The 57,671-nt window shown below is 51.2% G+C and carries 44 protein-coding genes and 1 tRNA gene (1 of these 45 running past the window's edge); 19 read left to right on the top strand and 26 right to left on the bottom strand.

What is annotated here, in order from left to right; translation table 11 throughout:
- The first annotated feature begins 891 nt into the window (after positions 1 to 891).
- The 5 genes from DUE52_RS29595 to DUE52_RS29615 are packed head-to-tail and all read left to right on the top strand — an operon-like array spanning position 892 to position 12,041.
- Positions 892 to 6,795, top strand: coding sequence for a T9SS type B sorting domain-containing protein (locus DUE52_RS29595; protein WP_165841061.1), 5,904 nt, complete (start codon positions 892 to 894; stop codon positions 6,793 to 6,795).
- 5 nt (positions 6,796 to 6,800) lie between these two features.
- Positions 6,801 to 7,790, top strand: coding sequence for a PorP/SprF family type IX secretion system membrane protein (locus DUE52_RS29600; protein WP_114409733.1), 990 nt, complete (start codon positions 6,801 to 6,803; stop codon positions 7,788 to 7,790).
- Positions 7,791 to 7,825: 35 nt separating this feature from the next.
- Positions 7,826 to 10,195: an OmpA family protein gene (locus DUE52_RS29605; RefSeq protein WP_114409734.1), complete on the top strand. Its 2,370-nt coding sequence runs from the start codon at positions 7,826 to 7,828 to the stop codon at positions 10,193 to 10,195.
- Positions 10,196 to 10,234: 39 nt separating this feature from the next.
- Positions 10,235 to 11,158, top strand: coding sequence for a PorP/SprF family type IX secretion system membrane protein (locus DUE52_RS29610; RefSeq protein ID WP_114409736.1), 924 nt, complete (start codon positions 10,235 to 10,237; stop codon positions 11,156 to 11,158).
- A 10-nt stretch (positions 11,159 to 11,168) separates the two neighbouring features.
- On the top strand, positions 11,169 to 12,041 hold the full coding sequence (locus DUE52_RS29615; RefSeq protein WP_114409738.1) for a glycosyltransferase family protein: 873 nt from the start codon (positions 11,169 to 11,171) through the stop codon (positions 12,039 to 12,041).
- A gap of 7 nt (positions 12,042 to 12,048) precedes the next feature.
- On the opposite strand, the gene DUE52_RS29620 is transcribed toward DUE52_RS29615, so the two are convergent.
- Positions 12,049 to 12,528, bottom strand: coding sequence for a low affinity iron permease family protein (locus DUE52_RS29620; protein WP_114409739.1), 480 nt, complete (start codon positions 12,526 to 12,528; stop codon positions 12,049 to 12,051).
- Positions 12,529 to 12,651: 123 nt separating this feature from the next.
- On the opposite strand from DUE52_RS29620, the gene DUE52_RS29625 reads away from it, so the two are divergent.
- Positions 12,652 to 14,511: an ABC transporter ATP-binding protein gene (locus DUE52_RS29625; RefSeq protein WP_229312356.1), complete on the top strand. Its 1,860-nt coding sequence runs from the start codon at positions 12,652 to 12,654 to the stop codon at positions 14,509 to 14,511.
- A 36-nt stretch (positions 14,512 to 14,547) separates the two neighbouring features.
- Here DUE52_RS29625 and DUE52_RS29630 read toward each other — a convergent pair whose 3' ends face one another.
- Together DUE52_RS29630 and DUE52_RS29635 are read right to left on the bottom strand one after the other, a co-directional pair.
- Positions 14,548 to 16,512 (bottom strand): hybrid sensor histidine kinase/response regulator transcription factor, encoded by a 1,965-nt coding sequence (locus DUE52_RS29630; RefSeq protein ID WP_114409742.1) that lies wholly within the window; start codon positions 16,510 to 16,512, stop codon positions 14,548 to 14,550.
- A gap of 130 nt (positions 16,513 to 16,642) precedes the next feature.
- The gene (locus DUE52_RS29635) at positions 16,643 to 17,032 is read right to left on the bottom strand and encodes a DoxX family protein (protein WP_114409817.1); all 390 of its coding nucleotides are present in this window, start codon (positions 17,030 to 17,032) and stop codon (positions 16,643 to 16,645) included.
- 236 nt (positions 17,033 to 17,268) lie between these two features.
- Here DUE52_RS29635 and DUE52_RS29640 point away from each other — a divergent pair, with 236 nt between their 5' ends.
- Positions 17,269 to 17,874, top strand: a complete 606-nt coding sequence (locus tag DUE52_RS29640; RefSeq protein WP_114409744.1) for a DJ-1/PfpI family protein — start codon at positions 17,269 to 17,271, stop codon at positions 17,872 to 17,874.
- 231 nt (positions 17,875 to 18,105) lie between these two features.
- Here the strand turns inward: DUE52_RS29640 and DUE52_RS29645 are convergent, their stop codons facing one another.
- From DUE52_RS29645 to DUE52_RS29660, 4 genes are all read right to left on the bottom strand, one after another.
- Positions 18,106 to 18,510 carry a T9SS type A sorting domain-containing protein gene (locus DUE52_RS29645; protein ID WP_114409746.1) on the bottom strand — a complete coding sequence of 135 codons (405 nt, stop codon included), beginning with the start codon at positions 18,508 to 18,510 and terminating at the stop codon, positions 18,106 to 18,108.
- A gap of 148 nt (positions 18,511 to 18,658) precedes the next feature.
- On the bottom strand, positions 18,659 to 19,870 hold the full coding sequence (gene chrA, locus DUE52_RS29650) for a chromate efflux transporter (protein WP_114409748.1): 1,212 nt from the start codon (positions 19,868 to 19,870) through the stop codon (positions 18,659 to 18,661).
- Positions 19,871 to 19,978: 108 nt separating this feature from the next.
- Entirely contained in the window at positions 19,979 to 20,935 is a 957-nt protein-coding gene (locus DUE52_RS29655) for an isopenicillin N synthase family dioxygenase (RefSeq protein WP_114409818.1), read from the bottom strand.
- Positions 20,936 to 21,063: 128 nt separating this feature from the next.
- Positions 21,064 to 21,774, bottom strand: a complete 711-nt coding sequence (locus tag DUE52_RS29660; RefSeq protein WP_114409749.1) for a superoxide dismutase — start codon at positions 21,772 to 21,774, stop codon at positions 21,064 to 21,066.
- Positions 21,775 to 21,974: 200 nt separating this feature from the next.
- Between DUE52_RS29660 and DUE52_RS29665 the strand changes: the two genes are divergently transcribed.
- A complete protein-coding gene (locus DUE52_RS29665) occupies positions 21,975 to 22,934 on the top strand; it encodes a c-type cytochrome (RefSeq protein WP_114409751.1) in 960 nt (319 codons plus the stop codon).
- Here the strand turns inward: DUE52_RS29665 and recR are convergent.
- Together recR and DUE52_RS29675 are read right to left on the bottom strand one after the other, a co-directional pair.
- The gene (recR, locus tag DUE52_RS29670; protein WP_114409753.1) at positions 22,921 to 23,532 is read right to left on the bottom strand and encodes a recombination mediator RecR; all 612 of its coding nucleotides are present in this window, start codon (positions 23,530 to 23,532) and stop codon (positions 22,921 to 22,923) included. The genes DUE52_RS29665 and recR overlap by 14 nt on opposite strands.
- Positions 23,533 to 23,630: 98 nt before the next feature.
- Positions 23,631 to 23,909, bottom strand: a complete 279-nt coding sequence (locus DUE52_RS29675; protein WP_114409755.1) for an ATP-dependent Clp protease adaptor ClpS — start codon at positions 23,907 to 23,909, stop codon at positions 23,631 to 23,633.
- Positions 23,910 to 24,042: 133 nt separating this feature from the next.
- On the opposite strand from DUE52_RS29675, the gene DUE52_RS29680 reads away from it, so the two are divergent.
- Positions 24,043 to 25,506, top strand: a complete 1,464-nt coding sequence (locus DUE52_RS29680) for a sodium:solute symporter (RefSeq protein WP_114409756.1) — start codon at positions 24,043 to 24,045, stop codon at positions 25,504 to 25,506.
- Positions 25,507 to 25,508: 2 nt separating this feature from the next.
- Here the strand turns inward: DUE52_RS29680 and DUE52_RS29685 are convergent, their stop codons facing one another.
- A complete protein-coding gene (locus tag DUE52_RS29685) occupies positions 25,509 to 26,855 on the bottom strand; it encodes a D-arabinono-1,4-lactone oxidase (RefSeq protein ID WP_229312357.1) in 1,347 nt (448 codons plus the stop codon).
- Positions 26,856 to 27,080: 225 nt separating this feature from the next.
- Here DUE52_RS29685 and DUE52_RS32260 point away from each other — a divergent pair, with 225 nt between their 5' ends.
- Positions 27,081 to 27,263 carry a hypothetical protein gene (locus DUE52_RS32260; protein ID WP_133299984.1) on the top strand — a complete coding sequence of 61 codons (183 nt, stop codon included), beginning with the start codon at positions 27,081 to 27,083 and terminating at the stop codon, positions 27,261 to 27,263.
- 478 nt (positions 27,264 to 27,741) lie between these two features.
- Here the strand turns inward: DUE52_RS32260 and DUE52_RS29700 are convergent, their stop codons facing one another.
- Positions 27,742 to 28,332, bottom strand: a complete 591-nt coding sequence (locus DUE52_RS29700; protein ID WP_114409760.1) for a hypothetical protein — start codon at positions 28,330 to 28,332, stop codon at positions 27,742 to 27,744.
- A 663-nt stretch (positions 28,333 to 28,995) separates the two neighbouring features.
- On the opposite strand from DUE52_RS29700, the gene DUE52_RS29705 reads away from it, so the two are divergent.
- From DUE52_RS29705 to DUE52_RS29715, 3 genes are all read left to right on the top strand, one after another.
- Positions 28,996 to 32,523, top strand: coding sequence for a SusC/RagA family TonB-linked outer membrane protein (locus DUE52_RS29705; RefSeq protein ID WP_222930342.1), 3,528 nt, complete (start codon positions 28,996 to 28,998; stop codon positions 32,521 to 32,523).
- A 10-nt stretch (positions 32,524 to 32,533) separates the two neighbouring features.
- Positions 32,534 to 34,153, top strand: coding sequence for a RagB/SusD family nutrient uptake outer membrane protein (locus DUE52_RS29710; RefSeq protein WP_114409761.1), 1,620 nt, complete (start codon positions 32,534 to 32,536; stop codon positions 34,151 to 34,153).
- A gap of 136 nt (positions 34,154 to 34,289) precedes the next feature.
- Positions 34,290 to 34,634 carry a carboxymuconolactone decarboxylase family protein gene (locus tag DUE52_RS29715; protein WP_114409763.1) on the top strand — a complete coding sequence of 115 codons (345 nt, stop codon included), beginning with the start codon at positions 34,290 to 34,292 and terminating at the stop codon, positions 34,632 to 34,634.
- A 144-nt stretch (positions 34,635 to 34,778) separates the two neighbouring features.
- Here DUE52_RS29715 and DUE52_RS29720 read toward each other — a convergent pair whose 3' ends face one another.
- From DUE52_RS29720 to hflX, 4 genes are all read right to left on the bottom strand, one after another.
- Positions 34,779 to 35,204 carry a hypothetical protein gene (locus DUE52_RS29720; RefSeq protein WP_133299985.1) on the bottom strand — a complete coding sequence of 142 codons (426 nt, stop codon included), beginning with the start codon at positions 35,202 to 35,204 and terminating at the stop codon, positions 34,779 to 34,781.
- A gap of 135 nt (positions 35,205 to 35,339) precedes the next feature.
- Entirely contained in the window at positions 35,340 to 36,344 is a 1,005-nt protein-coding gene (locus DUE52_RS29725) for a restriction endonuclease (RefSeq protein ID WP_114409766.1), read from the bottom strand.
- An 86-nt stretch (positions 36,345 to 36,430) separates the two neighbouring features.
- Positions 36,431 to 36,502, bottom strand: a tRNA-Arg gene (locus DUE52_RS29730).
- A 76-nt stretch (positions 36,503 to 36,578) separates the two neighbouring features.
- A complete protein-coding gene (hflX, locus tag DUE52_RS29735; RefSeq protein WP_114409768.1) occupies positions 36,579 to 37,847 on the bottom strand; it encodes a GTPase HflX in 1,269 nt (422 codons plus the stop codon).
- 435 nt (positions 37,848 to 38,282) lie between these two features.
- Here hflX and DUE52_RS29740 point away from each other — a divergent pair, with 435 nt between their 5' ends.
- Complete coding sequence (locus DUE52_RS29740; RefSeq protein ID WP_114409821.1) at positions 38,283 to 39,668, top strand: MATE family efflux transporter; 1,386 nt, start codon at positions 38,283 to 38,285, stop codon at positions 39,666 to 39,668.
- A 58-nt stretch (positions 39,669 to 39,726) separates the two neighbouring features.
- Here the strand turns inward: DUE52_RS29740 and DUE52_RS29745 are convergent, their stop codons facing one another.
- Positions 39,727 to 39,978: a hypothetical protein gene (locus tag DUE52_RS29745; RefSeq protein WP_114409770.1), complete on the bottom strand. Its 252-nt coding sequence runs from the start codon at positions 39,976 to 39,978 to the stop codon at positions 39,727 to 39,729.
- Between the two features lie 274 nt (positions 39,979 to 40,252).
- On the opposite strand from DUE52_RS29745, the gene DUE52_RS29750 reads away from it, so the two are divergent.
- The gene (locus DUE52_RS29750) at positions 40,253 to 43,714 is read left to right on the top strand and encodes a pyruvate carboxylase (protein ID WP_114409772.1); all 3,462 of its coding nucleotides are present in this window, start codon (positions 40,253 to 40,255) and stop codon (positions 43,712 to 43,714) included.
- 170 nt (positions 43,715 to 43,884) lie between these two features.
- On the opposite strand, the gene DUE52_RS29755 is transcribed toward DUE52_RS29750, so the two are convergent.
- From DUE52_RS29755 to DUE52_RS29765, 3 genes are all read right to left on the bottom strand, one after another.
- Complete coding sequence (locus DUE52_RS29755; RefSeq protein WP_114409774.1) at positions 43,885 to 44,175, bottom strand: Rdx family protein; 291 nt, start codon at positions 44,173 to 44,175, stop codon at positions 43,885 to 43,887.
- Complete coding sequence (locus DUE52_RS29760; RefSeq protein WP_114409776.1) at positions 44,172 to 44,909, bottom strand: sterol desaturase family protein; 738 nt, start codon at positions 44,907 to 44,909, stop codon at positions 44,172 to 44,174. The genes DUE52_RS29755 and DUE52_RS29760 overlap by 4 nt, the downstream gene beginning before the upstream one ends.
- Positions 44,910 to 44,995: 86 nt before the next feature.
- Positions 44,996 to 45,562, bottom strand: a complete 567-nt coding sequence (locus DUE52_RS29765) for a Crp/Fnr family transcriptional regulator (RefSeq protein WP_114409778.1) — start codon at positions 45,560 to 45,562, stop codon at positions 44,996 to 44,998.
- A gap of 94 nt (positions 45,563 to 45,656) precedes the next feature.
- On the opposite strand from DUE52_RS29765, the gene DUE52_RS29770 reads away from it, so the two are divergent.
- On the top strand, positions 45,657 to 46,049 hold the full coding sequence (locus tag DUE52_RS29770) for a DUF4870 domain-containing protein (protein WP_114409779.1): 393 nt from the start codon (positions 45,657 to 45,659) through the stop codon (positions 46,047 to 46,049).
- Positions 46,050 to 46,126: 77 nt separating this feature from the next.
- A complete protein-coding gene (locus DUE52_RS29775) occupies positions 46,127 to 46,963 on the top strand; it encodes a DUF2490 domain-containing protein (protein ID WP_229312358.1) in 837 nt (278 codons plus the stop codon).
- 14 nt (positions 46,964 to 46,977) lie between these two features.
- Here the strand turns inward: DUE52_RS29775 and DUE52_RS29780 are convergent, their stop codons facing one another.
- From DUE52_RS29780 to tamL, 7 genes are all read right to left on the bottom strand, one after another.
- Positions 46,978 to 47,565 carry a hypothetical protein gene (locus DUE52_RS29780; RefSeq protein ID WP_114409781.1) on the bottom strand — a complete coding sequence of 196 codons (588 nt, stop codon included), beginning with the start codon at positions 47,563 to 47,565 and terminating at the stop codon, positions 46,978 to 46,980.
- A 174-nt stretch (positions 47,566 to 47,739) separates the two neighbouring features.
- The gene (gene secG / locus DUE52_RS29785; RefSeq protein WP_114409783.1) at positions 47,740 to 48,108 is read right to left on the bottom strand and encodes a preprotein translocase subunit SecG; all 369 of its coding nucleotides are present in this window, start codon (positions 48,106 to 48,108) and stop codon (positions 47,740 to 47,742) included.
- 57 nt (positions 48,109 to 48,165) lie between these two features.
- Positions 48,166 to 49,035: a DUF8458 domain-containing protein gene (locus DUE52_RS29790; RefSeq protein WP_114409785.1), complete on the bottom strand. Its 870-nt coding sequence runs from the start codon at positions 49,033 to 49,035 to the stop codon at positions 48,166 to 48,168.
- 62 nt (positions 49,036 to 49,097) lie between these two features.
- The gene (locus DUE52_RS29795) at positions 49,098 to 49,592 is read right to left on the bottom strand and encodes an LptE family protein (protein ID WP_229312359.1); all 495 of its coding nucleotides are present in this window, start codon (positions 49,590 to 49,592) and stop codon (positions 49,098 to 49,100) included.
- 85 nt (positions 49,593 to 49,677) lie between these two features.
- Positions 49,678 to 50,979: a sigma-54 interaction domain-containing protein gene (locus DUE52_RS29800; protein WP_114409788.1), complete on the bottom strand. Its 1,302-nt coding sequence runs from the start codon at positions 50,977 to 50,979 to the stop codon at positions 49,678 to 49,680.
- Between the two features lie 21 nt (positions 50,980 to 51,000).
- A complete protein-coding gene (miaB, locus tag DUE52_RS29805; RefSeq protein ID WP_114409790.1) occupies positions 51,001 to 52,425 on the bottom strand; it encodes a tRNA (N6-isopentenyl adenosine(37)-C2)-methylthiotransferase MiaB in 1,425 nt (474 codons plus the stop codon).
- Positions 52,426 to 52,576: 151 nt separating this feature from the next.
- The gene (gene tamL, locus DUE52_RS29810; RefSeq protein WP_229312360.1) at positions 52,577 to 55,165 is read right to left on the bottom strand and encodes a translocation and assembly module lipoprotein TamL; all 2,589 of its coding nucleotides are present in this window, start codon (positions 55,163 to 55,165) and stop codon (positions 52,577 to 52,579) included.
- 112 nt (positions 55,166 to 55,277) lie between these two features.
- Between tamL and DUE52_RS29815 the strand changes: the two genes are divergently transcribed.
- On the top strand, positions 55,278 to 56,045 hold the full coding sequence (locus tag DUE52_RS29815; RefSeq protein WP_114409793.1) for a TrmH family RNA methyltransferase: 768 nt from the start codon (positions 55,278 to 55,280) through the stop codon (positions 56,043 to 56,045).
- Positions 56,046 to 56,225: 180 nt separating this feature from the next.
- Positions 56,226 to 57,671, top strand: partial view of a ligand-binding sensor domain-containing protein gene (locus DUE52_RS29820; protein ID WP_114409794.1) — the start only. The gene runs 1,785 nt beyond the window's last position; the window shows 1,446 of its 3,231 coding nt (coding positions 1-1,446); the start codon lies at positions 56,226 to 56,228; its stop codon lies beyond the right edge, outside the window.

The following is a 57,671-nucleotide window of genomic DNA, read 5'->3' on the forward strand; positions in this document are numbered from 1 at the left end:
GGCAGCGGCAGCAGTGTAACAGTATCGAACCTGACGACGACGAGTACCTATACAGTGGTGATCACCGATGGTTCGGGTTGCAGTGTAACCAAAACCGTCACGGTGGTGGTAAATCCCGTGCCGGTGGCAACCTTGGTGACAACTACCAATCCAACTTCCTGTACGGGTAACAATGATGGAAGTATTACGATCGGAAATCTGACTGCCAATCAAGCCTATGTAGTCAGTTACAAACGGGACAATGGCGAGGTGGTAACCCAAACCATGAATGCGGGGGGGAATGGACAACTTACTTTAAACGCTCTCACCGCTGGTTCGTATAGCCTCACGGTTTCAGTAGGTGGTTGTAGCGGTGAGCCGCTGACGACAACGTTGGTGAACCCAGGCCTACCGGAAAAACCGCAGATAACAGTTTCGCCTTCTGTAACCAGTTGTTTGGGCGGAACCGTAACCCTAACGGCCACCGGTGTTAACGGGGCTAGCTTCCAGTGGACAGGCTCCGGCTTGTCGTCACCAACGGGTTCTGTAGTAACCGTTACCCCGTCGGTCGTTGGGAGTCAGGTTTATACCGTAATACAAACCGTAAATGGCTGCCAAAGTCCAGCATCGGAAAGTGTGATCATAACTGGAGTTGAGTGTACAACCTGTACAGCACCAACTCCGACCCTAACGTGTACGACCACTGATATTTGTCCGGGCGATGCCGTTGAGTTGCACGCATCTGATTGTGCTGGAATTATTATTTGGTCGACAGGCGCTACGGGACAAACTCTCATCGTATCACCTTTTACATCAACGACCTACACCGCTCAGTGTAAATTGCCGAACTGCATCAGTGCGCCTTCGAAAGCGATTGTGATCCGGGTTTCTGATCCCCAACCACCAATAATTTTGGCCAAAGCTTTTGAGGTTTGTGCTGGGGGGACGGTGAGCCTGACCGCCACCGGCTGTGATGGGAAAGTAATCTGGTCAACGGGAGCAACCGGGTCGGTGCTGACCGTTACGCCGGATGGCCCAACGACGTATTACGCCAATTGCCGCATTCACAATTGCATCAGTGGACCCTCGCCGGGTATAACGATCCGAACAGGTCCAATGCCGAAACCGCACATTAGTAGCAATTCCAATACCGTATGTCCAGGAGAGAATGCAGTTCTGACAGTTTCAAATTGCACCGGGATTCCGATGTGGTCGACGGGTGAGACAACGGAAACCATTGTTGTAACACCCAATGAAACCACTTCCTACACCGTGGTCTGTAAGCAGGGTTCCTGTATCAGTCAGGTGTCGGATGTCTATACCATTACAGTTGTGAAGCCACAGCCTCCGCAGGTCGACATCAGTGCTGACGTGGTTTGTTTGGGCGGTTCGGTACAATTGACCGCCATGGGATGCTCCGGAACGGTAATCTGGTCCCACAATGCGACCGGTTCCAGTGTCAGCGTCATACCAACCAGCAATGTAACGTATCGGGCTACCTGCAAAGTAGGAAATTGTTCGAGCGATCCGTCTCAGCCCCTTTCGGTGACGGTTGTCAATCCGGCGGCTCCCATTATCAAGTCGGACAAGACGCTGATCTGTGCGGGTGAAGTCGTTACCCTGACGGCAGAAGGTTGTCTGGGTGGACAGGTTGTTTGGTCGAATGGCTCGACGGGTAATAACCTCACGGTTATGCCGGGGTCCACTACCAACTACACCGCTCAATGTAAAGAATTCAATTGTAGCAGTGTCGCGTCAAATGCGATCACGATCAATGTTACCAACAGCAATGCGCCAACGCCAACGGTTACGGCATCCGCAACGCTCATATGCCAGGGTCAGCCTGTTACATTGACGGCAATGGGTTGCGATGGCGGAACGGTCATCTGGTCGACGAATGCGACGGGTAACAGCCTGGTGGTGAATCCAACGCAGACGACCGAATACTATGCAGCCTGTAAAATGAATACGGGCTGTAATGGAACACCCGCGAAAGTGACGGTACAGGTCAATACCCCTTCCAAACCAACGATCCGGGTTTGTAAATGTACGGATGGACACATTTGTGTCGGCGATGAAATTCGTCTGACGGTGGAAGGTTGCACGGGCGTCCCCGTGTGGTCGAATGGCGCAACAACCACCAGCATTCTGGTTTCTCCGACTGAGACAACGGTTTATACGGTAGTTTGCCAGAACAACCCCTGCACGAGTCCTCCTTCCGAAGCGTATACTGTGGTCGTCAACACGCCAGTTTCTCCGGTCGTCTGGGCTTCTAAAACGGAAATCGAACCGGGCGAAACGGTTACGTTGTCCGCTACCGGTTGCGCGGGTGGTCAGATTATCTGGTCGACAGGAGCGACGGGTAGCAGCATCGAAGTGAACCCTACGACAACGACCAGTTATTACGCACACTGCAAGATCAAGAGTTGTTTGAGCGAACCGACTCCGGTCATTGTCAAAATCAAGGGAGAATGCGACGTTCCGGCCCCGCAGGTTTCCGCAACGACGCCCGCAGTTTGCTACGGTGGTTCTGTTACGCTGACGGCTACCGGGTGTACGAATGGTACAATCATCTGGTCGAATGGTGAAACGGGTAACAACATAACCATCAATAATATTACCGGAAACCGCCCCTTCACCGCCATCTGTCAGGTAAATGAGGAATGTAAAAGTGTCGTTTCAAATGCCATTAGTGTATCGGTTGTCACGCTCAATCCGCCAACAATTGCTACCAGTAGAGAAACACTCTGTCCGGGAGAAAGCGCGAAATTGACCGCAGTTGGTTGTGTTGGTACGGTAACCTGGTCGACGGGCGGAACGGGAACCAGCATCGATATTCAGCCGGAAACTACAACCAGCTACTGGGCTACGTGTTCACTGGGCAGTTGTGTTAGTGAAAAATCACCGCTGAGTACGGTAAAAGTAGGTGCCCCAATTTCGCCAACCATTACCGCCAGCACGACAAACGTATGCTTTGGCGGTGCCGTGACACTGACCGCAGCCGGTTGCCCGGATGGAACGGTGATCTGGTCCAATAATCAGGTTGGTTCTGTACTACTCCTTACTCCCGAAGCATCGGCTACCTACTCAGCCATCTGTACGACATCGAATGACTGCAAAAGCGGGAAATCGAATGAGGTGGCAGTATCGGTCAACCCGAAAGTGGCAAAACCGCAGGTCGTTAACCTGACGAACCAATGCCCCTTTGCAACGGCCGATTTAACGAAAGCAACCAGCAGTTCGGTGTCGCTGGCGGGCAGTGTTTTTGAGTTCTATACCAGTGCCACACCCGATCAGGCCAGCAAGGTGTCTAATCCGAAGTCAGTTGAGGCTGGAACCTATTATGTTGTCGAGAAAACGGCAACCGGGTGCTACAGTGCGGCAAGCCCGGTTATGGTGGTCATTATCAATTGCAACGATGTTGACCTTTGTAAGACCAATCCGGCAACGGCATCGGCGGGTCCGGATGCCACCATCTGTTCCGCCAAAGAATACAAGCTGAATGGCGTTATTGGCGGGGCTGCTACCAGCGCGGTTTGGACCAGCAGCGGGACGGGGACGTTTGACAACGCATCTTTACTGGACGCAACCTACAAACCGTCCCTGGCGGACGTCAATGCCGGGTTTGTTAACCTGACGTTCACTACGAATGACCCCGATGGAACGGGCTCCTGTCAGGCGGCTCAGTCAACACTAAAACTGACGATTGAGGGCCTGAAGGTTCAGCCAACCATTGAGCCTGTGAGCGCGGTCGTATGCAACGGAGATTCCGTCTTGTTGCGTGCTTTGCCCGACGGTTATAAATACCTTTGGAATACGAAGGCCACAACGCAGAGTATTCTTGTAAAAACCAGCGGTACCTACTCCGTCCAGTTGGTCGATAGCAAAGGCTGTACGTCAATTCCTTCCGAAGAAGTGGCGGTAACGGTTAAAGCGCCGATCGAATCGCCGATTGCCCCGATGATGGCCCGGAATACCTGTCCGGGATCTACCGTAGATCTGGTCAAACTGGTTGAAAACGATCCGTTTACACCCGGTGGTGAATTTGAATTCCACATTGCGGACAACCCGGCCTCTCCGGTTGTGATGCGGCCGGATTCGGTCGGTCGCGGGGTGTTCTATGCCTTCGAGCGTAGTAACGCTGGCTGCTACAGTGCGTCGACCATGATTGATGTCGCCATCTTTGACTGCACGACGGACACTTGCCGGTCCGATCTATACGTCACCTACACGGTCGACAAGGAGCATCCGAAAGTAGGCGAGGTGGTGACGTTTGCCGTCAAACTGGGCAACAAAGGAGCATGTCCGGCCACGCATAGTGACATCCGGATTATTCTGCCGACCGGTCTGGAACTGGTATCACCGGGTAATCTGGTGGTCGATGCCCACGGCCACCTCGGAGCCTGGGTACCGGTTTTGTCTGCCAATGACGAAATTACCTATTACTATTCCGTTCGCGTTCTGACCAAAGGGCCGATTGCCAACCTGGTAGAAATTACGTACCTCGACCAGTTGGATCCGAATTTGGCCAACAACAAAGCCACTGTTACCATTGAGGACTCTACGCCGACGCTGGCGATGAAAGTGGGGCTGGCGAAAGCACTCAAAGGGGTTCAACAGAAAGAGGAGACCTTGTTTGAGTTTACCTACGATCTGGCCATCACCAATTACAGTGACCAGGATGCCACGCAGGTGCAGGTGACGGATGACGTTCAGTCGGTCTTCGATCCTCATGTCATCGAATCCGTCGCGGCCTCTGTCGATCCGGCCTCATCGCTCAAATTGAACTTAGGCTATTCGGGCTGGGTTGGAAATACGCAACTCCTGAACAGCGGAAGTGTCGTCAAGGCGGGTGCAACGGAGCATATTTTGTTGAAGGTTAATGTCCGGCTTCACCCGGATGGCAGCCTGACGAAGACGTTCCTGAACAAGGCCTACTTGCTGGCGAAGCTCAACGACCTGGAGGTCAATGACGCTTCGACAAACGGAGCCAGCGCCGATCCGGATCATGATGGCAACCCGAATAACAACAGCGAATCGACTCCGGGTAAATTCGACTCGGCACCTCCGTCGCCGATCGGTGTTGCCCTGGCCGTAACGAACATCGTTCAGCAAGCCGACAGCAGCTACAACGTTACGCTGAAAGTAACCGTTAAAAATTACGGTACGGCTGACCTGAAGCAGGTGCAACTGTCCGATAGTCTGGTGACAGGTTTCACGGCCCCGGTTGCCTACAGTGTGGTGAGTGCGCCAATAGTTGGTGCCGGAAGCACGCTGAAACCGAACGTTCATTACAACGGCAGCGATCTGTCATCACTCCTGGACGGGGCAAACAGCAGTCTGGCGGCTGGTGCTTCCGACACGGTTCTGGTGACGATCAATGTCAAACCCACCGGTGAGTTGGGGCCGTTCTACACGCAGGTCGTTGGATCAGGTGTTCATGCGGATTCTCTGGTGAAGGATTTGTCGAACAACGGGTTTAACCCGGCACCCATTGGGAGCGTGCCCACCGGATTCCGGTTCGATCTGCCGCCTTCGCTATTGGGCGTCGCCAAATCGGTCAGCAAACTGGAAGATTTGGGATCGGGAGTCTACAACGTCACTTATACCATTAAGCTGACGAACCTCGGGTCGGATGATCTGAAGAATGTTCAGGTCGTTGACAACCTGACCGAAACCTTCGGCAACGATGTTTTGATCGGTCCCGGTAAGCCAACCCTGACCGCGGAGGCTGGTCTGACGGTGGACTCGACGTATACGGGTCAGGGAATGTTGACTCATCTTCTGGTCGACTCCCTGAGTACCTTGCCGAGAGGAGCCTCCCGCAGTGTCAACCTGACCGTACGGGTCGATGTCCGCAACAGCCCGAAAAATGTCTATCATAATAGTGCCATTGCCAATGCGGTTACGCTCAATGGCAGTACGATGCTGACCGACACCTCGACGGCTGGTTCCAATGTTGATCCGGACAATGACCTTGATCCCAGAAATAACAATACGCCAACCGCAGTAACATTGCTCGGCTTGCCAGTGACACCGAATATTGGGGTAGCGATGGCTGTGAAGGACACGACGCGGCAAACCGATGGCAGCTACAACGTGACGTACCAGATCATTGTGAAGAACTACGGATCGACAGACTTCACGGACGTGCAGGTGAGCGATCAACTATCGGAGGTGTTCAATACCACCACCGGAGCTACCTACAGCGTGGTTGGAACACCGGTTATTGCAGCGGGAAGCGGTTTGCAAAGCAACAGCAGTTTCAACGGCGATGCCGACGCTGCCCTTTTGGCGTCAGGAAGTAACCTGGCGGCTGGGAAGAGCGACACCCTGTTGCTGACCCTGAATGTGAAGACCGACGGCCGGACGACACCGTATCTCAATACCGTGTATGCGAAAGCCATAGCGGGTGCCGATACTGTCAGCGACACCTCGACCGATGGTTTTGAACCGGATTTGAATGGAAATAATGATCCGACAGAGGCCGATGAACGCGTAGCAACCCCCTTGAATTTCAATCCGAGTACCAACGAAGTGATGATTCCGGAAGGATTCTCACCCAACGGGGATAACATCAATGACCTGTTTGTCATTCGAAATACGGGTGGTGCCACGGTCATTCTGGAAGTGTTCAACCGTTGGGGAAACACGGTGTACCGGAACCACGATTACAAGAACGACTGGGACGGATCGACCAATACCGGGGTGCGGATTGGCTCCAGTTCGAAGGGCTTACCGGATGGTACTTATTTCTACATCGTTGAGTTGAGCGATGGCCGCAAGTTTATACGATACATGACGATTAATCGCTAAAAACAATGATACGCAATTTTACCAGAAAGCTCGGAAAAGTAACACTACTGCTGGTTGGTATAGCCGGAGGTAGCCAGGTTCAGGCGCAACAGGACCACATGTTTTCGCAGTATATGTTCAACATGATGGCCATGAATCCCGCTTATGCCGGGAGTCGCGATGTGTTGAGTATGACCGCATTGTATCGGAACCAGTGGGGTGGTATTGAAGGCGCCCCGCAGACCACCACCTTCACCATCGATATGCCCGTCAACCGGGAGCGGATTGGGTTGGGTTTGCAATTGTTCAACGACCGGATCGGTGAATACAGCACCACCGGCGCTTATGCCTCATACGCATTTCGGATCAAAGTGGGGAGCCGCTCAACCCTGGGACTGGGGATACAGGCGGGCGCGAGCAGCTTTCAGGCGGACCTTTCTAAAGTCGTAACCGATCGGGGAGACGATCCGGCATTTGCCCAGAACATCTCTAAAATTCTACCCAACTTTGGTACCGGAATTTACCTGAGCAACGACAAATCCTATATCGGCGTTTCAGTACCGCAGTTGATTAAAAATCGCCTGACGGATTATAGTTATGGCTTACAAAAAGCCACGCAGCGTCGTCATGCCTACGCCGTGGCCGGTTTTGTTGTTCGCTTAAGTCCGGTATTGAAACTGAAGCCTTCTACGCTGGTGAAATACGTGGAAGGCGCTCCGCTGGGCATTGACGGAAACCTGAACCTCTGGATTGCAGATCGTCTTTCCATTGGTACGTCCTACCGCAGGAATCAGTTTAACAGCTACGAAAGTGCTCTGGAGAAAGGTGAGGTTTATAAACAAGACGCGATTGTCGGCATTGTCGAGGTGCAATTGTCGGACCAGTTGCGTCTGGGCTACGCGTATGATAAGATGCTGAATAAACTGAAAACCTTTAAGCTGCCTTCCCACGAAATCATGATTCGGTATGAACTCGGCTTTGGTAAAAACAAAATTCTAACGCCCCGGTATTTCTAGAACCGACCGGAACCGCTGCCAAATTAACCCAAACCATGCGCTGTTTTTTCCTGCTATGTTGTCTGGTCGCTTGCGTTGCCGGGTCAGTGAGGGCGCAGGCGTTGCTCAGGCAGGCGGATCGCCAATTCGATAATCTGTCTTATAGTACGGCCATCGACCTGTATGAGCAAACGCTGAACCGTTCCGAATTGTCGGAAGAAGAGCGACTGGCTACGTTGTCGAAACTGGGCTACAGTTACCGGCAGGTTCGGGATACCCAAAACGCCGAACGGGTGTACCGGATTCTGATTGGCCAACTGAAGCAATACCAGAACGACTATGTACCCTGCTACCTTTACTACGCCCAGGCATTGGCCAGTAATGGAAAATACAAAGAGTCGCAGGAAATCTATGACCGCTACAGCAAACTCCAGCAGGATGACCAGCGGGGAAAACAGTTCTCGAAACTCTACAATGACGTTAGTATCCTGTCACGGAATCCTGGAAATTATAAGATCGAATTTCTGGAAATCAACACCACTCAGGCGGAATTCAGCCCGATGTACTACAAGGAAGGGCTGGTCTTTGTAACGTCCAAAAGGCCCGGCAATGCCTTGAAGCGCGTTTTTAGCTGGGATCATTCGGCTTTCCTGGATCTGTATTATATGCCGGAAGCGGCTTTCAAGGGTGAAACCGTGGCCAGTCTGGGCGGGGCGTCGGCCAGTCAGCGAAAAAAGCGGGCGAAGAATCCGCGAACGCTCGGTGAAGATGATTATACAGACCCAACGGCCAATGACAGCCGGACGGTGGGTTTCAACACGGGGGCGGCAGGGCCATACGCAACGGAGAGTTCATCGGAAACCAAACGGTTTGGTGGAACACTGAATACCAAGTACCACGAAGGCCCCGTGGCGTTTACGAAAGATGGGTCGAAAGTATTCTTTACCCGCAACAACTTCAACAAAGGGAAATATCGGGAGAGCGCCGATGGGATCAACAAACTAAAGCTGTATGTGGCTGAAGAACAGAAAGGTTCCTGGGGAGAAGCGCAGGAATTACCCTTCAACAACGACGACTATTCAACCGGGCATCCGGCTTTGAGCCCGAATGATAAAATGCTGTTTTTTGCGTCGGATCGGCCCGGTGGTTTTGGGGGAACGGATCTGTACGTCTCCAGCCTAAAGGACGGGAAATGGTCGGAGCCGCTCAATTTAGGCAAAGACATCAACACCAAAGGAAACGAAATGTTCCCGTTTGTCGACGACCGGGGCAACCTGTACTTCTCGTCGGACGGTCATCCCGGTTTGGGCGATCTGGATATTTTTTATGCCCAACTGACCGACCAAACGGCGGTGAAATCGGTGCAGAATATTGGCGAACCACTCAATTCTTCGAAAGACGACTTCGGTATCGTCACCGATGGTGCCCGGATGTTGGGGTATCTCAGCAGCAACCGATTGCGGGGCGGGAGCGACGACGATATTTACCGGTTTAAGCGGGAAGGCTCCCTGTATGCGTGTCGTGAATTGACCATCCATGTGTTTGACAATCAGACCAAACAACCCCTCGGGAATGCCCGACTTGACCTGGATCAGAAAGACGTTCAGGATGGGAAGCGGCAAACCCAGACCGATGGCGAAGGCAACATCCGGATTTGCCTGGACCCGGAAAGTGATTTTCGGATCACCGCGGCCATGACGGGTTATCAGTCCAGCCTGCTGGGGTTTTCGACCAAAGGATTATCCGACGATCAGCCCCTGCGATTGGAAATACCGCTGGACACGGTCCCGATACAGCCTAAACAACCGTTGAAATCGAAGGTGCGGGGACGGATTTTGACCCATACGGAACGGCTGCCCATCGATGGCGTCGAAGTGATTTTGCGCAACTTGTGCGACAGCACGGTTTTGGAAATGGTAACCGGGCCGGATGGTAGTTATGAATTTTTGGTCGATCCCGGTTGTGAATACATCGTCGAGGCCCTGAAAGATTGCATGGGCACCACCGGCGCCCGCATTTCACCTGCGGCCAATGCCACCACGGAACTGACGATGTTTCGTCAGGGCGATATTATTGAAATCGATAACATCTACTACGACCTCGATAAATGGGATATTAGACCGGATGCTGCACTCGAAATGGACAAACTGGTCGCTTTGATGAAAAAATACCCGGCGATGCGAATCGAGATGCGGTCACATACCGATAGCCGGGGGTCGGCGGTGTATAACATCACGCTGTCGATGAACCGGGCGATGGGGGCGGTGACCTATTTGCGGAAAAACGGTATTGCCTCCCGCCGAATGAAAGCGACCGGATACGGAGAAGGCGTGTTGCTGAACACGTGCAAAGACGGCGTGAAGTGTACGGAAGCCGAACATCAGCGCAATCGGCGGACAGAAATTAAGATACTTCAGGTTGAATAGCTTTACTTTGTACTTTCGTACACCCAACACGCCCTGTGAATGATTCGACCGCTCGTCTTGAAATTAATCCTCCTCATCGCCTTTGTCACGGCCGGAAGCCAGGCGGTTCTGGCGCAACGCGAAGTTCTTTACGCCCAATACCTGAGTAACCCGCTGACGATCAACCCCGCCTACGCCGGGAGCCGGGAAAGCCTGACCATGTCGGCCATTTTTCGCCGGAAGTGGTTTGGACTCCAGGGACAAGGTTTTAACCGCATAACCCAGTCGTTCGGGGCCGATGGCGCGCTGTCGGGTGGAAAAGTAGCCATTGGCTTTCAGGCATTGAATGATCGGATGGGACTTTATTCAGCCACCGGTTTTTATGGCAGTCTGGCCTATCGGATCACGTTGCCGTCCATGGCGAAACTGTCTTTTGGCGCTTCGGGCGGAATCAACGTCATTCCCATTTACGATCCGGCCAGCAGTACGGGAATCAACAAAGCCATGCCGAGCGTCGGTGCCGGGGTGTATTACGAAGCCGAACGGTTTTGGGCCGGCTTGTCGATGCCCGAGTTGGTGAATCGACCCATTACGTTGGGGGCTGGTCAGAATGCGCCCATTCGCTACCAGCGCCCCTTGTTCATTAATTTCGGTGGACGCATCGCTGCGAGCCCAGGTGTCGATTTCCTGCCTTCCATTCTACTTACCCAACAAACCGGCTATCCCCTCGGAATCGACCTGAACGCCAGAGTCTGGATTGAAGAAAAACTGGGATTGGGGGTTTCCTACCGGGCCAACAACAGCACCCTGATTACGACGATGAACTATTTTGTGGCCCTGGCCGAATATGAACTATCGAGGAGCATTCGGGTCGGCTATTCGTTGAGCAGCAAACAGGTTGAAAATCCCTTTTACATTCAGAAAAGCGTCCACGAAATTATGTTTCGGTTTACGCCGAGTCCGACCAAATTCAGATACCAGTAAGCGGATGGCTATGAAGGTTTCCGGTTTTAGTTTCATCCGCAACGCCCTGCAATACGATTACCCGATTGTGGAAGCCATTCAGTCCATACTCCCGCTGTGCGACGAGTTTGTGATTGCCGTCGGTCGCTCCGAAGATCAAACGCTGAGCCTGATTCAGTCGATCCAATCGGACAAAATTCGGATCATTGAAACCGTTTGGGACGATTCGCTGCGCGAAGGCGGCCGTGTGCTGGCGGTCGAAACCGATAAAGCACTGGCCGCAATTGCCCCGGATGCTGACTGGGCTTTTTATATCCAGGGTGACGAAGTGGTGCATGAGAAATACCTGCCAGCCATCCGGGATGCGATGAAAACGTACAAAGACGATCCACAGGTAGAAGGGTTGTTGCTCAATTATCAGCACTTCTATGGTTCATATCGATATGTGGGAGACTCGCGCCGGTGGTATCGTCGGGAGGTTCGCATCATTCGCAACAACGGCAACGTGATGGCTTACCGGGATGCACAGGGTTTTCGGACCCGCGACAACCGGAAGCTCAACGTAAAACTTCTGGATGCCACGGTGTATCACTACGGTTGGGTGAAACCACCCGACCGGCAAGCCGACAAACTCAGCAACTTCGGGCGATACTGGCACAATGACGAGCACATGGCCCAATCCCGCAAAGAGCTAAAAGGATTTGACTACCGCGGGGTAGACTCCCTGGCCTTGTTTGAAGGCACACACCCGGCGGTCATGCAAGCCCGGATCGAGCGAATGAACTGGCAGTTCGATTTCGACATCCGGCAAAAGAAACTCTCGTTTAAAAACCGCTTTCTGAAAGCCGTCGAAAACCTGACCGGCTGGCGAATAGGCGAATATAGAAACTATAAATTGCTGTAAGTCAAGGCTATGTGTTTTTCTTCCCGGCCTTATTCTTTTCCTGATTCTGCATCTTTTCCTGGTGCAATTCCTCCGCTTCTTCTACCGAATGCGACTCCGTTACCTTATTCTCCTTTTTCGCTTTTTCAACCAAAACGCCATAAAAGCGATGCAGGGTAACCAGTTCATCCTCCGACAAATCTTCAATGTTGAGCAGCCGGTTGCTGGCTTTGTTATGTGAGGCAATCAGCTCATTCAGTTTGAGTTGAATGGCCATTGAATCCTTGTTTTGCGACTTCTGGATCAGAAAAACCATCAGAAAGGTGATGATCGTGGTACCGGTATTGATCACCAGTTGCCAGGTATCGGAATAGTCAAAAAGCGGCCCGGTAATGAGCCAGACAATAATGGTTAAAAAGGCGAGTAGAAAGGCGGTTGAACTGCCCGTGGCCTTCGTAACCGCGGTAGCGAAGTGTTCAAATACGGCCACAAATCCTTTTTTGCTCATGGTTAGCTGGGGTATTTTGACATGATTTTTGGTAATCCGGACTGCCAGACGGCCGGAAAAACCGTAAGGTACTAACTCCGGCTGTACGAAGAACCAATTTGGTTCGGGTAATGTATGTTTACTATGGCAAAAACTCCCACCCCAGACTTTCCCGGCCGCGTCATGGGCGAAAAGGGTCAGGCTGAACTTTCCTGGAAAGACCGTTTTGCGGCACTCCGTAATTTGCCGGCCTTTTTTCGCATGATCTGGCAGGCGTCGCCCGCCCTGTTTCTGGGCAATGCGGCCGTGCGACTGGTTCGGGCGGCCATACCAGCCCTGACATTATACATTGGAAAACTCATTATTGACGAAGTGATTCGGTTGTCGGGCCAAACCGGTGGCGATGCTGAATGGCTTTGGACATTGGTCGGAGCGGAGTTCGGTCTGGCCGTTTTATCGACGGCGTTGGGGAGGCTGACCAGTCTGCTCGACGGTTTGCTGGGCGATCTGGTCACCAACCGAACGTCCGTCCGACTCATGGAACACGCGGCAACGCTTGATCTGGAACAGTTTGAAGATGCTACCTTTTACGATAAACTCGAACGCGCCCGGCGACAAACCACGGGCCGTTCTTTCCTGCTTTCCGGCGTGTTTGGGCAGGTGCAGGAACTGATTTCGGTGGGTTTTCTGGCGGCAGGCCTGGCGGTTTATAATCCGTGGCTGTTGCTTTTGCTACTCCTGGCGGTTATTCCGGCTTTCATTGGCGACAATTATTTTAACCAGAAAAGCTACTCGCTGTCACGAAGCTGGACGCCCGAACGGCGCGAACTCGACTACCTGCGTTTTGTGGGAGCCAGTGACGAAACGGCGAAAGAGGTCAAAATCTTTGGCCTGTCGAACTTCCTGATCGACCGGTTTCGGAGCCTGTCGGGGCAGTATTATCTAAAAAACCGGGATCTGTCCATTCGGCGGGCGGGCTGGGGAACGGGGCTGACCATCATCGGAACCGTAGGGTATTACAGTGCTTACATTTGGATTGTGGCGCGGGCGGTGAATGGCGGTATTTCCATTGGTGACCTGACGTTTCTGGCGGGTTCGTTCCGGCAGCTTCGTGGATCGATGGAGGGTATCTTGTTGCAGTTCAGCAGTTTGACACAGGAAGCCGTGTATTTGCAGGATCTCTTTGATTTCTTTGAGATCAAACCGCTCATTCATTCGACGGAAAAATCGCTGGCGTTTCCGTCGAAAATTCAGAAAGGGTTTGTGTTTGAAAACGTTGGCTTCAAATATACGAACTCGGATCGCTGGGCACTTCGCAACCTGAGTTTCACCTTGACACCCGGCGAAAAACTGGCACTGGTGGGCGAAAATGGCGCCGGGAAAACGACACTGGTGAAACTCCTGGCGCGGCTTTACGATCCGGCCGAGGGGCGGATTCTGCTCGACGGGCACGACCTTCGCGACTATGATCTGATCGACCTGCGCCGGAACATCAGCGTGATTTTTCAGGATTATGTCCGCTTCAAAATGTCGGCAGGCGTCAACATTGCGGTGGGCGACATCGACGAACGAACCAACCAGCCCCGGATCGAAAACTCCGCGCAACGCAGCCTGGCCGATTCCGTCATTGCCAAATTGCCGGGCGGTTATGAACAACAACTGGGCCGTAGTTTCGGAAAAGGCGTAGAATTGTCGGGGGGTGAGTGGCAGAAAGTCGCGTTGGGTCGGGCCTACATGCGGGATGCGGAAGTCCTGATTCTGGATGAACCCACGGCGGCACTGGACGCCCGCGCCGAGTATGAAGTCTTTCAGCGGTTTGCCCGTCTGACGGAAGGAAAAACGGCGGTGATCATCTCCCACCGTTTTTCGACCGTCCGAATGGCCGACCGGATTCTGGTGCTGGAAAGTGGCCAGTTACTGGAGATCGGTAGCCACACGGAGCTATTGGCGAAAGCGGGTCGGTATGCTGAACTGTTTCACTTACAGGCGCGTGGGTATCAATAACTAAAGTTTCAGTATATTTAACTGCGCCAAAAACCGTCAGCCTTTACGGTACGAAGTCGGGGTTTGGTGGTAGAACTCCCGGAAGACTTTGGTAAAATACGAGGGCGTTTCAAAACCGACCAGATAAGCGGTTTCGGCCGCGCTGTGTCCCATACGCAGTAAATCAATGGCTTTACGAAGGCGGTATTGCCGAATCAGCTCCACCGGAGACAGATGGGTCAGGTTGTGAACCTTTAAGTACAAGGCTTTTCGACTCATCGCCAGTTCGTCGGCCAGCCATTCCACACTCAGGGTCGAATCATCCAGGTGCTGCTCGATGAGGGTGTATAACCGGCGCAAAAACTCATCCCCAACGCTCAGGAGCGGGGTGGCGCTGTCGGGTTGGGCGAGTTGTTGGCGGTAATATTCCTGCAACCGCTGCTGGTGACTGAGCAGGTTGCGGAGCCGCAGCCGTAGTTCGCCGAGGTGAAAAGGCTTGGTCAGGTAGTCATTGGCACCCAACGTCAGCCCCCGAAGGCGGTGCGTTTCGTCGGCACTCGACGAGAGCAGTACAATGGCAATGTGGTCGGTGGCCGGGTCGGCCTTCAATTTCTCAATCAGGCCGTGTCCGTCCAGGCGGGGCATCATCAAATCCGTGATAATGATGGCGGGAAGCTCTTCTTTCGCCAGAATCCAGCCTTCGTAGCCATTGGCCGCCGACCGAACCCGGTAGGTCGTTGCCAGTTCGGCTACCATAAATTCCCGCAGTTCGGCGTTGTCCTCGACCACTAAGACCAGGGGAGGAAGGTCGGCAATGCCGGTCGAATTTTTACCGGGCGACTCCCCGGCGCGGGCGGGCAGGTCGATCGCTACCGAGGGAGCTTTTACCGGCGGAATTCCTTCATCACCAGACGTGCGGTGGATGGGCAATTCGAGCCTAAAAACCGTTCCTGACGGTTCTGCACTCCCTTCAATCTGGCTTTCGACCTGGATGGTGCCGCCCAACCGCAAGGTGAGTTCGCGCACCAGTGCCAGACTGACGCCGGTGGTGTCATTGGCTCGAATGCGCTGATTATCACCTTGGTAATACCGATCGAAGACGTGCGGTAATTTGTGGGCGGTTATGCCGATACCGGTATCCCGTACGGCCAGACTTGCTCCAGAGGATGTTTGGTGGAGAGAAACCGTGATGCCACCGACGGACGTAAACCGAATGGCATTGGTCAGCAGGTTGAACAGAATCGTCTCCCACTTGCCCGCATCGAAGCGGTAATTACCGGCGGGCAAATCCGTTTCGTAGGCTAGAGTAAGATTCTTAACATCCGCCGAGGGGCGAAACAAGTCCACCAGTTGGCTCACAAAACCGGGTAAATCGCCCACTTGTTCGACCAGTTCCATTTGCCGGGCTTCGAGCTGGTTGAGTGTCATCAACTGGTTGATAAGCCGCAGGATTTGCCGGGCGTTCCGGCGGACGGTGACCAGGGGCGGGTGAAGGTGTTCCGGCAAATCGCCGGTTTCCAGCAGTTTGTCAACCGGAGAAATGATCAACGAAAGCGGGGTGCGTAATTCGTGGGTGATGTTGGTGAAAAACCGCGTTTTCATCGCGTCGACGGCCTTCGATTCATGGGTTTCGTGCAACTGGTGAATATACCGGCTACTCTTTTCAATGGTGGTCGTAAGGTCTTCGAAATCAATGGGTTTTGTCAGGAAGTCGAAGGCGCCCCGGTTCATGGCGGTTCGGATTTTGGTCATGTCGCCGTAGGCCGTGAGGATGACCGCGGGCACCAGGGAATTGATCTCCTGAAGACGGGTTAACAGTGTTAGACCGTCCATGCCGGGCATGTTGAGATCGGTCAGAATCAGGTCGATGTCGGGTTGCTGTTCCAAAATCAGGAGGGCCTGACGGCCATCCCGGGCAAACACAAACTCGTAGGTTTCCTTCTGTATGGCCTGGCGAAAACGTTGCCGAAAGAGGGTTTCCAGATCAGCTTCATCATCCACCAGGAGTATTTTGGTCTTCATTGATCCGTGAGAATAAGGGGGGCTATAGAGGGTAATGATAAATGTAAAATGAGGAATATTAAATGTAAAAGTATCGCTAACCCGGCACTTTTACATTTAACACTCCTCATTTTACATTTATCATTCGAAATTAAAGGTTATTCGTGCTTTTTAAAGCCCAATAAACCAATATGGGCTGGAAAAATAGCCGCGTAAACCGTTTTGCATTGGTATCCAGGCCAAATGCACTGCGTTTATGGGTATATTGAGAAATGTTGCCGGGGAAAATAGCCGTAAAAAACATGGCCGCTGCTTTCCCGACGGTTTGCTGGTGTTTTTCGTTTGTCAGCACCAAACTGCTGCCCAACGCGATTTCGGCCAGACCGGAATACAGTACCGTATCGTCTTTTTTTAAAGGTACCCAATCCGGAACCTGTGCCTTGAATTCTTTCCGGGCAAAAGTCATATGGCTGATGCCGGCAAAGAGTAAACTACCTCCTAATAAAATTCGGGCTGCTTTCCGTCCATTTTTCTCGTTCATCATTTCCAGTTTTTATGTTTCAGAAGCCAGTCCCCGTAATGTACTCAATCGCCGGGGGTATTGCGTTCTTTTGTAAGTAACCGGTTTATTGCTTGCAAGGTTTTGCCGTAGCCGATTAGTACCCTGTCGGATAGCCAGATGACAGGATCAGCCGGAAAATGCAGGAATGTATCGCTTTCGGAAATTTGGAACCATCCCGCAGGAACTCTAATTTTACCTGAACGCTTTTTCTGCTCATGCGCACGGTTGCAATTCTCCTGTTCAATGAAATCGAAGTGCTCGATTTTGCCGGACCCTTCGAAGTCTTCGGCGTGGCGGGTCGGCACGACGACCCCAAACCTTTCCGGGTTGTTACGGTGGCTGAACGCGGACGGGTGTATGCCCGCAATGGTCTCAGCCTGAACCCAACCTATCTGCTCAATGACCATCCGAAAACCGATATCGTCATTGTGCCGGGCGGAGGTGGTCAGCACGCGGACGGTACACCCTATGGCTCCCGGCGGGAAATGGACAACCCGGCGGTGCTGAACTGGGTTCGCCGGACGGCAGCAACTGCCGAACTGGTTTTGTCGGTTTGTACTGGCTCTCTTATCCTCGGCAAAGCGGGTTTACTGGATGGTTTGGCCGCTACGACGCATTTTCTGGCGGTCGATGATATGAAAAAAGCCGCTCCAAACACCGAATTGCACCTTTCTGAGCGGTATGTCGATAACGGCAAAATCATTACTTCGGCAGGAATTTCCGCCGGTATCGACATGTCGTTGTACGTCGTCGGGCGGTTACTGGGCAAAGCGGTGGCGGATGAGACAGCCCGGTATATGCAGTATGACTACTGGAAGTAGCGTGTACGGCGTTTGAAACCAGGGTCTGTAATCGTGATTTTTACATCAACCCGGGTGTTCCTTTTCCTTCGGTTAAGAATTTGAATACTAGCATTGGAGAAATAGCGGCCCGGTTGCTGGTCGGCAGCTTTCATGCGTTATTGAAAACTTCTACACATGAAAAAAGGCCAGCTCTTTGCAGAGCCAGCCTTTGCGGGTGGATATAATCAGTCTTGTGTCGAGCGATTCGCTTTAGTTGAAAGCCACCAGGCGGGAAACCGGACCCGCTTGCTGTTGGGTACCCAACGTGAGTCCGTAGGTGGTGGTTTCCAACCCATTGGTAATAGAAACCGTATAAATTCCGTCGGGAAGGGCACTGACGTCTAACCGCAGCCGGGAAGCCTGGTGGCGTTTGCCAAACTGCTGGACGAAAAATTCGGCACCGGCCTTGTTGGTGAGCCGAACCATCACGGATCCACCGGTTTCTTTGTTTAAAGCAATTTGAACTTTTCCTTCCCGGGTGGTATAAATACTACTTTTAAAAGAAGCTACATTTTTGGGCCGGCCGATGGGTTTATGAGTTTCAGCCAGAGAAGCAGAGACGGTAATCAACGTCAGAGTGAAGGCGACGAGCAGGGATTTGATAAGCGTTTTCATGGCGTGTGAAGTTTTGGTTTGGTTATCCGTTTTGGATAGATCAAAGGTCGGCTTCACCGCCCGGAAAGGCTGTCACAAATGAGTCAATCCCTGCTACTTTTGAGAAACCAGGCCGGAGGAGGCAAAAAGAAGGCCGGGAGCAAGTGGTTTAAACCAGAAAACCGGCAAAAAGCCCCGCAACAATCAGCAGGTAGGGCGGTATTTTGGTATATTCCAGCAGTAAAATCGTGACGACTACCACGATCACCGACAGCCCGTTTTCGGCCATGGGTTGAAAAAGGGAGATGGCCGCCGATGCCGTGAGACCCGTGCTGGCGGCATTGATTCCTTCCAGCGAAGCCCGGATGGCGCGGTATCGTTTCAGTTGATTCCAGAACCGGTAAACGAAGAAGATCAGGAACGTGCCAGGCAGGAAAATACCGGCGGTGGCCGCAAAACCGCCCAGTAGTTGACCGCTTAATCCCGCATCCCGCATGGATAACACCCCGATGTAGGACGCAAACGAAAAAACCGGTCCCGGTGTAACCTGCACGATGGCCAGACCCGACAGAAATTCCTGCCGGCTCAGGTAGTGCTTAAATTCGACGAACTCGTTGTAGAGCATGGGCGTCAGCACCTGCCCCCCGCCGAATACCAGACTGCCGTTGCGATAGAAGTTTTCGAACAGGCGGAGGGGAAGAGATTTGGTGATGGCCCCCAGCGTAGCCGCAGCCAGCAGGACACCAATCCAGAGAAAGAAGTTGGCCCACTGGATTTTAAACGGCGCTTTTTCCATCTTCTCGTGCTTTTTGTAAGCAAAAGCCGTGGCAAAACCGCCGGCTACAAGAACAACGGGCGTAATGTACGGCGACGGAAAGGCGTAGGCCGTGAGGGCCGAGATGATGGCTAAAACCATACCCATCTGGTTGAGAATCACCTTTTTGGCAATCCGGTAGCCGGCCACAATCAGAAAACCGACGGCCATGGGCTGAATAAACCGGGTGAAATTCAGCGAGATGGAGTTTTGCTGAACGTAATAAATGCCAATGGCCACCAGTGTCATGATCATCACCCCCGGAAACGCCCAGACAATCAGCGTCAGATAAGCCAGGTTGGGACCGCCGATTTTGAACCCCAGGGCTGTAACGGTTTGCGTGGACGTCGGGCCGGGCAGGATCTGACAAAGGGCGTTCAGCTCCATCAATTCGGCTTCGGTCAGGTAGCGTCGTTTGGCCACAAACCGGTCGAGCATCATCGCCAGGTGAATCTGGGGGCCACCAAAGGTCGTGCAGGCGAGAATCAGGACGTCTTTCAGGAAAATAATATAGCGTATGCGCCTTACCGGAGCGATAGGAGAGAGTGTTGAGAGGTAAGAGGCCATACACGAAGATTGTTATTCTGTCGTACCGTGATCAGGTAAAACTCCGGCCAACGGCTGGTCACGGTACGACAAAAACAAGCGGGTAACTTGAACGAAAGATACCAGAATTTAACTCTTCTTCAAACCCAGTTCGCGTAAACGCTCATCGAGGAAAGCACCGGCGGTCATGTCTTCGTAAATCTTGGGGTTTTCGGTCGAAATACAGCTTTCCAGCGAAGTCAGATCCATGTCGCCCCGGGGGTGCATGAAAAACGGAATCGAATACCGGGGGCTGTTCATTTTTTCGCGGGGCGGATTCACCACGCGGTGGATGGTCGATTTCAGTTTGTGGTTCGTCAGCCGGTCGAGCATGTCGCCGACGTTGACAATGACCTGATCGGGGAGGGCGGTAATCGGAATCCATTTCCCGTCGCGACGCAACACTTCCAGCCCCTCGGCGCTGGCACCCATCAGAAGCGTAATGAGGTTGATGTCGCCATGCGCAGCCGCCCGAACCGCACCTTCCTGCACGAGATCCGGGTTTAGCGGGAAATAGTGAATGGCGCGCAGAATGCTGTCGCCGTGGTCTACTTTGTCCTCAAAATAGTCTTCCGGCAGTTCGAGGTATAACGCAATGGCCCGCAGCAGCGTCCGGCCCGCATTTTCGAGGGTCTGATAGGTAACGACAGTATTTTTTCGGAAATCCGGAAATTCGTCCGGGAAGACGTTCTCCGGCATCCCGTTGATCGGCTCCGGTTGTCCGACGTGGTAGAATTCCTTCAAATCGGCTACTTTAAATCCTTTTGCCGTTTCTTTATTCTTGCCCACGTAACCGCGCTGCCCGTGCAGTTCCGGGAATTCGTATTTTTTCTTGGTTTCTTCGTCGGCTGAAAAGAATTCTTTCACCGAACCATAGAGATTGTCCGTCAATTCGTCGGTTAAACCGTGGTTTCGGATGGAGACAAAACCGATGTTGTTAAAAGCCGCTCCCAAATCCCGGACAAATTTGGCCTTTCGTTCCGGATCTCCGGACTTGAAATCGGCCAGATCCAACGACGGAATTTGGTCATAAAGAATGTCGCTCATGTTGTTGATGCCCTCCGTTTGGTCAATGCGCAAAGGTAGTAAAAAACGCAGTTGAGCCTACCGGTTTTTGGCAATGTATACCGCATACACGCTAAAAACCGGTAGGCTCAATTCCCTGAAATGCTCAATCAGGCTTTCATCGCGGCATTATACAACTCGTTGACCTTCGCCCAGTTAACCACGTTCCAGAATGCGGCAATGTAATCGGGACGGCGGTTCTGGTATTTCAGGTAGTAGGCATGTTCCCAGACGTCGAGGCCCAGGATGGGTGTTCCTTTTTTCTCGGCCAGTACCATCAGCGGGTTGTCCTGGTTAGGCGTAGAAACAATGTCGATGTTTTGTCCGTTGACAATCAGCCACGCCCAGCCGGAACCGAAACGGCCCGTTGCCGCTTTGGCCCATTCTTCCTTGAACTTGTCGAAGGAACCATATTTTTTAGTGATGGCTTCGGCCAGATTGCCGGATGGCTGTTTGCCGCCATTGGCACCGAGAATGTTCCAGAAAAACGTGTGATTCCAGTGACCACCTCCGTTGTTTCGAATGGCCGCAGGGGTGCTGCTGTCTATCTTTTTCACCAGATCGTCGATGGACATAGACGCCATTGCAGAACCGGCTACGGCTTTGTTCAGGTTATCGACATACGCTTTATGGTGTTTGCCGTGGTGAATTTCCATCGTTTGCTTGTCGATGTGCGGTTCCAGCGCACCCGAGTCAAAGGGGAGCGGAGCCAGTTTGAAGGGTCCTTCGGCCTGGAACGAGCCGGCAAAGGCCGACGACTGGAGGGCTTTCAGGGTGAGGACGCTTCCAAAGGCTACTTTTAAAAACTCACTGCGATTCATATCTAAATGGTTTGAGGTGAGAAACCCGGTTTGTTGAAAAACACGCCCGAAACGGCAATGTTTTCATGATTCGCAAAGAAAGCGACTTTTTTGCAACAAACGACACGGAATTCGGTTTCCGTTCGCTCAAGAGTGAGAATCTGATGCGGAGGAAAAAGGGGAAGTTTCGTAGTATTGCGGCACAGTAAACAACTCCTGAAATGAATCGTTTTTCGTTCCTGCTTCTGGCGGCCTTTTCGGTTGCCATCAGTTGCTGCGTGAATCCCAAGGCCTACTCGCCGGCCAACGGTCGCATTCGCACCGTTACGCTCCCTACTTCAACCGCCCGCATCGAGCGCGGTCGTTATCTTGCCAACCACGTGGCGGTTTGTATGGATTGCCATTCCAAACGGGATTATTCCCGGCTGGCGGGGCCGGTTGTGCCGGGAACGCTGGGTGGCGGAGGGGCCGAGTTTGGCAAAAACTACGGGTTGCCAGGAACATACTACGCCAAAAACATCACGCCGTTTGCCCTGAAAAACTGGAGCGATACGGACCTGTTGCTGGCGATGACAGCGGGTGTTTCGAAAAACGGAAAACCGCTGTTTCCGTTGATGCCCTACGCCAATTACGGAAAAATGGATGAGAGCGACGCCCAGTCGATTCTGGCTTATTTGCGAACGCTGGAGCCGGTGGAAAATACCGTATCTGAATCAAAACCCGCTGCACCGATCAAACTGGCCATGAAAATGATGCCGCACAAAGCCCGGTTTGAGACGATGCCCGTTGAGAAAACCGGGGTGGAATACGGAAAATATCTGGTTACGATGGCCGGTTGCGCCGACTGCCACACGCGCCGGGGGATGGGCGGATTGACGAAAAAAGCCCCTTTTGCGGGAGGCACGGAAATCACACTGGCGAATGGCATTCTTCGCACCGCCAACATCACCCCCGATCCGGAAACCGGCATCGGAACCTGGACGAAAGCCGCTTTTATCGCCCGGTTTAAAACCTACGACCCGGCTACCTTCAAAACGCCCGAAGTGGGGAATGGATTCAATACCGTCATGCCGTGGTCGATGTACGCCGGGATGTCGGAGCAGGATTTAGGGGCGATTTATGAATACCTGAAAACCGTAAAACCAGTCAGGAAAAAAGTGGACGTTTTTACTCGTAAGTAATCCGGCTCAGAATACTCCGGCCCAGGGTGACTTCATCGGCGTATTCGAGGTCACCGCCAATTGGGACTCCGCGGGCAATCGTGGAGATTTTTACGGAAAACCCTTTGAGTTTTTTCTGAAGGTAAAAAGCCGTCGTGTCGCCCTCCATCGTTGGGCTGAGGGCCAGAATGATTTCTTTGACCGCATCGCTGTCGGGGTTCCGGAGCCGCTCAACGAGCGATTCGATTTTCAGGTCGCTGGGGCCAACGCCTTCGACGGGGGAGATGATGCCGCCCAGCACGTGGTACATGCCTTTGTATTGCGCCGTGTTTTCGATGGCGAGCACGTCGCGGGTATCTTCCACGACGCAGATCAGCGAGCGGTCGCGTTTGTGGCTGGCGCAGATGCCGCACAGGTCGTGGTCCGAGAGGTTGTGGCACTTCCGGCAGTGCTTCACCTTCGACCGCATGGCGATCAGGGTTTCCGCCAGACTTTTCGTTTGTTCTTCATCCCGCTTCAACAAGTGCAAAACCAGCCGGAGAGCGGTTTTTTTACCAATTCCCGGCAATTTAGACACCTCGTTGACCGCGTCTTCTATTAATTTGGAAGGAAACTCCAAGGTTAGTTAAGAGTTAGGAGTGGGGAGTTAAGAATTATGAGGAATTTTGGGTGTCAGCGCGGGCGGCCAACTCTTCACTTATAATTCTTAACTCTTAACTATTTAAGGACTTCAGCGGAAATGCCTCTGCGGCAGATTTCGTTTCGTTTCGGGACCAGTTCTTCCCACGAGCCATTTTTGACCCGGCATTTCCCTTTGTGATGGATGATAACGGTACACTGCTCGGCCTGTTCGGGCGTGTGATCGCAGACATCGATCAGCGTGTCGATGACGTGATCGAACGTATTTACATCGTCATTGAAGACCACCAGATTATACAGGTCGGTATCAACAACTTCTTCCAATACCTCGACGTCATTTTCTTCGAACGGTTGCATTACACGAATTTTCTTGTTTGTTTAGCAAATTTACGAAAATTTGGCCGCTTTTGCCACGCTTTATTCATCCGTGGAACAACAAAACCTCCAGAATTATAACCCATTGTTTACTTAAAAAGTTGCCCCACACGGTATGAATCCCAACATCGCGTTAACGATTCTGATTGCTTATTTTGCCATGTTGATCACGGTTTCCTGGTATACTTCCCGAGGAGCCGATACCAATACTTTCTTTACCGCTAACCGTCAGACGCCCTGGTATTTAGTCGCTTTCGCCATGATCGGCACATCCCTCTCGGGGGTCACTTTCATTTCGGTGCCGGGGGCGGTTGGCAGCAAGGCGTTTTCGTATTTTCAGGTGATCCTGGGGAACGTCGTCGGTTACTACATCATCGCGACGGTGTTGATGCCGTTGTATTACCGGATGAACCTGATTTCGATTTACGGGTACCTGGAAAAGCGGTTTGGTTTCTGGTCGTACAAAACCGGGGCGGGTTTCTTTCTGCTGGCCCGGACGGTCGGATCCGCCATTCGACTCTACATTGCCGCCGGTGTGTTGCAGATTGCCATCTTCAACAGCTTTGGCATTCCGTTCGAGGTGTCAGTCGCCATCACCATTCTGTTGATCTGGCTGTATACGTTCAAAGGGGGCGTGAAAACCATCATTGTCACGGACACGCTCCAGACCACGTTTCTGGTCACGGCGGTTATTCTGACCATCATCCTGATTTCGAGTGACCTGGGAATGGGCTTTGGCGAGATGGTGTCGACGATTACGAAAAGTGATTATTCCCAAATCTTTTTCTGGGACGCCAACGATCCGAAAAACTTCTTCAAACAGTTCATTTCCGGTATTTTTATTGCCATTGTCATGACCGGGCTGGACCAGGACCTGATGCAGAAAAACCTGACCTGCAAGAACATCGGCGAGGCTCAGAAAAATATGTACTGGTTTACGGGAACGTTCTCTGTTGTCGTGTTTCTATTCCTGTCGCTGGGCGCATTGCTGTACATTTACGCCACGACCAAAGGTATTGCGATTCCGGCCAAAACCGATGATCTCTACCCGATGCTGGCCCTCAATCATTTTGGAATGGTGGTCGGCATTACGTTTCTGCTGGGCATTACAGCCGCCACCTACGCCAGTTCCGACTCCGCCCTGACCGCCCTGACCACATCGTTTTGCATCGACTTCATGAACGTGGAAGGCCGTCCGGAAACCGAGCGGGCGCGCATCAAACACTGGGTTCACATCGGTTTTTCGGTGCTGTTTTTTGTGGTCATCATCATCTTCAACCGCCTGAACAGCCAGGATGTGGTGACGGCGGTTTTCGATCTGGCAGGCTATACCTACGGCCCTTTGCTGGGTCTGTATGCCTTCGGATTATTCACAAACCGCCCCGTCCGCGATGGCCTGGTGCCGCTGATCTGTATCGCGTCCCCGTTGTTGACGTTGTTCATCAACAACCATTCGGTCGAGTGGTTCAATGGCTATAAATTCGGCTTCGAGCGGCTGGTTCTCAACGGCTTAATTACCTTCCTCGGCCTCTGGGCGGTTTCCCGGAAGTGGACCGTGAACGACCCGGCGGCAGCTTGACCTTATTTCCCGAATAAATTCATATCCAGAAACGCGTTTCTGAACTTGCCTTTCGGGTCGTAGTCGGCCATGAGTTTTTTAAATTCGGGGAGCTTTTCATACCGGGCTTGCAGGGTGGCAGGAGCGAGGGTGAAGAGCTTTCCCCAATGGGGCCGGGCCTTGAAAGGCGCCAGTTCTTTTTCGATCATCGGCAACACCTTTTTGACCGACGCCCAATCCTGTTTCCAGGTAAAGTGAATGGCTACGGAAGCCTGTTTGTAACACGGACTCATCCAGAACGAATCCGCGTCGATGGTGCGGATTTCCGAAATCATCAGGTGCGGGCTGATGTGGTCACGCAGCCGCTCGACTGCCAGAATGGCTTCGACGGCATTCCGGGCGGGAACAAAATATTCCGATTGCAGTTCCTTGCCGCTACTGGGGGTGAATCCCATTCGGAAGTGAGGCATTCGCTCGTACCAGGGACCGGCCACGCCCATCTGCGCGGTGCAGTTGACGGCAGACAGTTCGGCGATGGGGTGGAGGTTTTTCGTCGCCAGTTTGGCTCCGTAAAACTCCGGTTTGGCGGCTGCCGGTTTTCCTTTTTCGACGCGTTCTTTCAGCCAGACTTCATTCACCCGGTTTTTTTGCCAGTCCGTAAACAGACTCACACTGTAGGCACTCGCTTCGATGGCGTCAAAATGCTCTTTTAACTGCGTCATTGGCATATTTTCGTAGACATATTGCCGCATCTGGAACGTCGGCTGAATATCAAGCGTGATTTTGGTGACGACTCCCAAACCGCCCAGGTGGACTACGGCCGCCCGAAATGCTTCGCCGTCTTTCGCCCGAGACAACGTTCGAACCTCGCCATTTGCCAGAACCAGTTCCATGGCCGCCACCGCCGTCGACAAATTGCCGTTCTTTATGCCCGAACCGTGCGTGGCCGTTGCGCAAGCTCCGGCAATGGAGATATGCGGCAGCGAAGCCAGGTTGTGTAGGGCAAAACCTTTGGCATCCAGGTAGGTAGCCAGATCGCCGTATTTCATATTGGCATCGACGGTGACGGTTTTGGCTTTTGCATCGAGAGAAAGCACCTGGCTCATTTCCACCAACGAGACGAATTGGGTGGTGCTGTCAGCAATGCCGTTGAAGCAGTGGCGCGTGCCCAGTACCTTCATTTTTTCGTAGCCTTTGACCAGTTTCTGCACCTGTTGCAGCGATTTGGCCTGATCGAGCCGGGTGGTGCTGTAGTGCAAATTGCCCGCCCAGTTCTTAAGTTTTTCATCCGCCATCCAGTTTGCCAGGGTTGAAAGTGAGGGTGTCGCCAGGAGAGACGACGACAGTTTGAGAAAGGTTCGTTTTTTCACGGTGACGGGTTTTAGGATTTAGGAACAGGGGCAATTTTGCCCGCATCTTCCAACGGGACGTCTACAAAAGGCAAGGTGCCGGATTTCATACTGACCCGCCGATCGTGGGAACCATACCGTAAACTAACGTTCGGAATTAATCTGCCAAAATGGAAAATTCCGGGCGGTATTCTGCGTATACTGACAATATTTTTGACCATTTTTGATCGACTAATCAACGAAACGATGAAAGTAACGATTGAAACGACTCCCAAAGAAATAGAGGTTATTCAGACGACGCTAACCCGGCTGGTGAACGAGCTGAAAGGCAAACCCGACGTCCTGGCAAAATGGGGACTGAACCAGATTGATCTGGGCCGGATTGAGCGGTTTCGGGACACGATTCGGACCGCCCCGCTGGCGGAGTGAGCGCATGCACTGAGCTACCCGAATGAAAACCAGCCGGTTGGTGTGACTTCCTGAGGGATGTTTCGTCTTATGAGTATGAAAATGCTCATGTTACTCATTTTGCTGATACCTGGACTTAAAGTGCTGGATTACGCCTATACACAATCCGTAAAGTTGGATGCCAAACCAGATTCGGTAACAACTACTGTTTGGTCTGCACATACCGATGTTTACCTGCACACGCCGGCCGAACGCAACCGTGAAAAAAAGGCCACAGTCTCGAAACCGTGTTCATGGCAGCCGCGATTCGTGCCGGTGGTGCGGTTGGAAACGGGCTCATGGCGATGCGGCTTTTTGAAGAAGTCAGTGCCGCCAAGCGGTGAAGTTCCGAGTTTAATCCTACAATGTCTTAATTAGAGGGAAGCTTACAAAAAAGTCCAGATCCTTTTACGAAACTTGTAAAAGGATCTGGACAGAAGAAAATGAACTATTTTATCGCTCACTTGTACTTGTAAACCTGTCCATCTAGCTGAATTTTTCCGTTTGCAAGGGTCGTGATCGTAAGTTGCAGGGTCACTTTACCTGCTTGATCAAATACGTAGCTGTATTCTTTCGAGAGTGGTCTAAAGTCTGAACTTTGAGGCTCTAGTTTGGTATAGTTCACCGTTGACTTTAGCAATAAGTTCCGATCCTTTTTTCCTTTGAATGAAAGCGGATTAGGAACGCTGAGTTTTGTCAAATCAAATTCATTCGTAGTGATGTATTCACCAGTATCGTCCTTCGTTTCCGTCTTGACCACATTTCCATCCAAAATCGTGTATTTTGTGTAGCCATCGTTGTTACCGTATTTAAAGCGACGCTCGATTACATACCCGTCTTGGTTATACGTTACATCGTTTTCCGGAACAAGACCGTATTCGTTCAGGTCAATCGTGGATGTATGTGGAGCTATTAAGCCTTCATTTTCGTAGGTTTGAATGATTTTTCCGGGGTAAATGGAAATTTCATAGGGAATAAATTTAGTAAATAGATGGCTAATAATTGAATGAATTGAAGACCCTAATTTATGATCAAAAGTTGGAACCTGCATTTAAAATAAATCAAAATTTACTTAAGCATATTCTAATGTTCATGGAAGTGAAGGTGATGCTTTTCTTCCTTTTAATTTAAATGATGGGATGATTATTGATAGGGCTTCCCAACCTGAAGTCGATGCTATCAAAGAACAGTTTGATAAATACTTTTCTGGTTATACGAAGAAATATGAAACTGTAGACGACGGGCAAGATTTGATATTTGAAAATTGGAACTCGAAATTATAAACATCTTTAGTAATACATAAAAAACGGAAATTCCTCCTGATAGAAGAGAGAATTAAGCTGTAATTAAGGCTACTTTATCCTTTCGGATGAAGCTTTTAACCAACATTTTATCTTGCTTCCGTAACTTAATTTGTTACTGAATCGCTACCCGCAGTTGAGCTAAATTAGTAAAGACCGCTCGGGCGGCCCCGTTGGTTCTTCAAGCTACGCTTTAGATAACTCAAGATCAATTCTACCAGACTATCGGCCATCCAACGGAAAAGCTGCTCAGAAAACCTGGTTTTATCTTGATCTGGCAGAAAAATAATCAATCTTTGAATACTTTAGGTAGGGAGAAGTTTCTCCTCGCCTGCTTTGCAACATGTGAATACCATTTTTCTTACTACCAATTATTTTACCATTTTATTACTCACCTTTATTCTTAATCACCTATGCCCAAAATTATTACCATCAAAAGAAAAGGATCCTTATTCCTTCTGTGCAACCTGCTCTTTAGCCTGGGCCTTTATGCACAGGTGCAGGTTTCCGGAAAGGTAACCGATGCCTCAGGGGCCACATTGCCCGGGGTGAGTGTGATCGTTAAAGAGACAACGACCGGCACTGTCACCAATTCCGATGGAATTTTTACCATCCCAAATGTTCCTAATGCAAATTCCACCCTGGTATTCTCCTTTATCGGATACACCACCCAGGAAACCGTTGTGGGCAACCGGAAAGTTATCAACATTAATTTGGCTGTAGCAGACAATCAGCTTAACGAAGTAGTCGTTATCGGGTACGGTACCGCAAAGAAAAGCACGCTTACTGGTTCGGTATCACAGGTTGATTCTAAGATCATTTCTGTACAGGCAAACTCCACGGTTACCAGAGCCCTTGAAGGTGTGGTACCCGGGATTCAGGTCGCTGCCATTGATGGCCAGCCCGGTCTGGACATGGGTATTCGTTTACGCGGAGCGGGCTCTACCAGCCAGAACAGCTCCAATGCCCTGATCGTGATCGATGGGGTGCCCACTGAATACCCCAATGCACTGTCTTCCATCAATCCCAAGGACATTGAAAGCATCAGCGTGCTGAAAGATGCCGCTTCCACTGCCGTTTACGGTTCACGTGGAGCAAATGGGGTTGTGCTTGTGACTACTAAAAGAGGAACAAAAGGCAAACCGAATATTTCGGTAGAAACTCGGGCTGGATTCAATTATCTGGGTGGATTGCGGTTTGATCTCATTGATGATGCCAAAGACATTTATGAACATGCCTGGCTGGCCATCTATAACTCCGCACGCTACGGTGTAAACGGCGGATCATCTACCGACGGTAAATTCACGACGAATGTGGCCAATCCAAACATGTCTCATGAAGCGGCCGGTTTGTTTGCCAGTTCCCATTTATTCGATTACACGGGATCAAAAACAAACTTTGCCATGAACCTATTGGGGAACTACATGGCCTATGACGTGCCGGGCGCTGTGTATACCACCACCGGTAGCGGAGCCAATGCCAGTGCGACCATGTCGGGTGCGTACCTGATTGACCCTGCTACGGGCAAGTTGAATCCGAATGCAAGACAACTTTGGGAAGCCGGATCGTACAAGGATTACTTTTTCGAAAAAATGTTCCGTCAGGAGCATACTATATCGGCAAGCGGTGGCTCCGATAAAATGGATTACTTTGTTTCGGTGGGCATGCTGGAAGATCCTTCTTATAACAGAGGGTCGGCATTCAAGCGTTACAACGCCCGTACAAATGTGAATGCACAACTCACTAGCTGGCTGAAAGTAGGAACAAATCTGGGTTACAGTATGCGGAATACCCAATCGCCGGCTACCCGTTTCGGACGTAACCCCGGAACCGTGCAGCAAAACGCGTTCAGGTGGGTGAATGGGCAGAATCAACTCGTACCGCTGTTTGCCAGAGACCTTCAGGGAAATATCCGTAAAAATCCGGACGGTACCGACATGGTGTCGGATAACGCCAACGACAGCTATTCACCGCTAGGTGTACAGCCCAATTTTCCGAACGGAACCACCAGCCAGCCGCTTTATGCAACCAACCTGATCGCCCTGTTGGATAAAGACAACGATCGCAGGGAATCGCATGACTTGAACCTTAAAGGGTATTTCACGGTGAATTTCCTCAAGAATTTCAGCTTTACAAACAACATTTCGTATGACCGCTTTACGGAAGTGCGGACGCGTTACGGTACGCCTGAGACGGGAGCTGTAGTGGGTATCGGTGCGATTGGAAAGTATTATACGAACACCGGCGTTTTCAACACGCAACAGTTGCTTAACTGGGGTCAAGATTTTGGTCGCCACTCCGTTACGGCACTGGCTGCCCATGAATTCTACCAATTTAAAAGTGATCTGGTGAACTTTGCCTCTGCATATTCTCTGATCAATGGGTTTACCGGCGCAGGTAACTTCACCAGCCGGTACAATACCGCGGGCGCACCGTTCGGTAATCCGGGTTATGGTGGAGACATCACGGCCATGGATAGCTATTTTGGACGGGCGGTGTACAACTATGACGACAAGTATTTTGTGGAAGGCTCGCTGCGCAGAGACGGTTCGTCTAAATTCCGATTCAAAGAGAATCGCTGGGGAACATTCTGGTCTGTTGGTGGTGGATGGCGTATTTCTCAGGAAAAATTCTTGCAGAGATTCAGTACCGTCATCAACGAATTGAAACTACGGGCCAGCTATGGGGTTATCGGTAACCAGAGCGGTATCAGCAACTATTCGGGTTATCAGACCTGGAGCTACGGTGCGGTTTACACAAGCTCAACGGCTGGAGCAGGTATTCCTGCAACGTACACACTTCAGCAAGGTGCTGCCGTAAATGATAAATTAACCTGGGAAAACACGCATACCTTTGATGCCGGTATCGATTTCACCCTTTTAAACAGGAGATTGAGTGGCACCATCGATGTATACAACAAGAAAACCGTAAACTCCGTGTTTGCACAGCCTATTGCCTCTTCAATGGGACAAGCTTCACTCACCCTGAATAGCGCTGAAATTGTCAACCGCGGTGTGGAAGTTGCCCTGGACATCAAACTCATTCAAAACAAAAATGTCAACTGGAGCATCGGATTGAACGGTACCCACTACCGCACCATTCTGACTAAATTTCCCAAAAGTGTCGGTTCGCCATCACTGGGCGGAAACTTTACAGGCTCCATCGATGGATGGGGAATTGCAAATGGCGGTGCTAACAACGCCGGCCAGATCATGTACCTGCGTGGTGAAAACAAGGATTACTACAATCTGTATCTTTACAAATATATGGGCGTAGATCAAACCACGGGTCTACCACAGTTTGGACATACTGTTACGCAGGCTGACCTTGATGCAGGGCGTTTTACTGGAAACACCATAGGATCGACCGTAGCAACCACCAACTATACTTTGGCCAACCGGTATGAAATGGGTAGTGCAATTCCAAAACTTATTGGTGGTTTTTCTACACGCTTTCAATATAAAAGTTTCGACTTCACCGCGATCCTGGCCTACCAGTTGGGGGGAAAATTCCTGAGTGTGGAATATGCCAACCACCTGTACAGATCGGGGAACATCGGGAACGCATTATCGAAAGAAGTATTGGGAAATACCTGGACTCCTGAGAACAGAGACGCCAAATTCCCGATGGCATTTTATGGGGATACGTTCTATACGGGCGGGTCTACATTTGGGGCATGGCAGTACACCGATATGGCTCTATTCAGCGCTTCTTATCTGAATATCAAAAACCTCGCCCTGGGTTATACGCTTAGTGGCCCCATCTTGGACAAGTTGAAAACAAAAAGTATACGGGTGTATGCATCCGGCGACAACCTGGCCATGTTGACGGCTCACTCAGGTATCGATCCGCGCATGTCGCTGGTTGGTGGAATGGAAGTAGGGGCAGCCGTTTATCTGCCGATGAGCACCTTTTCGGTGGGTATTAATTTAAACTTTTAATTGTCGACTGATGAGAATTCTAACTAAATATATAACGGGTTTGGCAGTTTCAGGTGTGCTGCTATTTTCTGGATGTGCCGATAAGCTGGAAGTGGAGCCACCACACAGCATTACCGACAAGCAAATAGCCGAACTTCTGGCGTCGGGTGACGAGGCCAAGATCCGGATCGTCATGGGTGGAATGGCCAACGCCATGCCCCTGCTGTTCAACAACGCGGGTGCCACAGGTGCGGGCGTTGCGGACATGTATTATTCCAATCAGGGACTGGATGTCAATCGCTCTATTGAAGGAAATGATATCATTCTGGGAGATCAGGAAGGGCTGAACGTACTCTCCGGTTCAATCGAATATCAGCTCGGTGATTTCATTGGATCTGCCAACGCAAAGAATTTTGCTTACTGGAAGTATGGCTGGTTTTGTATTACGACTGCTAACCAGATGCTCAATTATCTACCGGATGAAACCGTGGCCAGCAACAACTTTCTGAAGGAATGTAAAGCCAGAGGGTTGTTTGCCAGAGCCTATGGATACAACTACCTCATGGAAAATTATCAGAACGCCTTCCTGCAGGGCGGAAATGGTAAACTTGGCCTTCCGTTGTATGACCGGTTTCAACCCACGCAGGAAAGCAAACCCCGTTCATCGGCTGTAGAAACGTATGCCTTTATCAAAAACGACCTGAACCGTGCCATTGCCTTGTTCAAAGAGGCTGGCATTGGCTATACGGCTGATATCACTGATATCGATCTGGCTGTGGCCAATTTCCTGCTGGCACGTGTATCGATATGGACTGGGGACTGGGCTACTGCGATCAGTGCGTGCAATGAGATTCTGGCAAAGTATCCAACGCTGCTAAGCCAGGCACAGTACGGAGGTAAGAACATCGGCACCGCAGCAGCGCCCGAAATAAGACCGGAATCCAATGGCTTTCTCAATAATGCGCAAAATCCGGAGGTCATTTTGGGTTTCCCGCTTGGTGCTGCTAACCCTTACTTTCTCGCTTACATGAATCCCTTCGGCAGAGGGAACGGAGGGCTGGAAAGAGCTTACAAGCGGATTGATAACCGACTGTATGAAAAAATAGCACCCAATGATTTCCGTAAAGATGCCTTTTCGCTGGAACCAATTGGCAACTACACCTATCCGCCAAACAACACGGTTGCCTTTATCCCTTCTTACACGAACCTGAAATTCGCAGCTACCCACGGATTGAACAGCAACAACAAAATTGATGTGGGCGCTTCAACGGCGTATTACATGCGTTCTTCGGAAGTACTGCTGATGAAAGCGGAAGCGGAAGCGATGTCGCCAGCCACAGAAGCGGCTGCCAAAGCAACGCTTGACAGGCTGTTGGCTGCCCGTACCAAAACAGGAATGACACCGCTAACGACGGCTACTTATCCTGCAATGCAGGGGCTCACCACGTTACAAATGGTGCAGCTACAAACCCGCATCGAACTATGGGGTGAAGGCGGCCGCGAGTTCTACAACAACAAGCGCTGGAATATCCCTGTAGACCGAGCCAGCTCTGCTAACCATGTTACCAAATCCAGTTTACCGGTAGCCAATATGACCCTTCAGATTCCCGAAGATGAAATTTTGTACAACCCGTTGGCGGTGCAGAATTAATCAATTTTTGAAGTGAAGACAAGATAGGTGGCCCGCAATGGCCACCTATCTTTTTTTTGGCTTTGCAAAATCAAGATAGGACTTACGTCTGATAATTCTTTACACTTTCGCTTTTGCCCCGTTCCCCTAAACTCCTATGGCTGAATACCAAACCCCGAAAGACCGTGCCTATACGAACAGTCTCCTTTCGTCTGCTCCCAAAGAGTCTGCCGCCTTCCTGAATCTGAAATACACGGCTGAACGCAGCGATGGCGTCATTCCTGTCAAGTACCGGGAACTGATGTCGGTGGCCGTTGCCCTGACCACCCAGTGTGCGTACTGCATTGAATCCCACATTCAAAATGCCGTTGAGGCCGGTGCCACGCGCGAAGAAATTGCCGAAACCGTTTTCATCGCAGCCGCGATCCGAGCCGGTGGTGCCGTTGGAAACGGGCTGATGGCGATGCGGCTTTTCGAGGAAGCGAGTGCGGGTAAGGAGTGAGGGGTTTTGATTTTTTGCGATTACTTTTTACAGTAGATTCGATTCCCGGTGGAATTACAAAATAAAAAGGTAAGTAATTGACTATAAGATAGTTAACTACTTACCTTTTTGTATGTTGACGATATTGTTGACTACTCTTAATGGCTATATGACAGTATAAATGTTTCGTTCATTGTCGTAAACTGCATCTCCTGTGGCAACCATTCTGTCCCAAACTCTTGTAGCTAGTTGGTTTCTATCTTCTACCCTTTCTGGGGGGAATACCTGGTGCTCTGGTTTGTTTGATCCAGACTCAACCGTTTTTTTAAAGTTCGTGTGGGCAAATTTTAAAGTGGCTTCTGGAAAGCCTATTCTTAGCAAAGAATAGCTATGGTGAATCATCGTCTCAACTTTCCAGACTGAATCCGTAATCTTTGCCAATGTTAACTCAAATTCTCCTCCAGATGACCGGACCCAAAACGTAATCCGATCAAATTTCTGATCGACATCTTTAGCTGGAGTTACAAACCATACCCCATCAAGAGTCATACTAACTCCGTTCCTAGTTGCAATAAGAGTAAATGGATTCATTATCAATTATTTATAGCTTATACTTCACTTATGTCACTTGATTTAATTGCAAAAAGTGTAAGAAACTCGAAGCTAAGCAAGGGAAAATCAGGGGAAATAGATTTTTAACTATCTAATAGACAATAGGTTATTGTCTTAGTCAATTGGATTGTCAGTGAATATAGAAGGGTTTCGCTTGTCTTCCCTTAATTGAACCCACTTACCGTCAGGTCCGGATACATAACCAGTTGGAGCTTCGTTCCCATTAGGTTGAATCATAAGCAAGTTTGTACTTTCCATATTAGCTTCAAAAAAATCCGCCTTTATAGAATTGTTGAGAAAATCAAAATATCGTCTACTTTTGATCAATTGAGGCTTTTGGACAGTTAATAAATACTTTGGCACATAGATGATTTCTTGAACCGGAAATTTTGTACCATTATGAGTAATATAAACCGGTTGCCAAATTGGGGGCTTTGTAGTAATCTTTGCAATAAATTCAAAATTCGATGTATTTAAATAAGCATCTTCAAGCTTTAATATCTCATCCATCATCTTGAACCGTGAATTGTCGAGATTATTAAATTCAATGAGTAGAATTAATTCAAGTGCCGAATAGGGCTTTCCATCTAATTCTAGTGTTTTTAAATCTTCCGGTAGTACACCTCTTTTAACTGCCATTTGAGGATCGCTACCAAAAACAATTGCAAAATCTTTTATTTCCACTAATTCGTGAGTAATCTGGCGTAGTGAATCGGGCTCAATCCAATTTAAAAGGGCTTCAGCGGACACTTCTTTAATATTGTATAGTCGCACCCCACTATATTTGGCCGACTCTTCCGCTGCAGGCTGAAAACCACTCACTGAAACAACGATTACCCTATCAATACCCTCAAGACGCTCGCATTTTTTAGCGAATGCATCAACCTTTTCGCCTGAAACAGGCTTTCCAAAGTCTTTACACTCAATTGCAATCACAAAATCTTCCCCATTCGCTTTAGTTTTAATGATAACATCAACCTGGCCTTTCCTTTTACTTCCTTTGTATGGAAGTCTTTTATTATGAAGTATCTGAGTATTGGGAACGTCTTTTAATGCTTCATGAAGCACTTTGACGAGTCTCTCTAAAGATTTTCCATCACTACTTTCCCTCTTTGCCATAGCCTAAACTAGTCAACAATGTCGTCAACATGAAAGAAGGCAAGTAGTTAACTGTTTTATAGTCAAATACTTGCCTTCTTCAAAAGTGGTCCCACCGGGAATCGAACCCAGATCTAAAGTTTAGGAAACTTCTATTCTATCCGTTGAACTATGAGACCAGAAAAAACCTGGAAGGTCTTTCGGACCTTTCAGGTTTGAATACTAGTATTATACGCAAAAATGCTTAGAAATCTGTTATTTACCAAAATTGCCGGTATCATCGGCCTCCTCGGCCCAGTTGCCCAGCGGCACCTCCAGCCAGTTGGGGTAGATGGCGTAATGCTTCTCTTTCACCATGGCATACAGCAGGTTACGCAGCTCTTCGATGTTCTCGCGGGTCTCTGCCGAGATGAAAACGACATGCTCCGCTTTTTGCGTTAAATACGTCTTTTTTAAATAATCGAGGGCGGTTTGCTTCCGAATCGCCACCGGCAGATCGTCGTCAAAATCGTCCTCCTGGTGCATCCACTCGTCGCGCGGCTCAAACTGGTCTATTTTGTTGAAAACCAGTACCGTTGGTTTTTCACCCGCCGGGCCGCCAACCCCGATTTCCGTCAGAATATCGTTGACGATCCCAATGTGTTCTTCGAACGACGGATGGGAAACATCCACGACATGCAACAGAATATCGGCTTCGCGCACCTCATCGAGCGTCGATTTGAAGGCTTCGACCAGCGTCGTGGGCAATTTGCGGATGAAACCGACGGTGTCGGTCAGCAGAAACGGGATGTTGCCCAGCACCACTTTGCGAACCGTGGAGTCGACCGTGGCGAACAGCTTGTTTTCGGCAAACACCTCCACTTTGGCGAGCGTCCGCATCAGCGTTGACTTGCCCACGTTGGTGTAGCCCACCAGCGAAACCCGCACCAGCCGGTCCCGTTCCTTGCGCCGGGTGTAGCTCTGTTTATCAATTTTTTCCAGTTTTTCCTTCAGAAACGCGATCCGATCCTGCACAATCCGGCGGTCGGTTTCGAGTTCCTTTTCACCCGGACCCCGGGTTCCCACCCCGGCTTTCATCCGGCTTAAGTGGGTCCACATCCGGGTCAGACGAGGGTACATGTATTGATACTGAGCGAGTTCAACCTGCAATTTCGACTGGGCGGTTTGCGCCCGCATCGCGAAGATGTCCAGAATCAACAAGCTCCGGTCCAGCACTTTGACGTCGGTGAAAGCCGCTTCCAGGTTTCGAACCTGCGAGGGCTTCAAATCGTCATCAAAAATGACCATATCGACCGGGTTATCAATCACGAATGTACGGATCTCTTCCAGTTTCCCTTTCCCTACATACGTTCGGGTGTCGGGCTGGTCGAGTTTCTGGATAAACGACTTGACGGTAATGACGCCCAGCGTCTGGGCCAGAAAGGCCAGTTCGTCCAGGTATTCCTGGGTTTTTTCGGCCGACTGCTTCTGCGTTACCAGGGCCACCAGCACCGCAGTTTCGGGCTGTTTGTGATTTTCAATCATAGAGGAAACTAGTTAGGAAGGTACTGAACGGATCACAGCACCGATTCGACGCACGAATCGCCGATCCCGGGTCCAATAACCTTAAATTACGTGAGAATAAAGAATATAACCGTGGAATACACAAACGGTTTTTAGCGGAAGCGGAAGGGGCCGAAATCGGCAAAGATGTTCATGGGCGTACTACCTTTAAGCGGTACAAAGTTACGCTTTTATTCTCAAAATAATAATACGTTTTCCTTAAACTTTCTTTTTTGGCTAAAATCTTTCAGTACATTTGCAGTCTCAAAGCGAAAAGCCCATGAACACCCTCACCCGCTAAGGGTCCCCTCCACGTCTCCTTCAATCGTCCTGTCTGACTGACCGACGATCTGACATTTCCTTATTCAAGCTGTGTATTACCCGGCGATTCTGTCGCCTGTTTCCCATTTTCATGCCATGACGAAATTTTTTCGCCTGTTACTAGCCGCTTTGCGCGGTACAGAAAATCACTATACCTCCGGTAGCATCAACCGGGCCATTTTCATGCTGTCGGTTCCGATGGTCCTGGAGATGGTGATGGAGTCCCTTTTTGCGGTCGTAGACGTCTTTTTTGTCGCCAAAATCAGTACGGAAGCCGTCGCCACCGTCGGCCTGACCGAGTCGGTTCTGACCATTGTCTATTCCATCGCCATTGGCTTGAGTACGGCCGCTACGGCCCTGGTGTCCCGGCGCGTCGGCGAAGGCAATGCGCGCGAAGCCGGCAAGTCAGTGGCGCAGGTGATTCTGGTTTCCATTGGAATTGCCCTGGTCATCGGAATTCCGGGGGCGGTTTTTTCGCAAGACATTCTGCGGCTGATGGGCGGGAATGAGCAGCTCATTGCCAACGGCTCCGGTTTTACACGGATGATTTTCGCGAGTTCACCCGCCATTATTCTGCTGTATACCCTGAGCGGGTGTTTGCGGGGCGCGGGGGAAGCTTCCACGGCCATGCGGTCGCTCTGGATTGCCAACGGACTCAACATTGCGCTGTGTCCCATTTTCATCTTTGGCTGGGGGCCAATTCCCGAGATGGGCGTGGTCGGTTCCGCCATTGCCACCACGATTGGCCGCTCGGCGGGGGCGGTTTACCAATTATATAGTCTGATGCGAAACGGCCGCATCGTTCAAGTCGCTGCCACTGATTTTCGCCCGCATACCGGCATCATCCGCAACCTGCTGGGCATCGCTGCCGGCGGAACGGCGCAGTTTCTGGTGGGTTCGGCGAGTTGGGTTTTTCTGACGCGGATCCTCTCGACCTTCGGCAGCGATGTCGTTGCGGGCTATACGATTGCCATTCGGATCATGATTTTTACGATCATGCCGTCGTGGGGCATGGCGAACGCAGCCGCAACGCTCGTTGGTCAGAACCTCGGCGCGGGACAACCCGAGCGGGCCGAAACCTCGGCCTGGCGGGCGGCTTTCTGTAACATGCTGTTTCTGCTCGGGGTCGGTATATTGTTCTACACGGGTGCCAGCGAAATCGTCGGCCTGTTCAACCGCGACCCGAAGGTGGTGGAGATCGCGGTGCAGTGCCTGCGGATTTTCTGTCTGGGCTACGTTTTTTTCGCCTACGGCATGGTCATCAGCCAGGCACTGAACGGAGCCGGGGATACCCGAACGCCAACGCTCATCAACGTGGTCTGTTTCTGGGTGATCGAAATACCGCTGGCGTATCTGCTGGCGAATACATTTAACTGGGGACCGGAAGGTGTGTTCTGGTCGGTGGCCTTCAGTGAATCGTTGCTGGCGGTGATTGCGGTTTTGGTTTTCCGGCGGGGACGCTGGAAATTGGTGAAGGTGTAACAAAATTCGGTCAGCGGTTTTTCAGCACAAACCGCTGACCGGCCTTCGCCCGGTTACATTAGGTACTTAAAATCTGCAAATACGTTAGTCTCAGTTCCTGTAGGTTCGCGGCTATGGGTGCACCGTCGAACGCTTCCAGCGGCAAATCGGTTCGTTTTCCTTCCCGATCAATCAGGAACGCCGAAATTATCTGAAAACCAGCAGTATACAATTGATTGACGAGTTCCATTTGATGGTCGATCTCCGTTGAGAAGAGCTTAACCGTGAACTTCTCGCCGTGCGACGACAACAGGGAGATGTAAAGCCACATGAAAGTAAGGGTAGGATGGTATCACTAAACCCTGACAAATTTGAAGCCACGGCGGTCGGTAAACGGAAATAGTGAGTGAATGGTCCCTGGATACATAAATATTTAGCGTGGTGAGGAGTCAATCCTGTGTAGTTACAATCAAAGCTGTATTATTTTACGAAAAATCAGTCTTTTCCAATGAACCTTCGGTAAAACCTGATTTTTACAAACTTTTCCCTAAACTTGCTGCATTGTTCACCAGTTTCGAAACCCCATCCTGCATTTTTTGGGACCCATGAAAGATTACATTCGCCCGATTAATCGCCTGCTCGTCGCCAACCGGGGCGAAATCGCCATCCGCATCATGCGGGCCGCTACCGAGTTAGGAATCACTACCGTCGCCGTTTACACCTACGAAGACCGGTATTCACTTCACCGTTACAAAGCCGATGAAGCCTACCAGATTGGTCGCGACGACGAACCGCTGAAACCCTATCTGGACATTGAAGGCATCATCAAGCTGGCGAAACACAAAAAAATCGATGCCATTCATCCGGGCTATGGCTTTTTGTCGGAGAACGTGACGCTGGCGCGCCGGTGCCGGGAAGAAGGCATCATTTTCGTGGGACCGACGCCGGAAGCCATGGAAGCGCTGGGCGATAAAGTCCGGGCCAAAAACCTGGCGACCAAAGCCGACGTGCCGATGATTCCCGACAGCCGGATCGATATATCAGACTACGCCATCGCGATTTCCGAAGCCAAACGAATCGGTTTTCCGGTGATGATCAAAGCCGTTGCCGGTGGGGGAGGACGTGGTATGCGCGTGGTTCGGGAAGAAGGGGAATTTGAGAAGTCCTTCAACGAAGCCCGCAACGAAGCGAAGAATGCTTTTGGAGATGATACCATTTTTCTGGAAAAATTCGTCATCGATCCCAAGCACATCGAAGTGCAGTTGCTGGGCGATACGCACGGAAATATTGTCCACCTCTACGAACGGGATTGCTCGGTACAACGTCGTTTTCAGAAGGTTGTCGAAGTGGCACCCTCGTTTGGACTGAAACAGCAAACGAAAAATAAACTGTATGAATATGCCCTGAAAATCGGGCGTCAGGCCAATTATTCCAATGCCGGTACGGTGGAATTTCTGGTCGATAAACAGGAAAATATCTACTTTATCGAAGTCAATCCGCGGATTCAGGTCGAGCACACCATCACGGAGGAAGTGACCGGTATCGATCTGGTGCGGACACAGATTCTGATTGCGATGGGGTATAAATTGTCGGACAACGGCATTTACATCAACCACCAGGACGAGATTCCGCTGAACGGCTACGCCATCCAGTGCCGGATTACGACGGAAGACCCCGCCAACGGGTTTCGTCCCGACTTCGGAACCATCATCGCCTACCGCAACGCGGCCGGTTTTGGCATTCGGCTCGACGAAGGCAGTTCGTATCCCGGCGTGAAAATTTCGCCGTATTTCGATTCGATGATCGTGAAGGTTTCGGCGCGGGGCCGAACGCTTCGCGGAGCCACCCAACGGCTCAAACGGGCATTGGTCGAATTCCGGATTCGCGGAGTAAAAACCAACATCCCGTTCCTGCTGAACGTGATCGATCACCCGATTTTCCAGGCGGGTGATGCCAGGGTGTCGTTCATCGAAAACCACCCCGAACTGTTTGACCTCCGCAAACCGAAAGACCGCTCGACGCGCGCGCTGAATTACCTGGCAGATGTGATCGTCAACGGGAATCCGGAAGTGAAAGTGAAACCGGGATCGAAAGGGCCTACCCAAAAATTCCGGACGCCGATTATTCCGATTTTCGACCGGTTTGGCGACTATCCGAAAGGAAACAAAGACCGTTTGACGGAACTGGGACGCGATAAGTTTGTGGAGTGGGTGCGCGATCAGAAACCGGTTTTGTATACCGATACCACCTTCCGCGACGGCCACCAGTCGTTGCTCGCAACGCGGGTACGGACGAAAGATCTGCTGAATGTGGCCGAAGGTTTCGCCAAAAACCACCCGGAATTGTTCTCGATGGAAGTCTGGGGGGGCGCAACATTTGATGTAGCCATGCGGTTTTTGCACGAAAATCCGTGGACGCGTTTGAAGAAATTCCGCGAGGCCATGCCGAACATGCTCCTGCAAATGCTGTTTCGCGGTTCCAATGCCGTCGGATATTCCGCTTATCCGGACAATCTGATTGAGAAATTCGTAGAGAAATCGTGGGAGTCCGGCATCGACGTTTTCCGGATTTTCGACTCCCTGAACTGGGTCGAAGCTATGAAAGTTAGCATCAAAGCTGTTCGGGAACGCACCGATGCGTTGGCCGAAGCCGCGATTTGCTACACCGGCGACATGCTGGCTCCCGATCAGAAGAAATACACCTTACAGTATTACCTCGATATGGCCCGCCAGTTGGAGGACGAAGGGGCGCATTTGCTGGCCATCAAGGACATGGCCGGTTTGCTGAAACCGCTGGCGGCCGAGGTGCTGGTGCGGGAACTGAAGCAAGCCGTCAGCATCCCGGTTCACCTGCACACGCACGACACCTCGTCGATTCAGGCGGCAACCTATCTGAAAGCCGTTGATGCCGGGGTCGATATTGTGGATTGTGCGCTTGGCGCTTTGTCGGGGCTGACGTCACAACCGAATTTTAACTCAGTGGTGGCAATGTTGCAGGGACACGAGCGTGAAAGTGAAATTAACCTGAATTCGCTGAATGCCTATTCCAACTACTGGGAAGATGTTCGGGAATGGTATTATCCGTTTGAGTCGGGCATGAAGGCCGGCAGTGCGGAGGTCTACCAGAACGAAATACCGGGTGGGCAATACTCGAACCTGAAACCGCAGTCGATTGCGCTGGGTCTGGGCGACAAGTTCGAAACGTTGAAGAAAAACTACGTGGTTGTCAACAAGATGTTCGGGGATATTGTCAAGGTGACACCATCGTCGAAAGTGGTGGGCGACATGGCGCTGTTCATGACGTCCAACAACCTGACGGCGGAGGATGTCATGAAGAAAGGCGCATCGCTTTCATTCCCGGAATCGGTCAAAGGCTTCTTCAAAGGTGAGTTGGGTCAACCCTACGGCGGTTTTCCGTCGGAAATTCAGGAGATCGTTTTGAAAGGCGAAGAACCGCTGACCGGTCGTCCGAATGAAAAACTGAGCCCGATTAATTTTGAGGAAGACTTCAAAAAGTTTGAAGAGAAATTTCCGATGAACGAGGGCTTTCTGGATTACCTCTCGTACCAGATGTATCCGAAAGTCTACGAAGAGTACTACAAGGCCGTTCAGCAACACGGTGATGTCAGCATCATTCCAACCCCGGCGTTTTTGTACGGTTTGAAGGAAAACGAGGAAATCCTGATCGAGATCGATGAGGGCAAAAATATTCTCGTGCGGCTGCTGTATGTGTCGGAACCCGACGAACACGGTAACCGGATGGTGACGTTTGAACTCAACGGCCAAAGCCGCCAGGTTCAGGTGCGCGACCGGTCGCAGAAAGTCGAGTTTGAGGCCAATGCCAAAGTCAGCAAGGACGGCGACGTGGGTTCTCCGCTACAAGGCCGTCTGACCAAGATTCTGGTCAAACCGGGTGATGTCATTGCCAAAAACCAGCCGTTGTTCGTCATCGAAGCCATGAAAATGGAAAGCATCGTGGCCGCACCCAAAGCCGGAACCGTCAAGCAGGTGATCCTGAAAGAGGGAACGGTGGTGGTGCAGGACGACTGGGTCGTGGAATTGGCGTAACCGAAAAATTAAAAACAATCCCGTCGGGATGATTCATTTTGTAGCAAGCGTGTCCGTAGAAAACCAAACAATCCCGTAGGGATGGATGACCGATCGCGTAGTTACAAGATGAACCATCCCTACGGGATTCATCCGCCATATAAGTGGACATGGTTCCGCAAAAGCCCCCTTTAGGGGGTTGGGGGCAATTTATCCGAATGACCAAGCGATTTTTCCGGATTGACCACATCCCGAATCATTTGCTTTAACTCCTTGATTTCCGGAAATCGTCCCGCTTCCTTCCGGTCAAAAATCTTCTTGCCGTCAATCTGAACCGAAAACCGTCCGCTGATTTCCGACGGGTGGAGCAGTACGCCGTGAACATCTTCGGTAAAAGTGGTTAATATTTCCTGCGCCATCCAGGCTGAACGCATCAGCCAGCCACATTTTGGGCAGTATTCGAGGGTAACAATGGGTTTCATTCTGTTTTCTGGGTTGGATTTTTGTGAACATCCCGAAAGCGCAACATGTCGCTCAACTGCTGCTCCTTGTCGTTGTCAAAACCACACGTTGAGTTGAACTCCTTCGGATTCTGATAGGTTCCAAACAGCATGTCCCACCAGACAATATCGCCATAATTGTTGGTGTGTTTGTTGTACTCGTGGTGAATCCTGTGCATTTCGGGGCGCTGAAAAATATAACCGATCCAGCGGGGTGTCTTTACGTTGGTGTGGTAAAAAAACTCACCCAGGGCGGTGCAAAGCGTGTAAATTGCACCAGCTTCGGGACTCAGGCCCAGCAACGTATACACCAGCAAACTGCCAATCACCGAGTTCACCGTCATTTCCAGCGGGTGTTTGTAAAAAGAGGTGATGACTTCGATCCGTTGCGGACTGTGGTGAATCTGGTGGAAGTGCGTCCAGAGAAAATCGATTGTGTGCCGCCAGCGGTGCCACCAGTAAAACACAAAGGTAGCGATGAAATAGGCGATGATGCCACCCCAAACCGGATTGACATGCCTTGACAACGCAAACAGCGAATGGCTCGACAACCACTGTTCCCACGTAAAACCCGCCAGCAGAACCACCAGCAACTGAATGAAATTAACCGCCAAAACGCGGATGGTCCAGGTCGGAACCGGCGGTAGTTTCCAGCCGGGGAAAAACCGTTCGAGCAGAAAGCAGAAAGCGAAGGTGACAAAAATAACCGGTAGCATGGCCGTAGCGGGATTTGGTGAACAGCCAAAGTAACCTACTGCCAGTCCGTGAAAAATTGACAAATATCAAGTTCGGTTCAACTCATTCAGACTATATTGGCCCGTAACCGGCTTACGGTTTCTGGTGACAAGCCCAGGTGGGAAGCAATGTATTTTAGCGGAAGCCGCCTGCAACTATCCGGAAAATCAGCCAGCAACTGCGTATATCGTTCCCGAGCCGACTGCATCCGGAGGTTCTGCGCCCGTCGTTCGCTCAGCAAATAATACCGTTCGGTCAGCAAGCGTCCCACTTTGTTAAATTCGGGAAAGGCGTCGTAAAACCGCTGGAGCTGGTCGTACGTTATGGACCATAACACGCTGTCTTCCAGTAATTCAATGTATTCCTGAGCGGGTTGTCGGGAATAAAAGCTAACGATTGAGATAATGAAATCCGATTCCTTCATAAACCAGGAGGTTACTTCCCGGTCTTCTTTCAGGTAATAGCCGCGGGCGACCCCTTTTTCGATGAAGAAAATCCGCTCGCTCACCTGTCCGGGTTGCAGCAGCCAGTGACGCCGGGGCAGTTCGTGCCGACGAAGCGTTTGTCGCAAAGCGTTTTCCAGGGGTTCGGAGATGGCTTGCAGTTGCCGGATAACGCTCAGTAAAGTTTCCATTTCGGTAGACGGACCTGACAAAGGGATTTTTAAACAAAGATTGCAAAAATCATTTCTTTCCTCGTACTTGGTTGTTGTTAAATCACTTACGATCATGGAAAACCAACCCTACAACAACCCGCTGCCTCCGTCATCGGTGACACCCCTCAGCCCTTCCGACGAGCGCCTGTGGGGAATGCTGGCCCACCTCAGTGCTTTAGCCGGTTTTATCATCCCCTTTGGCAACGTCATCGGCCCCGTGGTGGTTTGGCAGATTCAGAAAGACAAATCGGCGTTCGTCGATTATCACGGCAAAGAAGCCGTGAATTTTCAGATTACGATGACGATTGCATTTTGCATTGCCCTGCTGCTGATCATTGTCGTCATTGGTTTTCCCATTCTGATTGTGCTGGGCATCCTGAGTCTCGTTTTCTCCGTGATTGCCGGGGTGAAAGCCAATAATGGCGAATATTACAAGTATCCGTTCACCTTTCGCTTTATTAACTGACCATTCGGTCGCCGATGTTTTTTTCGGGTAACGGGTTTCGTATTTTTGCTGGAAATTACGACACCAAGTCACCTTCAATGAGCTCTACGTATTCTGGCCCGCCAACCGCGGTGAATAAATTTGTGCCCTTATCCGACGGTTTGCCCGGTCACGGTTTTCTGAAAATGGCCCGGCGATTGGCGGGATTGTGCTTATTTCTCCTTCCATATGTCGCCCAGGCACAGCCGAAACCGCAACCGTTGGGCACCTGGTTTATCGGCACGGTTCAACTGCCCGCCCGCGAACGGGGCTGGGGCGGTTTTGTCGAAGGCCAGGTGCGGTCGAATACCCTGTTCGATCAGGTCAATTACTACGAAGTGAAAGGAGGAATCAGCTACGATTTAGGTCCGGCTTTTTCGGCGATGGTGGCAACAGGCCGGTATCATACCTACAATTTCCGGGATCTGGCCGACGGCCCGCAGGTGCTTGAAACCCGCCTGTGGGAACAGATTACGATGAGCCAGAATGTGGAGCGGTTGAAGTTCGAGCATCGTTACCGGGTCGAGCAGCGGTGGTTTGGCGAATCGACACCGGAAAACGTGGCGATTCAGGGCCGGTTCCGCAACCGGGTTCGTTACCGGATGAACCTCATGATTCCGCTAAACGCCATGACCATCCAACCCAAAACCGTGTTTGTATCGATTTACGATGAACTGTTCCTGAACTTCAAGGCACCCCACCTCGAACGAAACCGGGTTTATGCCGGCCTGGGTTACCAGATCGACCGCAACTGGATCGTTCAGGCCGGTTGGGTCAATCAATACGACCAGGCTCCGGTCAACATTGGCGACAAAAATAACGTGGTGCTATCGGTTATGTACCGTCTCCACCGCAAAAATGGCGAGCGTGAGCGGCTGCCGACGCAAGTGGATTGACGGTTTAAACCAATTCAAAACCACGGTCGGCGGACTTTGAAGGATCTTTTCATGCCGCGAATGAGCAGGAAAGCACCAAGGACGCCAAAGATGATGGCCAGGATGGTGATGTTCAGAACGGCAAAAACGATGGCGACCCCAATGACCGGGATCGACGCCTTGAGTTGCCACGGGATGCGTTGCCACCAGTTGAGTTTCTTCCGGGGTTTCAGCCCCAGAATTTCCCGCAGCGTTTTCTTCTTGCCGGTTTTAGGCCGGGGTTGCGGTAAGGCATTCGTTTCGAATGCACTCATTCCCTGATTGACCAGCGTCGAGGTGGCCTGCCGGGCGTGGTGCTGAACCGACCGGATGGGCGGAACTACGGCCGATGATGCGTGAAATTCCGGCAGCGGAGCTTCGGATTCTTCGGGAACCGTCGCGATTCGGGGCCATTCGATGGCCTGAACGACAACTGAGTCGGTTTCGGCGATCACCGGTTTGGGGATGCCGGACGAGCGAAACGACTCGACGGGAATGGGCTGGAATCGTGCGTAGGGACGATGACAGGAAGCGGTAACGAAACAGAAAAGGGCGGCAATCGGCGCAAAGGCACTTTTTCTCATCAGGCTGGACGAAGATTCAGGATGCAAAACCTGCCTTTACAACGAAACCGATCCGCGGGTTTATACTTTCTGAACCAGAAAATATGATCAAAAAAAGACCTGTATGGTTGATTAGTCCCTACAGGTCTGAAAGTCAATGTCTTAGATTTTCTGAAATTTTCCGAGCGGAGCGGATTATTTAGGTGCTGTTCCGCTTTGGGGAGCCGTTGCCGGTGCGGGTGCTTGCTGAGCGGGAGCCTGCAAACCTGCCCCTGGAACCGTTTTCGTAGCCGCAGCATCCACGTTGGCGCTGTTGATGGTGGAGCCAACAGGGTTCCGATCGATCACGATGTAGGTAGAAAGTGTCAATACCATGATGGCGATACCGAGTCCCCAGGTAACCTGTTCCAGTAAATCGGTGGTTTTCTTAACCCCCATCAACTGGTTGGAGCCGAGGCCACCAAATTCGCCGGATAAACCGCCCCCTTTTGAATTTTGAATGAGTACGACTAAAATCAGAAGTACGGTACAGATACAAATTAATACAATGATTGCCGTTAGCATTTCGATTTGCCCTTGCGGTTATTTAAGTAAGCGTATTGTTAAGTAAAAAGAGTCGTTTTATTGATCTTTTGGCTTCTTGAGAGCCTCAATTTTCTCCGCAAAATAAACCTTTTTTTCCGGATTTTTCAACATAAGTTTCACGTAAATGTCAATCGCACGCTCCGACTTGCCCTGTCGGGCGAGAATCTGGGCGAATGCTTCGGTGATGGGGGCACCCGAATTGACCGGCATCCGGCGGGTCAGGTCTTCCTGGTCGGCCTGTTCGCTGGTGTGCATGCGCGGACGTTGGATCATGGGTTCCCGTTTGATGAAATCCTCGATAATCAGGAGTTGACGGTGTCGCTCGGGGTCCGGCACCGAATCCGGTTTCGGTTCTTCGACGGTCGATTCCTGCTGTTCCAACGTCGTTTGGAGGACTTTCTCCGCAATAATCACCTCGTCAATCATCGGTAGAATTACTTCCATTGTCTCAGGGGGGCTGTCGATTTCGTCTGCCGGGCTTTCAACCACCGGAAGTTCACCCACCGATTTGGCAAAATCAAAAATGGGATTGGCGAAAAACGTATGGGTTTGCTCCGCTTTCCGTTTGAACAATTCGTAGCTTTCTTTCGTGTAATCGTCGGGAATGGGCACCTGCTTGAGCGACAACTCATTCAGGCGACTCAACAGGTTTTCGGACCATTGAAATTCATTCTCAATCAGTTTCCGCAGCGCATTGCGGCTCAGCGCGTGAGCGGCAGCCTGCCGGACATACTCGATGGCGTGGCTTTTCTGGTGAACGGAGGTTGCCTTGGCCGCCAGCAAATACAGCGACTGACAATAGGGGTAATCGTCAATGGCTTCCTTTAATTGTTGTAAATCAGTGGGTAACAGTTCTTCGGGGTGGGTTACCCAAAAGGAAAAAGTTTCTTTGTCCAATTTGTTCATTGGATGGAAGGGTAGGGAGGTGGTGTCGCTTTGGTCAAATTTAACAAATTGAAACCGGGTTTCTACCAGTCTGCGGCTGTTTTATTGAAAATATCCAACACCAACTGATCCTGAATTTTGGGTACGAGACGGCTTTCACTCTGGGTGAGCGTCTGGTTGGCCGGAAAATCCTGGTAAAATGAAAAAGGCTGGTCAAAATTCTTCGTTTCGTCTTTCGAATTGGAAAACCGCACCTGAACGGTGACCTGCAAACGGTTCTGAGCCGCCTGATCCGAAGCCGTTGCGGCCACGGGCAAAACGTCGTAGCCGGTGATGGAGCCTTCCAGCACAATGTCGCCGTTGGACGGCACCACTTTCATGTTGGTATACCGCTGGTAATATTCTTTCAGCTTTTCCGTAAACGTCAACGTCAGGTTGGCCGGGCCACCAGCCGCCGAAGTCGTGAACGTGTTGATGGTGATGGTCTTGATATTCGGATCGAGCGTCGTGCCGGTAAACGAATACTTTCCGCAGGAAAGAGATAAAAGTGAAAAATTAAAAGTTAAAAATAATGCCAATCCTCGGGAGAAATACTTCTTATGGGTCGAATTGAGTAATCCGGACGTCTTATTTTTAATTTTTAACTTTTCACTTTTAACTATCTTAATCTTCTTCATCGATTTGATATTGTTTAATCTTCCGGTATAACGTCCGTTCGGAAATGCCGAGTGCCTGGGCTGCGTATTTTCTTTTGTTGTTATTCCGGCGTAAGGCTTTGACAATCATTTCCTTCTCTTTCTTCTCCAGCGACAGCGAATCGTCTTCTTCGGTTTCGTGGGTGATGTCTTCCACCGTCACATCGTTGTTGGCATCCGTCTCTTCATATTCGTCCACATCGATCAGATTGGCGGGCGGCAGCAGGCGGGGTAAGGCTGGCTCCGGTTCCGGCGTCAGCTCGCCCGACTGGAGCGTATCGAACAAATCCTTGTGGTTATTCAGGATTTCGTGGCCGTTCTTTTCGTTTTTCAACACGTCGAGTACCAGCCGTTTCAGCTCGTTCATATCCCGGCGCATGTCGAACAGCACTTTGTACAAGAGTTCGCGCTCGGAGAAATTGTTTTCCGAATGGCCACCCGGCAGCACCATCGGCGACTGGGACGATTGTGACGAAACCGGCGGCAGATACTTCGCCAGGGTTTCGGCTTCGATGACTTTATTGTTTTCCGATTCGAGAATGGAAATTTGCTCGGCAAGGTTCTTAAGCTGGCGAATGTTACCCGGAAACGGGTAGCGCAGAAGCACCTGCTTGGCGGCTTCCGACAATTGAATCGGTTTGATGCGGTAGCGTTCGGCGAAATCCGTCGTAAATTTCCGGAACAGCAGCTCAATATCGTCACCCCGTTCGCGCAGGGGCGGCACGAAAATCGGCACGGTATTCAGCCGGTAATACAAATCCTCCCGAAACTTGCCCTGTTCAACAGCCGCCAGCAGGTTGACGTTGGTGGCCGCAACGACCCGCACATCGGTTTTTTGGACCTTCGACGAACCCACACGAATGAATTCCCCGTTTTCGAGCACCCGCAAAAGCCGGGCCTGGGTACCCATCGGCATTTCGCCGATTTCATCCAGGAAAATGGTGCCGCCGTTGGTGGTTTCAAAATAGCCTTTCCGCTGATCGACGGCCCCCGTGAACGAGCCTTTTTCGTGACCGAACAACTCCGAATCAATCGTGCCCTCGGGAATGGCTCCGCAGTTGATGGCAATAAACTGGCCGTGTTTGCGGCTGCTGAGGCTGTGAATAATCTTCGAAAAAGACTCTTTCCCGCTGCCGCTCTCGCCCGTGATCAGTACGGTCAAATCGGTCGCTGCGACCTGAATTCCCACGTTGATGGCGTAGTTCAGGGCCGGCGCGTTACCGATGATTCCGAACCGCAGCTTAACCGACTGGATTTCTTTTAAATTCATAAGTACTGGAAAGGGGAACTCTTAAACCGTAACGCCCCGCAGCGTGGCCGCCGTGCAATCCGTTACCAACACGTTGACATACTGGCCTTTCTGATAATCGCCTTTCGGAAAAACCACCATTTTGTTGTGGTCATTCCGCCCGCAGAGGAAATCGTCGGAGCGTTTGGAAAACCCTTCGATCAGCACGCGCTGGACCTGACCAATGTGCCGCTGGTTGCGTTCGAGCGACAGCTCCCGTTGCAGGGCAATGATCTCGTTCAACCGGCGGAGTTTGATGTCATACGGAATGTCATCGACGTATTTTTTAGCCGCCGGGGTGCCGGGGCGTTCCGAGTAGGCAAACATGTAGCCGTAGTCATACCGGACGTATTCCAGCAACGACAGCGTATCCTGGTGTTCTTCTTGCGTTTCGGAGCAAAAACCGGAAATCATGTCGTGGGAAATACCGCAATCTTCGCCCAGAATGGCCCGGATCCGGTCAATTTTCTGCATGTACCAGGCGCGGTCGTAGGTCCGGTTCATCAACTTGAGAATCCGGTCGTTCCCGCTCTGCGCGGGCAAATGAATGTATTTGCAGATGTTGTCGTATTTCGCCATCGTGTACAGCACCTCGTCGGTGATGTCTTTCGGGTGCGAAGTCGAAAACCGGATGCGAAGGTCGGCATCGACCAGGGCCACGCGTTCGAGCAGTTGGGCGAAGTTTACTTTTTCCAAACCGTCTTCCGACGTCCATTTGTAACTGTCGACATTCTGCCCGAGCAAGGTAACTTCTTTGTAGCCAGCCGCAGCCAGGTCGCGGGCTTCCCGGACGATGGAGTGCGCATCGCGGCTCCGTTCGCGGCCCCGGGTGTAGGGCACCACGCAGAAGCTGCACATGTTGTCGCACCCCCGCATGATGGAGATAAACGCCGTTACGCCGTTGGAATTCAAGCGAATCGGAGAAATATCGGCGTAGGTTTCTTCGCGCGACAGGAAGACGTTGACGGCTTTCTGGCCCGACTCGGCTTCTTCCACCAGCTTCGGAATGTCGCGGTAGGCATCCGGTCCGGCCACGATGTCCACCATTTTTTCTTCTTCCAGCAATTTGGCTTTCAGCCGTTCGGCCATGCAGCCCAACATGCCGACCAGCAGCTCCGGTTTCCGTTTTTTCAGGATATTCAGTTGCTTGAGCCGGTTGCGGACTTTCTGTTCGGCATTGTCGCGGATGGCGCAGGTATTCAGGAAAATCACATCGGCGTCGTCGGCGGAAGCCGTGGTGGCAAAACCCGCATTCCGCATCACCGAAGCGACAATTTCGCTGTCTGAAAAATTCATCTGGCAACCGTAGCTTTCGATGTAAAGCCGCTTCTTGCCCACGGCCAGTTCCTCTTCCAGCACCCGTGGTTCGTCCGCGCCAGTTTTATCCGCTTCAGTCAGTATGGATAATGTCTCCGTAATGCGTTCCATATTTTGTATTGTCATTGACTGGTAATCCCGTTCGCTGTTGTGGAGATTCCAAAACACGTCATGGGGATAACCGGAAACTCCTAAAATTGAGTTTCAAAGTTACGAAGATTTTGGGGAACTGTGACAGTTTGTCAGGTAAGGACTTGTGATATTAGAACGGATAGCCGATCCCGAAGTTGATAACGAGTGGGTTGGGGCCTTTGAACATTTTGTCGAACCGGAATTTGGGCAGAAAATACCGCTCATCGACGAATTCGCCCGGCCTTTTTCCCTCAACGATGTACGCATTGGGATCATTCGGGTTGGGGTTATAAATGAAATACCGGGCGGGATCGTACACTTTAATGGCCCCATCCAGCCGGATGATGAAGAAGGAAAAGTCGATGCGAAGCCCAACGCCGGTTCCTACGGCAATCTGCTGGACGAAATTTCGGGACAGGTATTCGCTGGGAGATTTTCGCACCTGGAAGTTTTCACCCAACCGACTGCCATTGTCACGTAGCGTCCAGACATTCCCGGCATCGATAAAGACCGCCCCGTTGATATCACCGCCCAAATGAAACAAATGCGTCCGTAATTCCGCCGAAGCTTCGATCAGAATATCACCCGGTTGCTCAAAATCGTAGCGAAACTGACCGGGCCTTTTTGGATTAAATTCAGGCACCAGAATATCGGTATCGGAAGTGTAGGGAATTGAAGAACCTAAACCGAGTCGGCGGGGGAGCCAGGCACGGATGCTGTTGCTCCCCCCGGCAAAAAAGAGTTTTTCATAGGGCGCGGTTTTGTTCTCTCCATATCCAAAGACAAGGCCGGTATTGAGCCGAAAAGCCAGGGTGGTTTTGGCACGTAGGGGAATATAATGCCGGTAATCAACATTGCCCCGCAAATACTTATAATACTGCAAACCGGATGTTGCAGTGGTGTTAAAAAAACTTTCAAGTTGCTGATTACTGAAAAAGTTTAGGGTTGTGCCTCCCGATTCAAACGACAAGCGAAGGAAATTAGCACGACGGTTTTGCCCCAGAATATTCGTATTGTACGTATACGTAAAACCGATACTGGAAGAAAATGCACTCAAAAAGCTTTTTCGAATCGTACTTCCTAAGGAGTCCTGGGTGTTTAAATAATTCAGAAAAGCAAGCCCATCTTCTCCTGGCTTTATCGTCGCTTTTAAGTAGTTGATCTCGGCAACCGTAAAATTGTATTGGTGGGTGTTGTTTTTCAGCCAGTTATAAGACAATGCTGTCCTTAAAAGCCGTCGCCCGTAATCAGGGCGGCTGGTATAGTTGTAGCCGAGGCTAATCTGCGTGCGGGGATTGAGTTGGCTAAAGATAAATCGGGCTTTTCCCGGGAATAGGATATGAGGGAAAATCAAGGAAGTGTTTAGCCCCAATTCCTGGGCAAAACCAATTCCGCTGCTGTTTAATGAGAAACCGGTCTGTGCTTCAAAACCGTATCGCAATGCCGTTTCGAAGGTCCCGAGCCCACCAAATATATTATGTACCCGGAACGAAGCTGTTCCAAAAGGCCCCGGATAGCCCTGTCCCTGATACAAAACAAAAACCCCGCCTTCACTGCTCAATTCGTATTTGTCGATGGGTACCAGATTAAACCGCGTCCGCAGCCGCCGACCAGTCGTATCGATGAAGCTGATATTGGCAAACCGGAACTGGTTCAACAAAAACAACTGCCGCTGGGATTCCTGGTAATTTTTGAGACGATAGACACTGTCGGGGCGCAGGAAAATCCGGCTGTCGAGCAACCGGATCGCGTAATTCTGTTTGCCCAGCAGAAACTTCAACCCCCGGTACTGAACCGTATCGAGCGAGGAGCGGTCTTCGGCCCGCGCCACCCGGACTTCCACTTCGCCGATGGTATAAACCGGATGCTCCGACTGGCCGGGCGGGTTGGCAATCCGCAACCACATATTTAGCCTGTGAGGTTTTGAATCAATGCTGTCTTTTTGGGCCGAATCTACATCAAGTACATCGAGCGGCAACGGAATATATTGCCGTGTAAAGCTGTAATAGCCATTGTTGCGCAGCAATTCTTCAATCCGAATGCGTTCATTTTCAACGTTTTCGGCGTTGTAGCGTTCCCCGGATTTCAAAACCGAGCGGTTGAGCGTGGGTCGCACAATGGAATCGACCCGGGGGTCGGTAATCTGGTACGTAATCTGGTTGAGGTGAAACGGAACGTTTTCGACGATGTTATAAGTCACCCGTACCCGGCGTCCGAGCGTTTTGCTGCTATCGACCGAATACGACGCTTTGCCCAGAAAAAAACCGTTGTTGAACAAAAACCGCTGCATTTTCTGCGCATTTTCTTTGGCCTCTGTTTCAACAAAAAAGGCGGGTGGTTCTCCCAGCGAACGCATCACCCAGTTGCCTTCTTCGGCTCTCCGGCGCAGGCGCGTGAGCTGGCGGTTGTAGCGTCGTTCCTGTTTTCGGTACGATTTGGTAGAGTCCGGTTTTTCGGTAAACTGGTCATATTCTTTGCGTTTGGCTTCGAGCGCGCGCTGGGCGGCTTCCTGATCATAGGTTCGTGATCCCAGGCGGTAGAACCAGAGCGCGGGGGTGATGGGCAGCCGCAGAATCCGGCGGTTGGGCTTCTGCGGAATGAGGGCTTCAAAGTCGGAACTGGGCAGGGTTCGGTTTCCCCGGACGGTCTGACTGAAGAGTAGATACTGGTTTTTTTGTAAATTTTCCGAACTTACGCAGCCCGAAAGGGAAACGCCCAAAACCAGGCAAAAAACTAAAAAATAGACAGTACGAATGGCAAATTGCGGCTTACGGCACAGCAGGCTTCTCCCTAATTCGTCATTTGTACCCTTTACTTCGTAATTTCTTCCCATGATTTCCAAATCGCTCAGCAAATATATTCAGTCACTCCATCAGAAAAAATACCGGCAGGAACTGGGGGCTTTTTTGGTCGAGGGTGCCATCAATGTCCTGGAACTTTGTGCGTCGGATTATCAGATTGAAGTATTGCTGGTCACGGAGCCCTTTTACAAAGAAAACGCGCTGCTGCTGGATAAACAACGGGTTCGGCTGGAAATGGTTTCGGCCGACGACCTCAAACGCGTGGGTTCGCTGGTGGTCAACGACAGTGCGCTGGCCGTAGTCAAAACGAAAGAAAACCGGTTTTTAGTGGCCGATCCCGACGAATTTGTGCTGGTTCTGGACGACATCCGCGATCCCGGCAACCTCGGAACCATTCTGCGCATTGCCGACTGGTACGGAATTCGTAAATTGATCTGTTCGCTTTCAACCGCCGATGTGTATAACCCCAAAGTGATCTCGGCCAGCAAAGGTTCTTTCACCCGGGTAGCCTGGTATTACTGCGATTTGAAGACGTATCTGGCCGAACAGGCGCAGGGGCCGGTCTACGGTGCTTTTCTGGATGGCGCTTCGGTTCATTCGCTCGACTTCGGAACGGCGGGGTATATTGTGATGGGTAACGAAGCCAACGGGATAAGTGTAGAGGTAGAGGAGCTTGTCAGTCAGCGGATTACCATTCCCCGATTCGGAGAGGCTGAATCCCTGAATGTCGGCATTGCCACGGCCATTATCTGTGATAATCTTCGGCGGGTGGAAACCAGTCGGGAGGGCATAAAATAAAAGTAGCCCTGTTCAACGCAAGGCTACTTTTACTGCTTTCTTAACCTAAACTAAATGTACATATTGTTTACAAAAATACGACCGAAGACTTGCACGACATTTAACCCAATATGGGGGATTTATTAAAAAAAGGATATGGCGTAAATTTGTGAAACTGGGGGATTTTCTCCCCCAAACCCGATGAGAACACTTTTAGGCATACTATTCCTCTGCGTCAGTTGGGTGACCGCGTTCACCCAGGCGGTAAAAAGTTTGCCGTCGGGAAATTCCTTCGAATCGCGGGGGCCGGTGATGCAGTTTCTGGATCAGATTTCGGTCGATAACGGCCTGTCCCAAAGCGAGGTGTATTGTGTCTTAAAAGACAGTCGCGGCTACGTCTGGTTCGGTACGCAGGATGGCTTAAACCGCTACGACGGTTACCAGATCACCCACTACAAGCACAATCCGTTCGATAGCAGCTCAGTTTCACACGACCAGATCATGTCGCTGTATGAGGACGCCCGCGGAAAAATCTGGGTCGGCACCGTCAACGGCCTGAATCAATACGATCCGGTTACCGGAAAATTCCGGCGGTTTTGGGATTTGCTGGAACCCAAACAACGTCGCTACGGCCTGACGACCATCAACGCCATCACCGCCGACCGCTTCGGAACCCTGTGGCTGGCCACCAGTTGGGGGCTTAAACGGATGGTTTTCAAAAATGCGACGGAATATGAGGTGGTTCAATACACCATCGAAAGCGAGGAAGACCGACGCGCCCAGATGGTCAACGCCCTGCTGGCCGACCGAAACGGCCTTTTGTGGGTGGGCACAGCGAGCGGTCTGGCGCAGTTGCCCATCACCCCGCCGAAACCGAAGCTACCCCGACCCTTGCCCGTTAAACTCGTGGCTTGTACGTCCGGACTGCTGTATGAACTCCCGGATGCCTGGGTGAAAACCCTGACGCTGGATGATTTTGGAACGATCTGGGTCGGAACGCCCGGTGGCATCGCCCGGATCAATCCGGCCTTGAAGCAATCGGAAATATACCCGGAAATTGGCGAACGAATGGGCGACAGTCCCATCACCTCGATTCACATCGACCGCTACAAGGTGCTGTGGATCGGAACCCCCCAGTACGGAATCTACCGCTTTAAAATCGTCAGCGATCAGCACATCCGCTACATCGACAGCATTCAGGAGGATTTATTTGGCAAAAAAGGACTGAAAACCGGTGCCATCAATGTGATTTACGAAGGCCCGGCCCCGCTGGAAGACATCGTCTGGATCGGCACGCACGACGCGGGCGTACAGCTCTACAGCCGGTCTAAAAATAGCTTTCGGCAGTGGCCCACGATCACCAACCGGCAGCAGTCATCGGCGGCCGGGCTGGTGTTTGCCGTCACGACGGATCATGCCGGGAAGCTCTGGATCGGCACGCACGAAGGGCTGATTCAGGTGGATCGGCTGACATCGGCTGTTCAGCGGTTTCGGGCCAATCCGGCCGATCCGTACGGCCTCGGGAGCGACCGGATTCAGTGTTTGCACGAAGACCGCCGGGAAAATTTGTGGGTCGGCACCACGGAAGGGCTGTATCGGTATGACCGGCAGAAAAACCGCTTCGAGCGTCGTCTGGCCGGAATGGGA

Origin of the sequence: Larkinella punicea, assembly GCF_003334855.1 — a bacterium.
Lineage (GTDB): Bacteria > Bacteroidota > Bacteroidia > Cytophagales > Spirosomataceae > Larkinella > Larkinella punicea.

What these genes read in the sequence shown, in the direction of transcription:
- DUE52_RS29815 (WP_114409793.1), top strand. Translation starts at nt 55,278, where the DNA reads ATGATTTCCAAATCGCTCAGCAAATATATTCAGTCACTCCATCAGAAA.
- DUE52_RS29770 (WP_114409779.1), top strand. Translation starts at nt 45,657, where the DNA reads ATGGAAAACCAACCCTACAACAACCCGCTGCCTCCGTCATCGGTGACA.
- DUE52_RS29720 (WP_133299985.1), bottom strand. Translation starts at nt 35,204, where the DNA reads ATGAATCCATTTACTCTTATTGCAACTAGGAACGGAGTTAGTATGACT.
- DUE52_RS29745 (WP_114409770.1), bottom strand. Translation starts at nt 39,978, where the DNA reads ATGTGGCTTTACATCTCCCTGTTGTCGTCGCACGGCGAGAAGTTCACG.
- DUE52_RS29700 (WP_114409760.1), bottom strand. Translation starts at nt 28,332, where the DNA reads ATGCAGGTTCCAACTTTTGATCATAAATTAGGGTCTTCAATTCATTCA.
- DUE52_RS29605 (WP_114409734.1), top strand. Translation starts at nt 7,826, where the DNA reads ATGCGCTGTTTTTTCCTGCTATGTTGTCTGGTCGCTTGCGTTGCCGGG.
- DUE52_RS29665 (WP_114409751.1), top strand. Translation starts at nt 21,975, where the DNA reads ATGAATCGTTTTTCGTTCCTGCTTCTGGCGGCCTTTTCGGTTGCCATC.
- DUE52_RS29675 (WP_114409755.1), bottom strand. Translation starts at nt 23,909, where the DNA reads ATGCAACCGTTCGAAGAAAATGACGTCGAGGTATTGGAAGAAGTTGTT.
- DUE52_RS29765 (WP_114409778.1), bottom strand. Translation starts at nt 45,562, where the DNA reads ATGGAAACTTTACTGAGCGTTATCCGGCAACTGCAAGCCATCTCCGAA.
- DUE52_RS29660 (WP_114409749.1), bottom strand. Translation starts at nt 21,774, where the DNA reads ATGAATCGCAGTGAGTTTTTAAAAGTAGCCTTTGGAAGCGTCCTCACC.
- DUE52_RS29615 (WP_114409738.1), top strand. Translation starts at nt 11,169, where the DNA reads ATGAAGGTTTCCGGTTTTAGTTTCATCCGCAACGCCCTGCAATACGAT.
- DUE52_RS29750 (WP_114409772.1), top strand. Translation starts at nt 40,253, where the DNA reads ATGAAAGATTACATTCGCCCGATTAATCGCCTGCTCGTCGCCAACCGG.
- DUE52_RS29800 (WP_114409788.1), bottom strand. Translation starts at nt 50,979, where the DNA reads ATGAATTTAAAAGAAATCCAGTCGGTTAAGCTGCGGTTCGGAATCATC.
- DUE52_RS29600 (WP_114409733.1), top strand. Translation starts at nt 6,801, where the DNA reads ATGATACGCAATTTTACCAGAAAGCTCGGAAAAGTAACACTACTGCTG.
- DUE52_RS29775 (WP_229312358.1), top strand. Translation starts at nt 46,127, where the DNA reads ATGAGCTCTACGTATTCTGGCCCGCCAACCGCGGTGAATAAATTTGTG.
- DUE52_RS29645 (WP_114409746.1), bottom strand. Translation starts at nt 18,510, where the DNA reads ATGAAAACGCTTATCAAATCCCTGCTCGTCGCCTTCACTCTGACGTTG.
- miaB (WP_114409790.1), bottom strand. Translation starts at nt 52,425, where the DNA reads ATGGAACGCATTACGGAGACATTATCCATACTGACTGAAGCGGATAAA.
- DUE52_RS29630 (WP_114409742.1), bottom strand. Translation starts at nt 16,512, where the DNA reads ATGAAGACCAAAATACTCCTGGTGGATGATGAAGCTGATCTGGAAACC.
- DUE52_RS29635 (WP_114409817.1), bottom strand. Translation starts at nt 17,032, where the DNA reads ATGAACGAGAAAAATGGACGGAAAGCAGCCCGAATTTTATTAGGAGGT.
- DUE52_RS29610 (WP_114409736.1), top strand. Translation starts at nt 10,235, where the DNA reads ATGATTCGACCGCTCGTCTTGAAATTAATCCTCCTCATCGCCTTTGTC.
- DUE52_RS29790 (WP_114409785.1), bottom strand. Translation starts at nt 49,035, where the DNA reads ATGAACAAATTGGACAAAGAAACTTTTTCCTTTTGGGTAACCCACCCC.
- hflX (WP_114409768.1), bottom strand. Translation starts at nt 37,847, where the DNA reads ATGATTGAAAATCACAAACAGCCCGAAACTGCGGTGCTGGTGGCCCTG.
- DUE52_RS29780 (WP_114409781.1), bottom strand. Translation starts at nt 47,565, where the DNA reads ATGAGAAAAAGTGCCTTTGCGCCGATTGCCGCCCTTTTCTGTTTCGTT.
- DUE52_RS29680 (WP_114409756.1), top strand. Translation starts at nt 24,043, where the DNA reads ATGAATCCCAACATCGCGTTAACGATTCTGATTGCTTATTTTGCCATG.
- DUE52_RS29760 (WP_114409776.1), bottom strand. Translation starts at nt 44,909, where the DNA reads ATGCTACCGGTTATTTTTGTCACCTTCGCTTTCTGCTTTCTGCTCGAA.
- DUE52_RS32260 (WP_133299984.1), top strand. Translation starts at nt 27,081, where the DNA reads ATGAAAGTAACGATTGAAACGACTCCCAAAGAAATAGAGGTTATTCAG.
- DUE52_RS29740 (WP_114409821.1), top strand. Translation starts at nt 38,283, where the DNA reads ATGACGAAATTTTTTCGCCTGTTACTAGCCGCTTTGCGCGGTACAGAA.
- chrA (WP_114409748.1), bottom strand. Translation starts at nt 19,870, where the DNA reads ATGGCCTCTTACCTCTCAACACTCTCTCCTATCGCTCCGGTAAGGCGC.
- DUE52_RS29725 (WP_114409766.1), bottom strand. Translation starts at nt 36,344, where the DNA reads ATGGCAAAGAGGGAAAGTAGTGATGGAAAATCTTTAGAGAGACTCGTC.
- DUE52_RS29640 (WP_114409744.1), top strand. Translation starts at nt 17,269, where the DNA reads ATGCGCACGGTTGCAATTCTCCTGTTCAATGAAATCGAAGTGCTCGAT.
- DUE52_RS29705 (WP_222930342.1), top strand. Translation starts at nt 28,996, where the DNA reads ATGCCCAAAATTATTACCATCAAAAGAAAAGGATCCTTATTCCTTCTG.
- DUE52_RS29625 (WP_229312356.1), top strand. Translation starts at nt 12,652, where the DNA reads ATGGCAAAAACTCCCACCCCAGACTTTCCCGGCCGCGTCATGGGCGAA.
- DUE52_RS29755 (WP_114409774.1), bottom strand. Translation starts at nt 44,175, where the DNA reads ATGAAACCCATTGTTACCCTCGAATACTGCCCAAAATGTGGCTGGCTG.
- DUE52_RS29620 (WP_114409739.1), bottom strand. Translation starts at nt 12,528, where the DNA reads ATGAGCAAAAAAGGATTTGTGGCCGTATTTGAACACTTCGCTACCGCG.
- secG (WP_114409783.1), bottom strand. Translation starts at nt 48,108, where the DNA reads ATGCTAACGGCAATCATTGTATTAATTTGTATCTGTACCGTACTTCTG.
- DUE52_RS29715 (WP_114409763.1), top strand. Translation starts at nt 34,290, where the DNA reads ATGGCTGAATACCAAACCCCGAAAGACCGTGCCTATACGAACAGTCTC.
- DUE52_RS29710 (WP_114409761.1), top strand. Translation starts at nt 32,534, where the DNA reads ATGAGAATTCTAACTAAATATATAACGGGTTTGGCAGTTTCAGGTGTG.
- DUE52_RS29655 (WP_114409818.1), bottom strand. Translation starts at nt 20,935, where the DNA reads ATGAGCGACATTCTTTATGACCAAATTCCGTCGTTGGATCTGGCCGAT.